The following is a 57,671-nucleotide window of genomic DNA, read 5'->3' as shown; positions in this document are numbered from 1 at the left end:
TCTTGGTTTGTTTCAGCAGCAATATTTCATTTTTCAAATCGACACATTCCCATGTAAGGGAAAAAATTTCTCCTGCTCTCATGCCCGTATGCAGGGCCAAAAGGCATTGTTGGTAAACATCAACACTCCTGCGTTTTATTTCCTCCAGAAGCAAGGCTGCTTCTTCATGGGAAAGAAACCTTGTTCGCCTGTTGTCCTCGGAAGGTATTTTTACCTTTCCCACGGGATTGTCTCCATTGAAGAGGCTGTGTCTTTTGGCGTGATTGAACACCTGTCTGGTAACGGCCAAGGCGTATTGAATTGTCCGCTGTGCTTTCCCTTCTGATCTCATGTTGCTTTTTATTTTTTCCAGATGCAGGGGGACTATTTCTGAAATGGGCTTATCCCCAAGAACTGGTTTTATCCAAAGAGCGTAAAGGTTTTCTTCCCTTAATGTGGAGGCTTCACCCCGGTCTGCCTTGGCTTGCGGAAGGTAATTTTTTTCCCATACCTCCCCAAAGGTAATGGCTTTTCGCTCCTGTTCGGTTCGCTTATCCAGAGCTTTTTTTCTGCGGTCCTTAAGTGTTATTTCTCCCTCACCTGTTCTTCTGGCCTGTTTGAGCTTTGCCACCTCAAGGAGACATGCTTCTTCCGTCCATCCTTCGGAAAGCCAACCAAAAGATTCCTGAACTCGTATCCCGTTCTCCATGAGTCTGTATTGATAAAAGCGATCCCGCCTTACTCCGTGTTTCCGGGTTTCGTGTTCTCGATACCGTAACCCTTTATGCTTTGTTGTGAACCATTTGAATTGGGCCATAAGCTCTCCTTATCTCTGAAAACAGAACACCAAAAGAACACCAATGGAACACCAAAAGAACACCAAAAATTCCATGATTGCAAGTTTGAAAAAATCCTGTCTTGTGAAGGAGTTTAGAGCAAAAGATCTTTAAAAACAAGGATTTTTGATCGGTCAAATTGAAAGAAATTGAAAAAAATGAAGGTTGTTGTTTTTAGACTACGAATCCGTAGGTCGCACGTTCGAATCGTGCCGGGCGCGCCATAAAAATCAAGGGCTTACAGCATAAAGCTGTAAGCCTTTTTTGTTTTCTGGTAATTATTCAGCACAGTTTATTCTGAACTGCCCATACTGTAATTGCAGCAGCTTTGTACTATTGCAAGGCTCCGTGGCTATTTGCAAGTGACGGCACTCAAGCCATAAATCCAAAGCCTGCGAGAAAAGCAATAGACTTTTACAGGCTTGAGTGCCGGAGTGCTAATAAGAAGCGGCAAACTGTCTGACCCGCCACAAAGGCAGCGTACTAAGGCCTGCCATGGTAATCAAAAAGCTTATCCTGCCTGTGGCGGGGAGTTTTTGCCGCTTCCGCACAGGGCAAGAAGCTCCCGAATCCGGCACTCAAGATCCATAGGCATTTCTACTCCCGTAAAGGGGCTTGCGTTTTTTAGCTTGAGTGCCGGATTGCGTCACGGGCAAATAGCCTGGGGCCTATGCATCTGTCTTGCAGGTATGGTACTTGGAAAACGGTGCTGAAAAGTTACGTTTTCTGGAAAAATGGAACACCAAAAAAAAAAGCATTGGCGTTCCGGGTTCCTGGACAAAAGAGCCGTTCAAGTGATCCGTCAGAAAGGTGTGCCATAGACAGACAAATCAATCAGGAATCAAGGTTTATAATAAATCGTTTCGATTATAATGTTCATCAGGAATGATATCCGAAGAATCTGGGGAGCAGAAGCACCAGCGTAGGAAAGTAGGTGAGAAGCAGGAGCACCAGAATCTGTATAATGAGAAAAGGCATGACGGCCTTTGACATGAACAGGAGATTTCTGCCGGCCACGGATCCTGCAATGAACAGGCTGACACCCACAGGGGGTGTGCAGTAGCCCAGGGCCAGATTGACCGTCATAATGAGACCAAAATGCATGGGGTCAATGCCGTAATGGGCGATGATGGGCAAAAGGACCGGCCCGAGGATGAGGGTGGCCGAAATGATATCCATGAACATGCCCACAAAAAGAAGCAGAATATTCAGAAGAAGCAGAAGTACCTCGGGGGAGCTGATACCAGCAAGCACGGCTTCCGTGATACGTCCCGGTATATTCTGCAAGGTCATGTAGCGTCCAAAAACCGTTGCACCCGCCACAATAATCAGCAGTGCGGCGGAAGTGACGGCCGAATCCACAACCACATCCTTCAGACGCTTCATATTCATGGCCTTATGGATGAAGACCTCCACAAAAATGGCATAGGCGGAAGCCACCACAGCGGCTTCGTTGGCCGTGAAAACACCTGAAAAAATCCCACCGAAAATAATCACTGGCAGAAGCAGCGCCCAGATGCCATCCTTTAAAGATGCCAGCATTTCAGATGTATCGAGGCTTGTAGTATGCAGATCTTTATTGTTACGGAAAATCCAGGCCGTATACAAACAGGTGGCCGCAGTGATGAGGATGCCCGGCAGAAAACCCGTGAGAAAAAGCCCTTCCAGGGAAACATTGCTGATCATGCTGTAAAGGATCATGCCGATACTTGGCGGGATAATCACACCAAGGTTAGGTGCTGTGGTCATGACACCTGCACTGTAGCTGTCAGGATACCCATGGGCCTTGAGGGCAGGAATCATGAAACCGCCGATGGCCACCACCGTGGCAACGGTGGAGCCGGAAATGGCACCGAAAAAAGCACAGGCAAGAATTCCTGCCATCCCCAGCCCTCCGGGGAGAAAACCCACAAAAGCCTGGGCGATTCGGATGAGTTTTTCTACAATTTTTCCGGAGGTCATGACGTTGCCACAAAGGATGAAAAAAAGAACCACCACCAGGGCAAAATTATCAAGACTCCGGAGAAGGGTCTGGAAAACCAGAAGGACCGGCATGTCCGTGAAGAGCAGAAAGCCTGCGAGGGCTGCAAAAATGAGGCAGATGAATACGGGGATATAGGCGGCCATGGCGCCCAGAAGTATCAGGAGAAGAATGAAATCCGGTGAACTCATGTATTTTTCTGTTCCATGCTTTCAAGGCCCTCATCCTGCCATAACCACCACATCTGCTCTCCGGCCCGGATGATCATAAGAAGACCGGAGAAGGGGAGGATGGCATAGAGTATCCAGAGGGGCATATTCCATATGATGGTGGATTGTCCGGTCCTGAACATCATCATCATGAGTTCACCGCCAAAACGGATCATGAGCAGGGCAAAAAAGACAACTGCCGCAAGACTGATCATGGCCAGAAGGCGTTTCAGCCTTGGAAAAATCTGGGCAAGGGCATCCACCCGTATCAGCCTGTCTTTTCGTATGGCAACGGACAGACCCACAAAGCTTGTGTATATAATGGTATTGCGTACCAGCTCGTCGGCTCCTGCGAAGGTGACATGGAAGCCGTAGCGCAGAATCACAGAGATGAGCAGCCCCGCAAGGGCCGCCATAACGGCGGCAAAAAGGGTCCACTCTTCCAGAAGATCAAGGAAGCGACCAAACCTTTTCATGGTGCAAATTCCAGATACCTCTGTACCTCAAGGAGGTAATCAGCGGGGCGGTAGTCATCATGGCGGTAAAGGCGGTTGATTTCCCTTTTATAGCGGTCATGGACTTTTACGGAACGGGATCTCATCTCTGCCATATCCTTTTCGGGCAGTCTGTGAAACTTTATGCCCGCATCCTTTGCCCTCCGGATCTGTTCGTTTTCCTGGGATTCGGCTTCTTTCCTGATTTCAGAGGCCACTTCTTTTACCGTTTCTTCAAAAAGCTTTCTCAGATCTTCGGGAAGACTGTTCAGCCATGCGGTGTTGAAGATCCATATGAAAAGGCCCTGGGCATAACCGACCTCGGTAAAATGATTTGCTACTTCAAACTTTCTGGTGATATTACAGACCGTAGGAGTGTGGTCCAGGGCATTGATGACACCCTGTCTCAGGGCGACGGGTACATCGGGCCAGGGCATGACAACGGGCCTGAGCCCCCATTCACGGTAGATCAGCTGGTTGACCGCAGCCTCAGCAATGCGGAATCTGGCGTTTCTCGCCTCTGCAAGGGTGGTGATGGGCTCCACGCTGGCCCATCCGTAGGTGCCATAGGCTGTGATATCAAGACCGGTAATTCCCTGATGCTCCATGGCTTTCAGAAAGTGGTCAAAAAGGGGACCGGAATTTACAAACTGATCAAGTTTTTCAAAGGAATCCACAAGAAAGGGAAGATTCACAACACCAAAACGGGGGCCGAGGTTGGTTGCGGCAACGGAGCTGACGCCCATACCCTGTATGGCACCCATTTGAAGGAGATTAAGAACCTCCACCTCACCGCCGAGCATGGAGAGGGGTTTGAAATCCACATAAATCTGGCCGCCACTTTTTTCCCAGATCCGGTCCCGGAGAACAAAGCCTGCGGAAACCCCCTTGATCACCGGATGGGACACATTGGATACAATACAGCGGAAGGGCGCACCCGAAGGGTCGAAATCCGGGTTAAAGGCATCCAGTGCACTGTTGGCTGAGGCTGCATGACCCATGGAGAGCATGGCAACGGCTGTGAGAATCCCTTTCAAAATCCGGGGCATGGCCCCTCCTTTCTGCTATGGTGTTTTGTTTGGTTTCTGTGGCTGTTTGAACAGAGGGGCTCCCAGCGCAAGTATGGCTCTGCGAAGATCCTGCAGGGAGAGAACTTCGCTGCCCATGCGCCTTTGGATCAGATATCCTTCAAAAATGGCCGTTACCAAAGCACCCAGCTTGCGGAGTTCTCCATAGTTTTCAGAGTAGGGCGCAAGGATGTCTGCAAAAAGATCGCTGGAAAGTCTGTAGATGCTTGTATTCAGGCGTTCCCGTATATCAGGGTCACCGGAACCCTGAACCGTGAATTCCAGAAAAATCTTGGGCCATTCATCATCGGCTATCAGGGCTTCAAGGAAATCCACCAGCACTTCGAGGGCGCTTTCTCCGTCTCCGGCTTCCTGCAGACGGCTTTGCCGTTCTTCCCTGTGCTGCTGCATCCTTGCCTGCATGATATCAAGAAAAAGCTCATCCTTGCTTTTCCAGTATCTGTAGAAATTTCCTTTGGCATAGCCCGCATAATCCGTAATTTCGGCTATGGTAGCCGCAGAATAGCCCTTTTCTCCAAAAATACGGACGGCTGCTGCCATCAGCTCTTCTTGGGTCTGTCTGGATTTTAACTGCTGTTTTGTTGGCATGGTGACCCTTATTCATTTTTTGACCCGCGGTCATTAAGGCAGCCTGATAGCACCTTTAAACCTGGTTTGTCAACAGGATTGTCCGAAAATAAAATTTGCATTGCAGCAAAGATTTCTTATGTTTAACATCATATGCTTTTATGGTTCTTTACGTAAAAGCGTCTTTTTAGAAGGATAAGGGCGGCTGTTGAAAAAAAGACACTGTATCTTGATTTCTTATAAAACAGCAGCGGATAAAAATACAATTAAAGAGGACCATATGGATACATTTGCAAAAACATCCGTGTTTAATGAAGCTGTCAATCCGCAGGATTTTACTGATTATATGGTAGACACCATCCAGAGGCAGATTCTTTTCTGGGATACCTTACGCAAGCGAGGGAATATTTATCTGGAGCACCTTGAAAAAGGGCAACCTCCTGTCCTTGTCTTTGACTATGAGAAAATCATGGATGGCCGGACCTTTGAAAAACCCGTTAATTTTTCTCTGGTTCGAATCCTTGACAGCCGTTCAGCGCCCTCAGAAAAACTGCCGGATGGCGTAGAGCGCAGACAGGATCCGGATGTAAAAGCAGAGAATAAAAGACCCAAAAGACCGATTCTGATCATTGATCCCCGTGCAGGACATGGTCCGGGTATTGGTGGATCAAAGCAGGATTCCGAGATCGGCATGGCCCTTAAAAACGGGCATCCTGTCTATTTTATGCTGTTTTATACGGAACCCTTCAAAGGCCAGACCCTGGTGGATGTGCAGCGGGCTCAGGTTCTTTTTCTGGAAGAGGTACACAGAAGACATCCGGATTCGGAAAAGCCTGCCATTATCGGTAACTGCCAGGCGGGGTGGGCTGCAGCACTCGTTGCCGCTGACAGGCCGGATATCACAGGTCCCCTTGTGCTGAACGGCTCTCCTCTGTCCTACTGGTCCGGCGTGGAAGGGGCCAACCCCATGCGTTATCGGGGAGGGCTGCTGGGGGGTGTCTGGGTCAACTCCCTTCTGAGCGATCTTGGCAATGGTTTCTTTGACGGGGCCAATCTGGTAGCCAATTTTGAGGGTCTGAATCCTGCCAATACCTACTGGACCAAGCTGTATAATGTTTATGACAGGGTGGATACAGAAGAAGAACGATTTTTGGATTTTGAAAAATGGTGGGGTGGTTTTTTCATGATGACCCGTGAAGAAATTCACTTTATTGTGGAAAACCTTTTTGTGGGTAACCGGCTGGAACGGGGGAGGCTCTGGCTACAGGAAGGACAGGTGCTGGACCTGAAAAAGCTGGAAGATCCCATTGTGATTTTCACTTCCAATGGAGACAACATTACCCCGCCCCAGCAGGCTCTGAACTGGATTCCACGGGTATATGAGACAACGGAGGATCTGAAACGCCACAGACAGGTGATTATCTATATTGTCCACAAAGATATTGGTCATCTTGGGATTTTTGTGTCCGGTGCCATAGCAAAAAAGGAACACAATCAGATTATTGGTTCTGTGGATATGATTCCTTACCTGGCACCGGGTCTTTATGAAATGGTGATAGAAGAGGAACCGTCAAAACCCTGGATGAATGACTACAGGGTCCGTTTTGAGGAACGGAGCGTGGAGCAGATTCTTGCATATGACGACGGCATTGAAGATGAAGAGGCTTTTGTGCCGGTTTCTAACCTTTCCCAGGCCAACGATTATCTATATAAGGTCTTTGTCAGCCCCTTTGTGCAGAAGTGCAGCAACAGATATACGGCAGAGCTTGCCAAGCAAATGCATCCTCTGAGGGTTCAGCGCTATGTGTTTTCCGATTTAAATCCAATGATGCTTCCCTTTAAAACAATGGGCCGGATTGTGGCAAAAAAACGCAGACCCATCGACCGTGAAAGCAACTCCTTTGCCCGTTTGGAAAAATATACATCCCGCCTGATTGAAGACAGCCTGAACCTTTACAGAGACACAAGGGATAAAAGAGACGAGTTTCTTTTCAAACTTACCTACGACAATCCTGCCATGAAGCTTTTTTTTGCTCCTGCCATTGAAGGGCTTGTCCATGGGAAAAAACCTGAAGATGAAGTACAGGCCAAGGCTTTGCGGCGGGAAAGTGACCGTGAACTCTGGCTTTCCAGAACAGGGGATGGGGGCTTTGAAGAGGGGCTTGTGCGGATTATGGTCGCCATGGTCAGTGCAGATGCCATTTATGATAAAAGTGAGATGATCATGGCCCAGCAGATCATCCAAAAGCATCCCAGGCTCAGCACCATGAAGCGGGAGGCATTCAGAAAAATGGTGATGGAGCAGTCCCGCATTCTTCAGGTGGACAGGGAAGGGGCGCTTAACGCCCTGCCCAAACTGATTCATCTGAAAAAGGACAGGGAAGAAGCTTTAGGAATTGCAGAACAGATTGCCCATGCCGATGAAAATTTTCCGGAACCCGAACAGAAACTTCTGAAGCGTTTGCGCAATGCCATGAATATCGGATAAGGGCAATGGTTTCCATGACAGAGCGCTGCAGTGATACAAGCTTAACCATATGCCTTTTAAAGTGTTAAAAAAATAATCGGGTGCAGGTTTTTCTCTGTATCCGGTTTTTTTTTTACACACAAATATCTTACCTCTACTTGACCGAACCGCAGGCCTTATGGAAAATTTTGTTGGTATTTGCTTAAAAAAGCTGTTTTAAAAAAGCTGGATTAAAAACATAATGGAAATGATTGTACTGTGATACGCCTTCTGATAATGTAAAATCCTTTTAAATTAGCCACTGTCAGCTTACTTTTGGGAGATTCCATGTCCGTCAAAGATAAATTTCAGGTTATTCTCAAGGAAGCTCGCCTTTACTCATCACAGGGTCTTTTTGACGAGGCCCTTACCCGTTTTGAAGCCCTTGAAAAGCTAGTGGAACCGATAATCGGACTGAAAAACAAAGAAATACTGCTCAGTGATATACGGCAGCGTATTTCTGAGCTGCATGAAAAAATATCTGCTGCATCGGAAAAAAATGAAAACCGCACCTTTACGGCACGGGAGTCTGAGCTGGTCAATACCCTCCTGCCGGACACCGAAGAGACACCTGCTGAAATGCGGCTGGAAAAGGCAAGGCTCCTTGCAAGGTACGGTTCTTATCCTGCGGCAATAGCTCTTTTTTCAGCGATTCTGAAGGATAAAAAATTTGGTGAAAATGCGGGAAGCGGTTTAATCACCGCCATGGTCAAAGATCAAAGGGAAGGGGAAGCGGCGGATCTCCTGCGACAATGGGAAACTTCGGGAATCTTTTCCCAGAAGCAGCTGGCCCGTTTCCAGAGCTTGATTCCGGGTATGACCTCCGGTATGGAAGCCGTGGAAGACAGCAGTATGGATTTACTCCCTGTCAGCTCTGTGGGTATTCGTCTTGAAAATGTTCCAGAGGAGCTGAACGATCAGGTGGATCTGGATGTGAGCTTTCAATCCGGAAACCTTGTGAGTCTGATTATTTCCAGCAAAGATAAAAAACTCATCGATGACCTTAAGGTGGGTTTACGCTTAAATGACATGCGCTGTTATTCTCCTGTGGCTGTATTCAGAAGCTCCGGCGTTGTGGCATCCAAGCACCAGATTAACGCAGGACCCAAAAAAGGGGACTGGTGTCTGAATATAGAAATTAAAGGGTGATATTTTTCTTCCGAATTGTGTCGTACCGGAGGAAAATCCGTAAAAATGGAATTCTGGAGGGCTTCATGGCCGTTTTTAATATTCAGCAGCGGGTCATTGAATGTAAAATTGTTTATTATGGTCCGGGCCGCTGTGGTAAAACAACCAATCTTGAAACCATACATAAGCTTTTTCGGAAAAATATGAGCGGAGATCTGGTTTCCATTGATACGGAAGGCGACAGGACACTTTTTTTTGATTTTCTGCCCATGGGCTTAGGCAAAATTCATGGCTGTGATGTGAAAGTACAGCTTTTTACCGTACCGGGGCAGCCCCAGTATGCTTCGACACGTAAACTTGTTTTAAAAGGCGCTGATGGGATTGTTTTTGTTGCGGATTCTCTGGCTGTACGCAGAGAAAAAAATATGCTTTCATTAAAAGATCTCCATGAGAACCTCAAATCCTATGGCCTCAGCATTGCTAAAATTCCTCTGGTCTTGCAGTATAACAAAAGGGATCTGGCCAAAGAAGGATTGCCTGTCATGCCGATAGAGCAGATGGAGAGGGATCTGAACCGGCAACTGAAAGTACCTTCTTTTCCAGGAAGTGCGGTGACGGGCGAAGGCGTTGGAAAGACCCTTAAGGCTTGTATCGAGAGTACTTTGAGGCATTTACAGCAGGAATTGAACTGGGTGCAGAAATAAGTTGCCCAGTATCTTTTTTAACCTGTGTCATTCTGGAATAATTCTATGGATATAGCCGAGGTTCTTTCTGGGAGACTGTCCTTTGTTGGCCTTGCGGAACTGCTTCAGTTTCTCGGAGGAGCTGCTGCCACTGGAAATATACGTATTTTTGCGGAAAATGGTGCAGAAGGTACCATCTTCATGAAAAACGGGGAGGTACTTGATGCAAGACTGGAAGAAAAAAACGGAGAAGATGCCTTTCATGATCTTTTTACATGGCAGGAAGGCCGTTTTCTTTTTGTTCCGGGAGAAGGGAGTGGTCCCCGCAGGATTCACAGAAATCTGACGGGTCTCCTTCTGGATGCACTGCGGCAGATGGATGAGCTTCAGGCAAGCCAGAGGGAAAAAGGTCCTGAACTGCTCAGGGAACCCTGCCTGAAAGGGCCTGCCATTGAGTACAGCGATGTGGTGGATGAGGAATTTCATAGAGATGGCAGTGTGGTGGTACGACAGGGGCGTTTTGGATCGTGGTTATGGGTGATTCTGGAAGGACAGGTACGCTTGCATAAGGAAGTCGGGGGACGCAGTGTTCCCCTTTTTTGCCTTGGTAAAGGGGCCTATATCGGAAGTGCGGCAAGTTTTGTCATGATGAACCGCCCCCGGAGTGCTTCCGTTCAGGTTGTGGGTGAAGCTCTTCTGGGAGTGCTGGATGCCCAGCGGCTGGCCAGAGAATTCACTACCTTTTCCACAGTCCTTCAGGATCTTGTTCTGGGAGTGGACAGACAACTGACCCAGCTTGGAGAAACCCTTGCCCTTCTTCGGATATCTTCAGGACTGCCTGCAAAAACGCCTGCATCTTACCAGAAAATCAGGGTACCGGAAGACCACCTTTCTGCCACTTTTTTTTCAGCAGGCGGTGGCAGAATTCTGCTTGCATGGCAGAAGGAAGATGCGTTTCTGGAGCTGGCATCCTTTCCTGAGGGAAGTGTTTTTGCCTATCCCATGCAAAAAAAAGCCTCCGATGGTAATGGTTTGATTTTTCTGGGAGAGGAAGGAAGTTTTCTGGAGCCGCTGGAAAAGGGAGATGCGGGTATGCTCTGGGACAGACTCTCGCCTACTTTCCGGAAAATGCTCGGCTTTTCCCTCAGTTCCATACAGACAACACTGGCACTGATTCAGGAGGCCATAGACGTTAAAGGGAGAAAAAATGATACAGACGAAGAATCCTGCTGAAAAAAGACGGTTCCCCTTTCGTCCTGAAACCCGTAACCTGATACATTTCACCGTCCTTGGGGAGGAGGGGGCCATTACCATGCAGGGTATGGGAAGAACCCTGAATATCAGCCTTGGGGGTGTACTCCTTGAAATTCACGCCCCTGTTCCTGAAGGAAAAAAGGTGCAGCTCTCCATGGGCATGGGAGATGATGTACTGGATCTGGATGCCGTTGTGGCCCATGCCCGGCCTTCGGGAAAGAACACCATCTATGCAGGACTTTCCTTTTTGCCCATGACAGGTCCCAAGGCAAAGCTTCTTTCCCTTTTCATTGAACAATTTGAATCCGAATAAATACAGAAAAGTATTCCATGAACAACAGACATAAAGAGGCCATACGCGTAGGGGTTTTGTCCGACACCCACATGCAGGCGGCGGATGATACATTGTTTTCCCTCAGGCAGGGCGTGTTTTCAGATGTTTCCATGATTCTCCATGCAGGGGATATGACCCGTCTCTCTGTGCTGGATGCATTTTATGATGTGGATGTTTTTGCTGTCTGCGGTAATTGTGATGGCCCGGATGTCAGGGAACATCACCCTGTTTCCCGTATTGTGCCCATAGGACCTGTGCGTGTAGGGCTTATCCACGGATGGGGTGAACGCAGCGGTGTCATGATGCGGGCAAAAAATGCCTTTGAAGGGGTAGATGCCGTTGTCTTCGGTCACACCCATGTCCCGGAATGCCACAAACTGGATGATGTTTTGATGTTCAATCCCGGCAGCTACTCAGATAACCGTAAGGGTCCATGGCCGCATACGGTGGGGATATTGACAATTTTTCCCAATGGAGATATCAGCGGAGATATCGTACCCGTTTCTTTGTAGGAAAATAATTTTCTTCATTTTTTCTTTCTCTGAAAGGATTTTGTTAAATTTATGATTACATCTTCAGAAAATATGGAACTTGAAGGTCTTAACCGGCTTCGGAGTGGTAAGGTTCGGGATATTTATGATCTGGGCGATTCCTATCTCATGGTAACATCGGATCGATTGTCTGCCTTTGACGTGGTCCTGCCCGATGCCATTCCAGGAAAGGGGCGGGTTTTAACAACACTTTCCCTTTTCTGGTTTGAACGCATGAAGCGGCTTGTGGGGAATCATATTATCAGTGGCAGGGTAGAGGATTTCCCTGACGTTTGCCGTCCCCATGCAGACTATCTCCGGGACCGGAGCATGTGGGTGAAAAAAGCAGAACCCTTGAGCATTGAATGCATTGTCCGGGGGTATATTTCAGGCTCCGGCTGGAAATCCTATAAAAAAGATCAGACCGTTTGCGGTATCCATCTTCCTGCAGGCCTGCAGGAGTCTGAAAAACTGCCCGAACCCCTTTTCACCCCGTCCACCAAGGCCGAGGTGGGGGACCATGACATCAATATTTCCTTTGGAGAAGCAGTGAATCTTGTGGGCAGGGAAACAGCAGAAAAGGTGAGGGATCTGAGCCTCACCATTTATACGGAAGCTGCGGATTATGCCCGTGAACGGGGAATTATTATCGCAGATACCAAATTTGAATTCGGTATGGCAGATGGTGAAATTATTCTCATTGATGAGGTGCTGACACCGGATTCTTCAAGATTCTGGCCCGTGGACAGCTATGCACCGGGATTTTCTCCTGCAAGTTTTGATAAGCAGATTGTGCGTGATTACCTCGAAACACTGGACTGGAACAAGCAGGCTCCCGGTCCCAGACTCCCCGAGGAAATTATTCTTAAAACCGCAAGCAGGTACGAAGAGGTTCTGCAACTTCTGACCGATTCTAAAAAATAAAAAAACAAGGGGAGATCCTTTACAGGTCACCTCTTTTTTATACTGATTCATGGATAAACATCGTTTATTGCGCAGGCTGCCCATGGGGGGTGGCAGAACTCATACTTTATCAATGGGAGAGAATGATGAAGCATGTAAAATTGGGGGCCCTTGTCCTTATTATGGTTGCGGGCCTTATGGGGCATGCCCTTGCGGATGTCCTGATTATTGCCAACCGGGGAGTGTCGGTGGCCAGTGTTTCAAAGAGTGATCTGGAACGTATTTACAGGGGACAGCTGAGCCGCTGGGAGGATGGAAGCCGTGTGAATTTTGCCATTCTCAGGGGGGATGTCATGGACAGCTTTTTGTCTGAGTATGTCAGAATGTCTCCTGCCCAGTTTGATCAGCACTGGAAAAGACAGGTTTTCACGGGAAGGGGACAGATGCCGCCTACCATGAACAGGCCTGCAGATATGGTCACCTATGTGGCCAATACCCAGGGGGCCATTGGTTTTGTTCCCGAAGGAACGCGTATCGATGAGGTGAAGGTTCTGGGTATTACACCATAATATTTTCATCCATTTTATTTAAAATGCATATGAATATAAGGAGATTTGCATGAAAAGCTTAAAAGGACTGATGCTGGGTCTGGGCATGCTCTGCATGGGCTTACCGGCAATGGCTGTGGAATTTGGGGATGACCTCTATGGCGGCGTTACTGTCCATGGTTTTGTTTCCCAGGGATACTTATTAAGTGATAACAATAATTTCTTTGCCAAAACCGAAGACGGCAGTGCCCGATTCAATGAATTCGGGGTGAACATCAGCAGCCAGGTCAGCGACAACCTCCGTGTGGGCCTTCAGATTTTTGCCCGGAATCTTGGGGAATTCGGTGAGGGAGAACCGGAAATTGACTGGGGCTTTGCCGATTACCGCTGGAGAGACTGGATGGGTATCCGGGTGGGTAAAATGAAAATGGTTCACGGTCTTTATAATACCACCCGTGACATTGATATGCTCAGAAACAGCATTTTCCTTCCCCAAAGTGTCTACAACGAAGCCTGGAGGGATACGGTATCCGCCATCAGTGGTGCTGAAATATACGGTGACCTCTACATGGGCAATGCCGGTACCCTTTCCTACCAGTTTCAGGGGGGTGAAACCGAATTTGCAGTGGATGGCGGGGTTGTGACATCCCTTACAGATCAGTCCAGACTTGCTGGCGTCCTGTCTGACCCCCAATCCACCCACACCAAATATTCCATGGCCGGTGGCCTTGTATGGTATACCCCCATCAATGGTCTTCGTCTTAGCACCACTGTGTGGTCTGTGGAGTTTGATATGGAAACTAATGCTGTAGCAGAGGATTTTTTACCTGATTCAGGTTCTGCGAATGTTAAGGCAAATACTGTTTCCAGGGCATACACGGCCTCTTTGGAATATCTTAGAGGCCCTTTCACCTTTGCCGCGGAGTACATGGGTAACCGCTATGAATTTACCAACCAAGCAGAGGGGCATTCTGATTTTGCAAACTTTATTAATGCAGCTGGTACCAGAACCCTGAATACGGAAGGATATTATGCAGCCATGGCCTACCGTTTTACGGATTGGCTGGAGCTGGGTATTTCCTATTCTGAATACTATGCAGATAAAGATGACAGGAGCGGAAAGTTAAATACTATAGATGAACACCCTAGGTTTCCGGGTTTAAGCAATCCACGCAAAGATACCGGCTATAAAGATCATGATGCCTGGCTGAAGGATATTGGCATGACAGCCCGCTTTGATCTTACCCCTAACTGGGTATTTAAACTGGAAGGCCATGCCATGAACGGTGCGGCCATTCTTATGAAAGACATCAACTCCGATAAGAACAACAATCTCAATACTTCCGAAAACTGGTTCCTCTTTGCTGCCAAAATGACGGTAAGTTTCTGATTCTTTTTTTAGTGTTCATGCAGGATCTGCTGTGCTCTGCTTCTTTTCAGGGAAGCAGGGCATGAACTATTTTATACGGGGGAGGGAAAATGAAATGCAGGGCCTATTTTGCAATTGCAGCTACTTTATTGCTTTCATGGACACTGTGCAGCCTGCCAGTTCTGGCGGATACTGTAATGACAGAAAAAGAAGTGGCCATGGGACTTCAGCTTGAAGACAAAGAAAGTGTTGCTCAGATTCTTCTTCAGGCCAATGAACAGATTGTACAGCGTCAGGCCAGACGTAACAGAAATGTCCGCATGGAAGGTATCCGTGACTTTATCGATCTTAGTGATAAATATGCTGCCGTAGCCTACCGTGCGATGATTCTTCCGGATACACCAGCCATTGCTCTGGTACTGTTTGAACGTAGCGATACTACCCTCTCAATGCCAAGAAATTTTCCTTATCTTTTTTTTGTAGGACCTGAAAAAATTGCGGATTATGAACGCATCGATGATGCTGAAATTTGTGGATATTTCAGGGAAATGGGGATTTCTGACTGTGTTCCTGTTTTTACCCAGCGCAGATGGAAACAGATGTTGTCTGAAAAGGCAGAGAAAAATCATACCCATCATATCTCTGACATTCAGGGCATCATTCCCTCAGACCGCATAGACCCCTCCCTGGTCCGTCACTCTGAGCTTCAGGCAGCCCTTGAGGCCAAGGCAGATATTACCCTTGTACAGCCCCTGCTCGTTGGAGGCATTGCAATGGCTGATGGAGAAAAAGCCCAACTGCAGCATCGGGTGGCCGCTCTGGAAGCCCAGGTGGCCCGCCTGACCCGTATCCTTGAAGGTGTTCAGCGGAAGGGGCAGAATCTTGAATTTCAGGGAGTCAATCTTGTTGTTTTGAATGGAGAGGGTGCAACGGCATCAGGCAATGGCAGTGGCAATCTTATCATCGGGTACAATGATCCGGAAAAAATAACCGGTTCCCACAATCTTGTTCTTGGTGAAGGACACACCTGCACATCCTACGGCAACCTGATTTCCGGAAGAGGGCACAGGGTAACGGGTTCCTATGGTGCTGCGGTTTCAGGAACAGACAATGTTGTTTCTGGCAGATCATCCTCTGCCATCGGTGGTGAAGGAAACCGTGCAGAAGGTGATTTTTCTACAACTGTGGGTGGGCGAAAAAACAGAGCGGGTGGGAAAAATTCCATTATCACCGGAGGAGAAAACAGGTCTGTGATGGATGCCAATCCCCATTTTACAGCGGAATAGCAAGGTCTTTGACGTTCGAAAAGGAAAAAAAGCGCTGAGTAGAGCCTTGCCTTTAAACCTTTCGTTTTTGTTTTATCATGACCGCTGTGCCTGAACCCTGCAGAAGTATCAGGGAGGGATCCTGAAAAAATGTGAGGAAAAAATGAAACCAACCCCAAGTTACTGTTCCATCATTACAGGCATACTGGCATTTTTGTGCTTATGGATGGTTACACTGAATATTACGGCCGTTGCGGGCCAGAACAGAGCGCTGGTCATAGGGATTGATGCATATCAGGATCAGACCATATCTTTTCCTGCAACAGCTAAAGAGGATGCAAGGGCACTTGCTGGATTTCTTGAAAAACATCTGGGTTTTCAGGTCACGCTGCTTTTGGGCAAGGCTGCGGACAGAGCTGCCATGCTTAAGGCCCTCCAGAGTCTGAGTGAAAATGCGGAACCGGAAGATACGCTGCTGATATATTTTTCCGGAGCAGCCGAGGTTGAATCGCTTTATGGCTATGGATGGTGGCTGGGATCGGATGCCATAAAAGGTAACCTGCAAAGCTACCTTGAAGTTCGCACCATACAGAGGATACTGCGCAATACGGGAGCGAGAAATGTGCTTTTAATTTCAGACGCTCCTTTTCCAGATGCAGCCATCGGTTCTCCTGTAGCAGAAAGCAGAATGCTAGAAACGGCTGAAAATCAACAGGGCTTTTCCCACGCTGTGCTCTATAAGAGTAGAAATGAAACAGATCCGCCAGAAACCGGTGGAAAAAATGGCTTACTGGTATCTGCCCTTATGCGGAGTTTATCACTTACGGAAAACCAGTTAACCGGCATAAAACTGTTTTCAGCCCTTCTTTCAAAAACCCATGAAAGTGGAGCTGTCTTTGAATACCGAAGCTTGAAGACAGGAAGAGATTTTTCTAAGGATTTTGTATTTACACTTCCCGTAAAAGAAAAACATGTCTCGAAACCTGTTCTTGTGAAAGAAGAACCCAAAGCACAGCTCAGCATAGCTTCCAACGCTGATGGAACAATGATCCGGATCAACGGGCAGGAGCAGGGAAGCGCCCCCTTAGAGAGGCTGGTTCTGGAAGCTGGCAGATACCGCATAGAAGCGAGGGCTGCCGGATACGAAAATATTACTGAGGAATTTCGGCTTGCGCCCGGTGAAGAGAAGAGGCTTGAACTGACCCTTGCGATCAGAAAACCTGAAAAAGGACGTCTTGTGATCCGGGTCTCTCCGGAAAATGCCTCCATCCAGTTTAAGACTCAAAAATTATCTTACAGCCCGGACATGACCCTAGCCCCGGGAAGCTACAGCCTGCGTGTAGAAGCTCCTCTATATCAGCCAGTTCTTCGGGATATCCATATTAAATCTGGCGAGAAGACCGAAGAGGAATTTTTTTTAACGCTTAAGCCTTCCTATGAAAACAGTCTGGCAATGCGTTTTATTCCAATAGAAGCCGGCGTTTTTGAAATGGGAAGCCCTGAAGATGAAGTCAGAAGAAATCCCGATGAAAAAAGAATTTCAGTCGAAATAACAGAACCTTTTATGATGCAGGTCCATGAAGTTACAGTGGGGCAATGGAGGCGTTTTGTTGAGGACACGGGATATAAAAGCGAAGCTGAAACCGGTGCTGGCGCCCATGCTCTGGAGAGCGGTTTCCGATGGGTTCTGGACCGTCATTACAACTGGAGGAACCCCGGCTATAAAGTCACGGATGAGCTTCCTGTCAGCGCAGTATCTTATAATGATGTCCAGAATTATATTCTATGGCTTCGTGAAAAAGAAGGGCTTTACTATGATCTTCCCACGGAGGCGGAATGGGAATATGCAGCAAGGGCGGGAAGCAGCACGGCCTATGCCTACGGCAATTGTCTTTCCGATGATCAGGCCAATTTTGCAGCAAATTCTTTCCGGGCAGGTTGTGCTGTTGGTGCTTTTCGTCAAAAGCCCCTGCCAACAGGTTCGCTGCAACCCAATAACTGGGGATTGAAGGACATGCAAGGTAATATGTGGGAGTGGTGCAGAGACTGGTATGGAAAATACCCGGGGAACCATAATGCCTTGATCCAGAATCCCTTTGGGCCTGAGACAGGTGAAAGACGTGTTCTTCGTGGGGGTGGATGGGATACGGATATGGATTCCATCCGTGTTGCCAACCGCTATAGTATGCCTCCTTCGGCAGCCTATGCCAATATCGGTTTTCGACTTGTGATTCGGCCTTAAGCCAAGTTCGTTATTTTTTTATGAAAACCCTATGGAATCAAACGACGTGATTTTTTTGAGTTCTACATATCCATTTTTTAGCAATTTAAACGAAGCCTTCAGAAGTGTGGTCACTACTTTGGCGAAACTTGGGTTAAGCGGGTTCTTGATGGTTCAGTAAAAAAAGGGGGGGCTTTTAGCCCCCTCTTTTTTTTCAGTACAAGTTCACTTTATAAAGACGATGAATGATGCGGCCTGGTCTGGCGTCATGACCTGACTTCAGATCAGGGGTGATACTCATAGACTTCAGAAAAGTTCCGGATAGGTGCTACAAAGCCACCTGGAGCAATCTGCGTTAAAAAAATCTGATTGGAACCCGTATGCTTTTTATCAGAAAATGAAAAGCGGAAACCGCCGAGATCGCTTTCAAACTGCTGCTGCGCCGTATGGATAAAGGAGGCAGCATCCAAAGAAGGGCTTTGCTTTAAGATATAAATAAAAGCCTGAAAATTTAAGTAAGCTTCAAAGCCTGGAAAGGTCATTTCAATAGCAGGATCCTCTTCTTTAAAAGCTTCTACATCGGCTGCATAGGCGTTGACAATGGGGATTCTTCTATAAAATGGAAAGGGAACGGCCTGACTGATAACAACACCTAAGCCTGTGTTCATCAGTCGTTCTGACAGTTCTAGAGGATCGGTGTGGCCAACTGCAATCAGATGGATATCCCCCCGGCTTTGCCTGAGCTCTCTTATAAAATCAGTTGTCACATTCAGTTCTGCTGCAATGATGATAGCATCAGGGCTGGTTACCAGAATATTGTCTATGGCAGAAGATATTTTTGGATTTTGGGGAGTAACTGGTACTGCAGCCAGCAGTTCCTGCTGTCTTTTTTCCAGTGCACTGCGCACCCCGTTCATGTATTCAGTACCCTTTTCATTTTCACTGTATAAGACAGAGATCCGCCTCTTGCCCGTTTCCTGCATAAATCGGCTGACCAGAAGATCCATTTCCAGATCCATATCGGGTCTTAAGGTAAAGATGTTGGGTTTGGCATGGGAGCCGGAGGTTTTTATGCCTGTATTGGAACCAAAAAAAAGCGTTGATTTTTCTTCAGATATACGCAATGCATCCTTCGTACTATTATAGCCGAAGGCAGATACAAGGGCGAAAAGATCTTCCTTTTCTGTCAGTTGGTTAAGATTGTTCTGACGTCTCACTTCGTCTCCGCCATCATCAAGGGCAATAATGCGCAGTTGTCTCTGATGGACTCCGCCTCCATAATTAATTGCGGAAACGGCGGCTTCCATACCCTGAAGCCATTTGACAGCCTGTGTACTTTTCGGTCCCGTCAGTGGCAGACTGACCCCCAGAGAAAGAAGAAGATTTTTTTCTTCTGGCCAGGCGGGTCCTGTCATGGTAAAAAAAATCAGAAAGCACATAGAGACAGAAAAAAAATTTTTTTTAGCAACTGATCCCATTCTTAATATCATTCCCGTCACCATTTTTACCTTATTTTAGATTTAATTTATTTTTGAAGTTTCAATACATACGGTTACTCAAAGACCTTGTCAAGTAACCCACAATTTAAGATTCGATGTTTTGCCCAGTAAACCCCAGTCAGACCGTAAGAACATTGTCCTGAACTTTGGGTTTGCCAGCAATGAATTTTTAGGTTATATTTTCATTTTAAGTGTTTGTATGATTCAATAAAGTACAGAAGGTGAAAGTTAAGGATCTAAAGGAAAATAAGCATCGATGGTTTCCAATGCCCAGTTTGTAACTGGACAAATACTGCCTCTCTGCAATGGTCAGTATCTGATTTAAAGCTGGAGGGCTTCCGCTTACCTGTGATTAAATCTTCAGTAGACAGGGCAGGTTGTTTATTTTGTTCAGCAACAAAATCTGAATTATATTTTTCAGCGTGTGCATTGTACTTAATTACCCAAGGAATCATTTGAGGAAGGGACTATGGAGTTTACTCTGGATTTAGACAGGCAGCAAATTGAAAAGATAGAAAAAATTCTGGATGAAGAACTAATTGAGCTTGGTGTTATTAACGTTATCCTTCTGGACCTTGCGGGCAATGTTATTATCAATCTTGATAATGGCAGTACGCAACACGATGTGTATTCTCTGGCGGCCCTTGCAGCAGGCAACTTCGGTGCTGTCAGTGCCATGGCAAACCTCATCGGGGAACAGGAGTTTTCCCTTCTTTTCCACAAGGGAGAGACCGACAGCATCCACTTCAGCAAGGTAACCGACGATCTCCTTTTGCTATCTATCTTTGGAAAGGAAGTTTCACTTGGTTTTCTTCGCCTGAAGGTCAGTGAGGCTGTAAGAAAAATCGAATCTCTCTTTGGATAAAAAAAATCGGAGGCTTGCTTTGGCGCTGATTAATCCCAAAAAAAAAGAAGTTCAGGTAAAAATTGTTTATTACGGACCTGGGCGGGGTGGAAAAACAACCAACCTTGAATATATTAATCAAAAATTCAAGTCCCGTATCAAGGCAGAAATGGTTACGGTAAAAACCTATGGTGACCGTACCCTTTTTTTTGATTTTCTCCCCCTCGATATCGGCAGTATCAATGGATATGATATCAAAATCCAGTTTTATACCGTCCCCGGACAGGTAAAATACAATGCAACCCGTAAGCTTGTACTTCGGGGGGTGGATGGAATTGTTTTTGTTGCCGATTCCATGGGTCTCAGACGTGAGATGAATATCCGTTCCCTGCAGAATCTTGAAGAAAATCTCCGCTCCTTTAATAAAGATTTATCCCGTATACCCCTCGTATTCCAATACAATAAAAGGGATCTTGCAGCACATAATATTGCACTGCTTCCTCTGGAAACCATGCAGCAGGATTTAAATGCAAAACTGAATGCCCCTTATCTGGAAGCCAGCGCCATTACTGGAGACAATGTTGCCTTAACCATGAAAAAAATCATCTCCATCACGATTGGATCCCTCAAAAAAAAGCTGGAGGAAAAATAAGTGACGGATAAAGAGGATGCCCTTTCAACGGCATTGGACCAGCGTCTCGATGACCTTTTTGACGAAGGCAATCTTGACGTTGAAGAACCTAAGCCATCGGTCAGTGAAAAATCTTCTGCCCCGAAAGACAAGCCGCAAAACTCCAGACCCAATAATTTTAAGGCAACAGAGTCTCAGCAGCCGGGTGGAGAGGTCATGAGGGGGCTGAATGCCCTTCTGCTTTCCATGGAATGGGAGATTGATGACAGTGTTATGTCGAAGTACCTCGCTGAAATTCAGCGTCTTCAGGAACTTCATAAAGACGATATGTTTTTTATAAATTTTACAAAAATGCTGGAATCCATTGGTCTTTACCTTAAGCGCCACAAAGTGCATGCCCATCAGGATACCCTGAAAATACTTCAAGAAATACAGGCTGGCCTTGGTCTTCTTGTGGACATGCAGGACAGTCTGTCTGATAAGGAAAAGAAAATTTATTTCAACCAGACCTATGAACGTTTTCAGGTATTCCGAAAACAGATTACGGGTAAATCAGCCGACGTCACTAAGGCATCTTTAAATAAAAACACAGAGCTTGTTACTCTGATACGTGGCATTGTGCGTAAAGAACTCGCCATGCTGCGCAAAGAGCTGCTGGAAGAGCTTCGCAGCGCTCAGCCCAAACAGCCCTGATCTTTTTTAATTATGGGAGAAATACTAAAAAGATCATTTCCCACTCGACGTAGATAAAAATACCTGATTATTGTCATTAAGCCTGACACAAAAAATATTCTGTCGAGTGCGTTTCGATTTTATTAGTATTTACTGCGAAGGTCAGATTGATGCTGGCAGAATGACGTAGTGTAAGACCTGTTCTAAATGCAACATATCTGCGCTAAGCGAGAAAAATGATTCCATTGTTAAAAAAACTTCAAAGGGCAAGAATAAAACATGCAGTGAGTCTTCATGACGCTTTGAAATGAGGGATAAACATGGCAACTTTTTCAGGGAATCCATCCACAATAATTTTAAGACAGAAGGATGACGGTTATGACCGTGAGATTTCCATGGACCGGGATATGCTCAAGGTGTTTTCACTCATCGATGGAAAACGGAATCTTGCTGATATTGCTTCCCAAACGGGTATATCTATAGAGACTTCCCTTAATGCGGCCAAACGTCTTCTGGATGCAGAAGTCTTAGAAATTATTGAAGACGATAAGGATGCTGGATCCTCTGATTTTATGAATTTTCTGGAAGAGAATCTGTCCCTTGCCATTGGTCCCATTGCATCTGTGATTATTGAAGATGAAATTGAAATTATGGAAGAGTCCTGGAGCAGTTTCCCGATGGACCGGGCACCGGAACTTGTTAATTTAATAGCCAGACAAATTCCCAGGGAAGAAAAACGGGTTGTATTTCAGCAGGCAATGATTCAGTTTTTAAAAGACATGGCGCATTAAGGCACCCGGAGGAGACATTTATGACAACGCTGATTTGCGAAGAATGCGGTAAAATTTATCACCTGGACCCCGAAAAACTCAAGGAAAAGCTTGCCGGAGATGAAGCCAGAACCCGATGCAGGGAATGTGGTCATGTGATGCGGATTACCCGCGAACAGCTGGAAGCAACACCTGAAAAGCCCGCAGAACCAGTTATTGCTGCAGAACCTGAAAAGACAGCCCCTCCTCCTGCCCCAAAAAAAGAGCAAAAGAAAAAAAAAGAAGAAAAGAAAATGGAAAAGAAAGGACAGCGTCAGGGCTTAGGACTCCGGACAAAGATGTTTTTTCTGTTTCTTTTTGTTCCCCTGCTGCTTATGACAGCATCAGGGCTGTTTTCTCAAAATCAGTTAAATGAGCTTTCAAACCGTATTACAGGTGAAAGTACACGTGTTGTGCAAGGAATGGCCGAAGAAATCATTGCTGAAAAGGCCCGTTCCGTAGGATTGCAGGCAAATATTTTTCTGCGCAGCCATCCGGAACTGGGTAGGATGGATTTTAACTACGACCCGGAGTTCAGCCGCATTGCCGTGCAAAGGGTGGCAGAATCGGGTTACACTGTCTTATTTGAGCGACCAGGTATTGATGAGACGGATCAGGCTTTTCGCATCTGGGCACACCCCGATGCAAGGCTTATAGGTATACCTATCATAGGAGCTTTGGAGCAGGCTCTAGGACCCCAGTATTTTCCTGAGTTTCGTAGAATCATTGAGGTTGCTGCCAGAGGTAGAGAAGCCAGAGGCTATTATACATGGGTGGAAAGGGATGGGCAGTTGCGTCAGAAGTTTGCTGTCATCAGCCCCGTGGAGGGAACCCGCTACCATGTAATGGCAACGGCCTACATTGATGACTTTACGGAGCCTGTAAGGGTGCTAGAAAATGAAGCGAGATCCATGGCGCTTCACACAAGAAACATTACCTTTGGTATTCTGATTTTTTCTCTCTTTATTATCGGTCTTTCCATATCCATCTATGGATACAGGATCACCCGCAGCATCAAGTACCTCACGGATGCTGCTGACCGAATCAGTGTCGGAGAACTGGATATGCAAATCGATGTCCGTTCCAAAGATGAAATCGGGAACCTTGCCGATGCCATTTCCCGTATGCAGGACAGCTTGAAACTTTCCATTGAACGTCTCAGAAGAAGGCGCTAGCCAGAAAAACTAAGACAGGAGGGTTTTATTTTTATGGCTGAATTTCTTTTTCCCAATGATACGGCCTTGGTTACGGGAATGAATAGTTATTATATATCCCTTAAACGCCTCATAGAACATTATCAGGGAGAGGTAGGGTGCGGTTGTGTGTACTTCCGTTCAACTTCCGGGGAAGCCCTTTTGTTTTTTGATGAAAAAAAAATTATGGATTCCGTTTTTTCCGATGGAAATGGCAGGTCAACTGGCATGGCTGCTGCAGAACTTTTAAAAGCCAGCATGGTTGTTCAAAAATACCGGGTTTCCGTTTATGGCATTGATGCCAACGCCCTGAATTACTGGATCTCCCTGATCCATGCCATCCCCATGGCTAAACCCGTTACCCTTGGATTTGACAAGCTGCTTGATGTTCTTGACAAAGAAAATGAAAGTCGTCCGGATATCGGCTACTTTCGTATTAAGGGTGATAAAAAAAGGCAGCTTGGATGGGTTTTTTTTCAAAATAAACGTATCTATGGATTCCGTCTCCCAGGAGACAGGGCACCGTGGCTGGGTCCTGAAGATCTTCCGGATTTTATGGAAAGATTTAAAGGATCTTCAAAAATAGAAGTCTTGTTGGGTGAGGTTGAAAGTAAAATTGAGTTTCAATCCCAGACAGCAGAATCAAATAAGGCGCTTGGCCTGTTGGAAGAACTTATTCAGCACACGGAAAGCATTGTACAGGGCATGAAGGGAAGCAAAAAGGACTTTCAGATTCTTTTCAGAAGAATGTGCATAAAATGGGCCGATATCTATGACTTTCTTGATCCTTTTGCGGCAGAACTGAGCTATAAAGATCAGGCGCTTTTCTTTGAAAGTAATACAGGAAATAGGGAGTTGATTGAAGGGGTTACCCGGGTTCTCTTTGAAATAATAAAGGAAGCGGATGCAGAAAAAAAATATCATTTTGTCTTTAAGGAATGGCAGGAAAAACACTCAGAGTATCTTTCAAATCTGGAGGTCCGTTTTCCTGAGTAATATTTTTTCCCCTTGCATACAGTCCAGATGCCTTCCAGGCTTCATGCATAACATGTTGGATATCGACTTTTATTTATTTAGAGAATATAAGGGTTTTGTGTGCCAGCATACGAACTTGCTGTACCTTGCTGGCAGAAGATGATTCCTTAGAATTTTTACCACAACAATGCAGACATTCATCAATATTATGGAGTGTACTGCGGGAGGTTCAATGCATCTGCACGTTTTAATCGCAGACCCGGATATGGAGAACGCAAAGCGTATAGCTGGCTGGATTGAAAATCATGGTGAAATATTCAAATGCATGGTCGTTGGCAGTGGTGTGGAAGCCGTAGAAACCCTGAAGAGCTGTGCAATTACTATTCTTATAACGGAACTTCTTCTACCTGATCTTGATGGTTTTGGGTTGTTGGACACCCTCAAGGCAGAATTTCCAGAAATACCTTCCATCGTTATCTCTGCCCATGGTAAACCTAAAACCCGTGAAATACTGTTGCGGAAAGGGGCAGAAGAGTTTCTTGGAAAACCCCTTCAGGCCAGAGATTTTCTTGCTGTCTTTGAAAAAATGATGCGTCGTATTCAGGAAGGAGGCTCTCTTAATGGAGCATCCCTTGATACCTTTGCGCAAATGATTGAAATGGAACAAAAAACCTGTACCCTGCGTGTAACGCATCCCCCCAGTGGAGGATACGGGGTTTTATTTTTTAAAGATGGAGAAATTATCCATTCAAGACTTCCCGGAAAACAAGCTCTGGATGGATTGTCTGCTGCTTACAAGATACTGGCATGGCAGCCCGTTTCCCTAATGATTGAGAATCAGTACAAAGCTGTTATTCAGACCATTCATTCAGATCTGCAGGCCATTCTCATGGAGGCCATGCGCCTCAAGGATGAAATGGACCAGGAAAAGGATCTTGCCATTGCCATAGAATCCGCTTTGCCTGAATTCATTCCGGAAGAGGAAAGCTTTTCCGATGATAAGGAAGTGGATCCTGTGCAAAACTGGTTAAGCTTTATGGAGGAGCAATCTCCTGGCATTGAGAGTGTATACCAGGACGCATCATGGAGAGATCTCCTCCTCCATGCACGCTTTATAGGGGATATTTTTGAAGCGGGTCCGATGGAAGCCTGTTACGTAAATATGGAAGAGGCCTCGGAATCGATCATACTGCCCGACGGTAAGGATACGGTAATCGCAGTGAAGTCTTCCTTTAAAAGGGAGGCTGTGATTAAACTTTTGGTTTCTAATCCTCCTCCGGATCTGGTGACAGGTCCATCATAAAATCCATAGTTAGAAATAGCGACTAATACTTGTGACTTTATTGCAATATCAATAGGATACCATACCGAATTTATACTATAATTTTTTACTGTGAGAAATAAATGAAGATTTTTTCTGAAATTTTATCCCTTGACAATGTCGAAGGGGTAATCCTGCTTTCTTCAGGCGGCGAACTTATTTCCTGGGCTTTTTCTTCAGACATCAGAGAAAAGATGGAAAATAAAGACTGGGGTTCTGTATTCCGTAATACTGAAGAGCTTGGAAAAATTGTTCAGAGTTTTGAAGGGATGCAGGAGCTGGAATTTTTTTTCACAGATAAAAAAATTATGGTTCGAAATGCGTCTCCTAATTTTATGATTATTGTCATGGGTCGCAGTGCTTCCACGGACATGGTTCGTCTGGTATCGGATACCCTTATGCCTCAGCTGAGAAAGGCAAAAAAAGCAAAAAAAACCTTTGGTTTTTTAAAAGCCTTTGATTTTTAATTTTTCCGCCTCATTCTAACTTGTCGGTTACCTGCACCTATACAATTTTTTAAGGAGATAAAATGACCGTCAGCCACGGGCTTTCAGAAATAGAAATCCGCATCCGTGAAGCAGAAGAATATTATCGCCATGGTCTGTATAAAGAGGCCAGTCAGATTTACGAAAAGCTCCTTTCAGAATCTTATCTGGATACTGAAACAGCAGGCAGTATTGCAGAAAGAATCCGGGAAACTGAATCAAAAATTAAGGAGATGGAAAGTATCGACAAACAGGTACTTTCATCCCAGGATCTGGACTGCATCCGTAGTACCTGGGGAAGCCAGGAAAAACCTTCGGACATCCTGCAAAGTGGAAATGCCTTTTCTGAATTGGGCCTGTACAAGGAAGCATTGGGGGAATTTATAAAGTTTGTGGGAAAAAAAGATACCCCCCTGCAGGAAACAGCCCATCTCATGGTAGACAGTCTTTTGGTTGCCCATCCCGGTGGTCGTATCCTTGAGCCCCTGAATACTTTTCTTAAAGAATCGGACCTTTCGGATAAGCTGAGGCTGGATGTTATCTTTACCTGCGGCCAGGATCTTTTAAAGAGACAGATGCTTGAAATAGCAGAGGATTTTTTTGTTTTGGTTAAGACGGAAAAACCCCTGTATCCCGGACTCAGCCTTGAACTTTCTAAGTTTGGGAAGGCTCAGAAATACTCATCAAGATATGCCTATCTGCTCGAAAAAAATCTTGTTACAGCAGAAAAACTGCAGCAGGCTCTGGCCATAGCCAAAACCAGAAAAAAAAGTGTGGAATCTGTTCTTATGGAAGAATTCCGCATTTCAAAGGCAAATGTCAGTGAATCCTTAAAACTTTTCTACAATGTGCCCTTTAAGGATTTTGACCCGAAAATTCCTGTTCCCCATGAACTGGTTCAAAAGCTTAAAAAAACATTTCTTCTTGAAAATAAATGGGTGCCCCTTTCATGGGATCTGAATGCTGTGGACATCCTCATTGATGACCCCAAAAATATTATTAAAACAGATCAGGCACAGACCCTTCTCAATGCCTCGCACATACGTCTTTTTATAGGATTTAAAGAAGATATCGATGCATATATCCACCTGTTCTATAAGGAAAACCATGAAGAAGACGATGCCATGCAAAATCAGGCTGCTTCCAGTGGTTTTGATATGGCGGATATTGCCTTTGAAGAAGTTGAAGATGATAGCGACAGGGGCCAGGAAGATACCGGAGAAGAAAATTCCGGCCATATCGTTAAGATGGTGGATCAGATACTTGTCACGGCTTATCGAAAAGGTGCCTCGGATATCCACATTGAACCTTCACCGATTACTAAAAAAACCCGTATTCGCTACCGTATTGACGGGGTATGCCAGGAAGTCCTTCAGCTGCCAAACCATACGGCTAAGCCCTTAATATCCAGACTCAAGATTATGGGACGCCTTGATATTGCAGAACGACGGATGCCCCAGGACGGCAAAATCAAGTTTAAAAGAAAGGGTGTTAAGCCCTTTGAACTGCGGCTTGCAACACTTCCAACAGCGGGTGGATTTGAGGATGCCGTCCTTCGTATCCTTGCTGAATCCGGTGCCATGCCCCTTGAGAAAATGGGGATGAGCCAACGCAATCTTGACTGTCTCCAGAGAGTTATCCGTCAGCCATATGGCCTTGTCCTTGTTGTTGGACCAACGGGCAGTGGTAAAACAACAACCCTGCATGCAGCACTGGGGGAAATCAACAAACCAGGCATTAAAATATGGACAGCCGAGGATCCTGTGGAAATATCCCAGGAAGGTCTGCGTCAGGTGGAATGTCAGGCAAAAATAGGCCTTGATTTTGCAAGGGTCATGCGCGCCTTTCTCCGTGCGGACCCTGATGTGATCATGATTGGTGAGATGAGGGACCATGAAACGGCTTCCACGGGCATTGAGGCCTCATTAACGGGTCACCTTGTTTTTTCCACACTGCATACCAACAGCGCACCGGAAACCATCACCCGTCTTCTGGATATGGGACTGAATCCCTTGAACTTTTCCGATGCCTTTCTGGGTGTTATGGCCCAGCGTCTTGTGCGGAGGCTCTGCACGGACTGCAAGGAAGCTTTTCATCCTACACCAGAAGAATTTGACGAAATTCAGACATATTATGGTAAGGGAATGGAAGATGCTGGCCTTCATTATGCGGAAGACCTGACCCTCTATCGTTCTGCCGGATGTCCAGAATGCAGCAATACCGGGTATCGCGGTCGTCTGGGGATTCATGAGCTTCTTCTGGGCAGTGCAAAGATCAAACAGCTGATTAAAAGAGCGGCACCTACCGAAGAAATTTTTTTACAAGGTGCTTCAGAAGGTATGACAACCCTGATGCAAGATGGCATTGCAAAGGTTTTTCAAGGCTTGACAGATATTGAAGAAGTCCGGCGTGTTTGTGTCAGTTGATCCTCTCAAAAACCGAGGAGGGCAACATGGAAAAAATTTTTGTAAAAAATATGAACGCAACGTTTATATGCCCGGCCTGTGGTTTTTCAGCCATCAGAGATGTCAGCCGTTTTATGGATGTAAAATCGACAATTCACATACGTTGTCTCTGTAAACACTGCAGCCATCAGTACAGGGTTCTGCTGGAGCGACGTTCCTTTGTAAGAAAAAGCACCTCCTTTACGGGGCGGTATAAATCCAGAAATAATATTCAAAGCCAAGGAGTTATGACGGTTCTTGATATTTCGCGCTCCGGTTTGAAAATGCAGATACTGATTCCACAGAAGCTTTCCGCAGGGGATGTTCTGGAGCTGGAATTTCGCCTTGACCGTGGCTCCTGTCCCCTTATTCACAGGGAGGGCATTGTCAAAAACATACTTGGAGGAAAAACGATAGGACTTGAGTTTTCGTCTTCGAACCACACAGACGCATTGGGACCCTATCTCGCTTTTTTATAAGCCTACATAGTATTGCGGCATTTTTTAAAGGAGTAACTTTTGAAGATACTCAGAAGCAGCTTACGCCCTGCCAGGGTGTCTTGCCGTAGAGTAACTTGTTGTAAAACTAAAACTCATTTCGATCAGTGATGGGCAATTGGTCTACTTTTAACCTTCTGAATTAAAAGAATTAAATTAAAGATACTCAGAAAAGATAATTATTTATGGATCAGACAGAACAAAAACAGAGGAAAACAAAGATTACAAGGATCGTTTTGCTCCTTGTTTTTTTGTTTCTCCCGGTCATGGCCGCCCATGCCATGGAAAGAGTAGAAATTGGATTTATTCCCGACGGAGATACGGTACGCCTGAGGGATGGAAGATGGATAAGGCTCATGGGCATTGACGCACCGGAAATGAGTCATGGAAACCAGAAAGGCAGTTGCGGTGGGGATATGGCCAGAAAGGCCCTTCTCAATCTCATAGGAAAAAAGCCAGTTTATCTGAAAACCACAGGAAAAGACCGTCATGGTCGCATCCTTGGAAAAATTTACCTTGAAAACGGGCTTTGCATCAATACAGAACTTATCCGTTTGGGTATGGCCTGGGTGTATATCCACGGGAAACCCGATGAGGATCAGAAAAAATGGATGGATTTACAAAAAACAGCCATATTTCAAAAAAAAGGTATCTGGCAATTCATGAAAAAATCACCGCCCGTTGTGGGTAACAGACGCTCCTATCGTTTTCACCTTTCAGACTGTGCCTTTGGAAAAAAAATAAGCCCCCGCAACCGCATATTTTTCGCTTCTGCTGAAGAGGCATTTGCAGCAGGCTATGCACCGGCCCGCAACTGCCTCCCTGACCCCATATGCCCATAAAAAACCATCTGATGCCGTATTTATGAATCCATATTTTCTTTCAGATAGTTTTGCAGGCTGGATAATACGCCGGTAAAAACCCGTCTTCCTGCAACAAGGGCATAACTGTCCTCTGGATCGCCACAGAGACCAGCGTAGCAGGCACCCACCTCTCTGCCCGGATCTTCCGGATTGCTGGCACGGGAAAGGGCCCCAACATACATATCCAGTCTTTTCCGAAGAGCCGAAAAATAATCAATCTCTGTCCCGGAACTTTTACATATTTCGTCAATTTCTTTGGAAAGAAGGGATATCCGCTGCCAGAAAAGTTCACTGAGGGTCGTTTTGGCCGGATGTTCAGCCAGAAGAAAAGCCAGCCCCCAGCCTACCGAGAGAATTTTCAGCATCCGTATCTCATATTCCATCGTGGGTCCGGCAATGGAACTTTCCTCTGGAAGAGCTTCCACCAGAGGAAGAATATCATTGCTCTGGGTGGCATAGGCCACCAGTGATTCGGCAATTGCCTGCATCTTTTCTTCCACTGTTCCTCCCTTGGCTGCTGCTGGTTGTAAAAACAGATAAACTATTTTCTGTCTGCATCCCTATCATATATCTGCCCATGGTGCCATGCATAAGGGATAAAAATGGAGCCGATTTCACAAAGCTTTTGCTTCTCATTTGAAAGGGCATTTGCTATCTTGCCGGAAAAGCCTGCAGGGCTGGCATTCCGCAATCAGCAGTTTACAATGCAGATTCTTTTAATCCTATGAATAAGCTTAAAGGAGATATCCATGAAACGCAGCCTGATACGCAGTACCGGACGTTATATTCCGCCCCGCCTTGTTACCAATGAGGACCTGACCCGTTTCATGGATACAACGGATGAATGGATTCAGCAGCGAACGGGAATAGAGCAGCGCTACTGGATACCGGAAGAGGGCGGGGTGGGTGCTTCGGATCTGGCTCTGGAAGCCTCCCGCATCGCTTTGGATCGTGCGGGGTGGAAGGCCGAAGATATAGACCTGATTATTTTTGCCACCTTAAGTCCGGATATTTTTTTCCCGGGCTCAGGATGCCTGCTTCAGGATAAGCTTGGGCTGGAAACAACCCCGGCTCTGGATATACGTCAGCAGTGTACGGGATTTATTTACGGCCTTGCCACGGCAGATGCCTACATCAAAGCGGGTATGGTCAACCGTGTACTGGTGGTGGGTGCTGAAGTTCACAGTTCAGGTCTTGACATCAGCACCCGAGGCAGGGATGTGGCGGTTCTTTTCGGGGATGGTGCAGGCGTTGCCTGTGTGGAAGGTGTGGAAACGGAGAAGGAAATAGGTATCCTTGCCACAGCCTTGCACGCCCAGGGACGTCATGCCTCAAGCCTTATGCTGGAAGCACCCGCATCCAGATATACGGAACGCATCACCGCAGAAATGCTGGAGCAGGGCCGTCATTACCCCACCATGGAAGGGAAGACCGTTTTCAAACATGCCGTGCGCCGTCTCCCGGAAGTGACACATGAGGTTCTGGAAAAGGCAGCGCTGGGTTTGGATGACATCGATCTGATCATTCCCCATCAGGCAAATCTTCGCATCAACCAATTCTACCAGAGAGCGCTGGGAGTTGCCGATGAAAAAATGTTTCACAATATCATGAGATACGGAAATACCACAGCAGGCAGTATTCCCATAGCCATGGATGAAGCCATTGAGCTGGGAAGGCTTGACACAAAAAAAGACACCCTCCTGCTTACGGCACTGGGAGCAGGTCTTACCTGGGCGGGTCTTGTGTACCGTTTTGGTTCGGAAGACTAAGGTCTCCTTTTTTAAGGGCCTTCAGGTAAAGCCCCGTTGTTCCAGATGATGAAAAAATGGACTCGGAAAGACTTTTTCGCAGCTCTGATGCCATGATTTTACCATTTTCAACGCCAAACTGGTCGAAGGGGTTCAGATTTTTTAAAAAGCCCGTATACACGGTTCTGGCTTCAAGGAAAGCCAGCAGGTGCCCAACATCCTCTGCCATCAGATTTTTTAGAGTAATGATACTGACGGGGCGGTTACCGGGACAAAGCTGTTCCGGCCGCCCCCCGGTTCTTCCCAGTGCAAATGCATCGGCCTGGGCGAGGAGGTGGGTCCACAGCTCTTCGTGGGCCCTGCTTCCTTCACTGGATGCCCTGCATTCCGGTGGTGGCTGCAGGATACCGATAAGATCCAGAGGGAGAGGTCTTCCCTGATGGAGCATCTGGAAAAAAGAATGCTGGGCATCGGTTCCCGTATCTCCGAAGCAGAACATGGCCCCTTTGTCATGGGGAATGGCTTGCCCTGCAAGGCTCAGGCCTTTTCCAAGACTTTCCATGTAGAGCTGCTGCATATGGGCTGGAAAATACTGAAGCGGAGCTGCGTAGGGAATCATGGCAAAGGCAGGAAACCCAAGATAATCACCGTTCCAGATATCACAGAGGGCTGCCAGAAGAGGAAGGTTTTGATCTGCCGGAGATGTGGCTGCATGGGTATCCATTTCCCTGCAGCCTGCAAGCAGTCCTTTCACTACATCAGGGCCAAAGGCAAGGCTCAGGGGAAGGCTTCCCACAGCCGATGTAACACTGTAGCGGCCGCCGATAAAATCAAAAATATGAAAGACCCTCAGGCAGGCAGATTCTGAAACATTGTCTCCGGGACTGCCTTTGCCTGTGATATGAACAATGTGCTCAGAGGGTCTGAGTTCGGCATTTTCCAGCCAGTTGCGCACCAGACTCAGGTTAATGTCAACCACTTCACGGGTTGTAAAGCTTTTGGAGACCACAAGCACAAGGGTACTGGCAGGGTTCAGTTTTCTGGTCTGAGCGATAAAGGCATGGGGATCTACAGTAGATAAAAAATGTAAAGGAAGAAAACAATTATGGCGTGCGTTTAAGGCTTCATAAACCGCCTGTGTTCCTAAACGGGATCCCCCGATGCCCAGCACAAGGACATCGCTGAAGGGCTTTCCCTTTGATCCGCAAATTTTTTTATCATGCACCTGACTGGAAAATTCAAAGGCTTTTCCGTGGATATCGCCAAGTATCCGGGCAATATTCTGACCATCGACCCGCACAGGCATATCGGCATTCCTTGCAGCGGTATGCAGAGCAGCACGATCTTCACTGGTATTCACCTTTTTTCCAGCCATCATTGCCGCAAATTTTTCCTGAACGCCTGCCTGATCCGCTTCCTTCATCAAAATATTCAGAACATCTGAGCAGAGATGCTGACGGGAAAGATCAAGAAACATCCCCCCCCCCTGATGAAAAAGCTGCTGGCAGCGGATCTTATCTTCAAGGAGAAAACGCATGTGCAGGGAGGGGTCTGTCAATGTTTTTCCGGCGAGATTTTTTAGATACGCATCCTGGAGAAATTGCATGGTCTGTACGCCCTGCCTGATTTTATGCTAAAGGTTTGCTGAGCCAGATTCATCCTTTATATGGATGACAAATGGAAATGGTCAGAAGCTGATATAACAGTACTGCGAGTTCGAAGTTGCAAGAGACCGGAGCATATCAGAATGAAAAGTATTCATGCAAGACTTTTGGAAAAAGGGGTTATAATGCCAGACCCGGCCCAGGTCTTCATTGCCAAAGATGTGAGCCCTGATAACATAGAAAAGGATGTTACCCTTTATCCGGGATGCCGGATTTCCGGTTCAGGAACCCTTCTGCTTTCAGGCAGTCAAGTGGGCGAAGAGGGACCAGTGGTTATGGAAAATGTCTGTACAGGCCGCCATGTACACCTGAAAGGCGGATTTTTTAAAGATGCCGTTTTTCTTGAAGGGGCCAAGGCAGGGAATGGCAGCCATGTGCGTGGCGGCAGCATTCTTGAAGAATCCGCTTCCATCGCCCACAGCGTGGGACTCAAGCAGACCATCCTTTTTCCATGGGTAACCCTCGGCAGCCTGATTAACTTCTGTGATATTCTCATGACCGGCGGCACAGGGCCTCAGGATCATTCAGAGGTGGGCAGCAGTTATATTCATTTTAACTTTACGCCGGATCAGGACAAGGCAACGGCTTCCCTGCTCGGTGATGTACCGTCCGGTGTCATGCTGGATAAAGCCCCAATTTTTCTGGGAGGGCAGGGAGGGCTTGTGGGGCCATGCCGCCTTGCCTTTGGGACCGTAGTGGCTGCAGGCACCCTGCAGCGCAAAGACGAGCTCAGGGAAAACCGGCTCATTTTCGGTTCCAGCCTGAGGGGAGGCAACGTTGAAAGGTCTGCGGGTCACTATCCGGGGCTACGCCGTATTCTGGATCATAATTTTACCTACATCGCCAATCTCCATGCCCTTGAACAGTGGTATAGACATGTCAGGGGCAAACTGATTTCCCCCCGTTTCCCAGAAAAACTGCACCATGCCTTATTGCAGCAGGTGAAATCCGCCATTTCCGAAAGAATCAAACGTCTGCGGCAGCTTAAGGAAAAACTTGCAGCATCAGCCAGGGTTTCATGCTTTGAAAGAAACAGCCTGCACAGCCTGTGGATGGAAAAAGCCGACGCTGTCTGTCTCCTTCTTTCGGAAGATGAAAAACAGAGCAAAAATGAGACAGTCCTTCATTTTAAAAAGCGTTTTTTTGATAATTTTATTTTTGAAAAGGACTATCTCTCAACCCTTGCATCGCTGAATACGGAACAAAGGGATGCGGGCCGCAGATGGCTGTATTCCATTACGGAAAAAAGGGCAGGGGAGGCATGGGCAGCATTGACATTCTAATGAATGCTTTATTTGATTACTACCTTGACTCAGCCACAACTTGCTGGTCAGGTTGTTGCCCCAGGCCTATGGTGCGGGCTTTAACACGGGCAGGCGCAAGGCCTGCCCTTAACGCTTGGTTTTTACGGCCCTGTTTTATGTAGGGGCACCCTTTACGGGTGCCCGTGAACATGCTTAAAATCTTGTCATTTAATTTCCATGATGAAGGTTTGTATGGCTGAAAGACAGTGTTAATCAGAATGCTTTATTTCTTGTAATTATTCAGCATATTTTATTCCGAACTTCCAATGCTGTAGTTGCAGCAGCGTCTTACTGCTGCAAGGCTCCGTGGCTATTGGCAAGTGACATTGCAATCGTTTCGGATTCCGGCACTCAAGCCATAAACCTAAAGCCTATGATGCAAATAATATAGCTTTTTCAGGGTTGAGTGCCGGAGTGCCAATAAGAAGCGGCAAACTGTCTGAGCCGCCACAAAGGCAGCGTACCAAGGCCTGCCATGGTAATAAAAAGCTTATCCTGCCTGTGGCGGGGGGTTTTTTTCGCTTCCGCACAGGGCAAGAAGCTCCCGAATCCGGCACTCAAGATCCTTGAAGCATTTTTGCTCCCGTAAAGGGCTTGAGTTTTTCAGCTTGAGTGCCGGTTGCGTCACGGGCAAATAGCCTGGGGCCTGTGCATCTGTCTTGCAGGTATGGTCTTTGGAAAAAGGTGCTGAATAATTACATTATTTTAAACACAAAAGGATACAGCATGAAGAATATTTTTGGAACTGATGGCATCCGGGGCCGTGCTGGTGTATTGCCCATGGATGCCATGGGTCTTGCCAGTATTGGAAAAGCCTTTGGTGTCTGGCTTCGCAGCTGTTGCACAGATACAAAAGACAGACCCTCTGTGCTGATTGGAAAGGATACAAGGAATTCCGGCGATATGCTTAGCGCTGCCCTGGCGGCAGGTCTCATGGATTCGGGGGTGGATGTCATGGATGGGGGAATTCTCCCGACACCAGCGGTGGCTCTGGCAGTTCGCAGCGGAAAAGCCAGTGCCGGTGCTGTGATCTCTGCATCCCACAACCCCTATTACGATAACGGTGTAAAATTTTTTACCCAAAGGGGGATGAAACTCAGCGATGATGATGAAGAAAAAATCTCCGCACTGTTCATGAAAACATGGACAGAAAAAAACATAAACATCATGGGTCGCATGCTCCCCGCATCTGATATTTTGCAGGATTACATCAGCTTCATTCTTACAAAAGCAGGGGAGGGCCACTCCCTTAATGGCATGAAGCTGGTGCTGGATACGGCCCATGGTGCCATGTATCAGGCAGCTCCAGAGGTTTTTCGTGCTCTGGGCGCAGAGGTGCATGTCCTTGCAGCAGAACCCGATGGCATGAATATCAATGAGGGTGTTGGTTCCCAGCATACGGAGCTGCTTTGCCGCCATGTGACTGAAAAAAAAGCCCATGCAGGCTTTGCCTTTGACGGAGATGGTGACCGTCTGATTGCCGTGGATGCTTATGGTAAAAAAATCAGCGGCGATACTCTTCTGGCCATTTTTGCAAGGTCAGCCATGGAAAAGGGGCAATTGAACCCGCCAGTTCTGGTCAGTACGGTCATGAGCAACCTGGGCCTGAAGGAAAGCCTTGAACAGGCAGGTATTGTCCATGAAGTGACCGGTGTAGGTGACAGACAGGTATTACAGCGCATGCATGAGAAGGGAGCTCTGATCGGGGGAGAGGATTCAGGTCATCTGATTTTTCTTGGTCCCCACTGTACGGGGGATGGTCTCTTTGCTGCGGTTCTACTGGCAAGGCTTTGTAAAAAGAAGCCCCTGCATGAACTGGCTGCCTGTATGCGAACATACCCTCAGGTTCTTGTGAATATCCCCGTAAAGAAAAAAATTTCTTTAGAAAAACTCCCCGGCGTGCAAAGGGAAATAGAAGCCGCTGAAAAACATCTTGGAAATATGGGCCGTATTCTTGTGCGGTATTCCGGCACGGAACCTCTTTGCCGCATCATGGTGGAGGCAGAATCTGAGGAAGAAGCCAGAGCCGTCTGTGATAAGGTTCAGAAGGCAATGGAAATCGATGCTGGTCTGTATGCATGATTTAAACTGTTTAAAAATATGGAGTTCCCGATGAAAAAAAATGTCATTGTTCCCGTGATTCTTGCCGGGGGATCCGGGTCCAGACTCTGGCCCCTTTCCCGGCAGCTGCACCCCAAACAGCTTATTGCCCTGAACAGCTCAAAGACCATGCTTCAGGAAACGGTTTTACGCTTAAGCTCTCTTTCCGAGGCCGCAGATCCCATTGTTATATGCAATGATGACCATCGCTTCATGGTTGCAGAACAGCTGCGGGAAGTGGGCATAAAACCCGGCGCCATTCTTCTTGAGCCGGAGGGTAGAAACACAGCACCTGCCATTGGCGTATGCAGCATAGAAGCGGCTTCCAGATATACGGATCCGATTCTGCTGGTGCTTCCCGCAGACCACTTTATTGCAGATCCGTCAGCATTCACTGAGGCGGTAAGAAAAGGGGCAGGGGAGGCAGAGCAGGGCAGACTCATTACCTTTGGTATAGTTCCGGACGGGCCCGAAACAGGCTATGGATACATTCAAAAGGGAGGCCCCCTTGATTCCGGAGCCTTTCAGATTAAAAGATTTGTGGAAAAGCCTGACCTTGAAACGGCAGAAAGCTATGTGACATCCGGAGAATATCTTTGGAATTCCGGCATGTTTTTATTTAAGGCCTCGGCCATTTTAAAGGAGTTCCACTCCCTTGTACCAGAGATTCTGTCTGCCTGCGAGGCCGCCCGCAAAAAAGCCATCGTGGATCTGGATTTTATCCGCCTGGATGCCCCAAGTTTTCATGCTTCACCATCCGATTCCATTGATTATGCCATCATGGAAAAAACAGGGCAGGGGGTTATGGTTCCTCTGGAAGCCGGGTGGAGTGACCTCGGATCATGGGAAGCCCTCTGGCAGGTGGGGAAAAAGGATCTGAAGTCCAATGTCACCCATGGGGATGTGTTGACCCACGATGTCCGAAATTCCTTTTTACATGCGGAAAGCCGGATGATCGCAGCCGTTGGGCTTGAAAATCATATTGTGGTGGAAACTCCTGATGCGGTGCTGGTTTCTCCCAGAGACCGGGTGCAGGATGTCCGGAAAATGGTAGAGTATATGCGCCTCATGGGAAGGGAAGAGGCCATTTCCCACAGACGGGTGTACCGTCCATGGGGAAGTTATGAGACCATTGCCATGGACAATCGTTTTCAGGTGAAAAGAATTACCGTGAAACCCGGTGCCAAGCTTTCTGCGCAGAAGCATTATCACAGGGCTGAGCACTGGGTTGTTGTGCGGGGTACGGCTGTGGTGGAAAGGGATGGAGAGTCCATTCTTCTGAGGGAGGATGAATCCATCTATATTCCTCTGGGTGCAACCCACAGGCTTGAAAACCCCGGGAAAATTCCGCTGGATCTCATCGAGGTACAGTCCGGGAGCTACCTTGGGGAAGATGATATTGTACGCTTTGACGACGTTTATGGAAGGGTACCAGAGGTTTCCTGATGATAAAAAAACGAGGCTGTCTCGCTTGAATGCCGGGACAGCCTCGTCAGAATTTAAATCTTATCTCACATCAGATGCTTAATCCCTGTCTCCAAAGATGTGAAGCATCATGATAAAGAGGTTGATGAAGTCCAGATAAAGGGATAATGCCCCAAAAATGGCACCTTTTCTGAGGGTGGCATTGTCCAGATCCGCAGGCTGGGAAAGGGCCATCTGCTTGATTTTCTGGGTATCCCATGCCGTAAGGCCAATGAATACAAAGACACCGATGTAACTGACAATCATTGTGACCATGGGGCTTCGGAAAAAGATATTCACCACAGTGGCGATAATGATGCCGATGAGGCCCATCATGAGAAAACCGCCAAAGCTGGTCAGATCCTTTTTCGTTACCATGCCGTAGGCGCTGGCAGCCGCAAAGGTCAGGGCACAGATAAAGAAGGTGGAGGTAATGGATGCACTGGTATAAACCAGAAAAATCCATGAAAGGGTCACGCCGTTAAGGGCCGCATAGAGAACAAAGAGGCCCGTGGCCGTGGATGCGGAAAGGGTTTGAATTCTGCTGGCGAGAACAAAAACCATACCCAGCTGGACAATGACCAGCAGAAAAAAGAGTCCCCGTGGTACGATAAACATTTCCGATACCAGATAAGCCAGGACGCCCGTGACAGCAAGGCCGATGGCCATCCAGTTGTACACGCTCTGGATAAAGCCGTTAACATGGGCTTTGGTTTTTTCGTTCGATGCAAGGACTTTTTCCATTTCCATGCTGTTTTTTTCCTCCCTAAAATTATTTTTATAAGTTTATGAAAAACCTGAGCCAGTGGAAGCATCAAAGCGGATGTTTCCGTTTTTCAGATAAAATGCCGCAATGGATGCGGTCTCTGCAATTTGGTACTATAAGAAAGGATGAAGGGATAATCAAGTAAAGTCGGTAAAAGGGTGGCGATTTTTTATGGGTCTGATGCAGAGGCACCCGGACGAAGAGCCATCAGACTGTCTGTGAGATTACAGCGCTGGCATTTTAAAATCCAAGAAAAGTTTACATAATGCACATTATGAGTTTTTTATATTGCCTCAATATTTGTCAGGTTCAAGCGAAACGCTTGTCAAAGTCTGCAAAAAAGCATAGGATCTGCCCATTTTCCGTCAATATCTAACAATCAATGACGGAGAGTACCAATCAACCGGATTGTTTTTTTTACATCCGCCCTGTTAACCTTAAGGAAAGGCATCAGCGAATTCCATGGGGACAGAGATTTCCGGAAAGGATGTCCGTAAAATCCACACCATTTCCGAGTTAACCTCGGATATCCGGTCCCGCCTGGAATCTGCCTATCCCTTTGTCTGGATTGTGGGAGAAATCTCCAACCTTTCACGGCCTTCGTCCGGACATCTCTATTTTTCCCTCAAAGACAATAGCGCCCAGATTGCGGCCCTGATGTTCCGGGGTCAGAACCGTCAGCTCCGTTTTCAGCCGGAAAACGGCCTCAAGGTTACGGGCTTTGGCCGCATCAGTGTTTATCCTCCCAGGGGTAGCTATCAGATTATTCTGGAATATCTTGAACCCGCAGGCGCAGGTTCCCTTCAGCTGGCCTTTGAGCAACTGAAGCGCCGCCTTGAAGCCGAAGGATTATTTGATGCTGTTCATAAACGCCCCCTGCCCTTTCTTCCCCAACGGATCTCCCTTGTTACTTCTCCGGATGGTGCCGCTCTCCATGACATGCTGAAGGTCCTTAAGAACAGATATCCCAATCTTCACATTGAAGTGGCTCCTGTGCCTGTTCAGGGCGAGGGTGCTGACAGGCAGATTGCCTCAGCCTTAAAAAAAATCAATGCATTGAACAGGAGTGATCTGATTATTCTTGCAAGGGGTGGCGGTTCCCTGGAAGATCTGGCGGCCTTTAACAGCGAAGATGTGGCAAGGGCTGTTTTCGAATCTGAAATCCCTGTCATTACAGGTGTTGGCCATGAGACAGACTTTACCATTGCTGATTTTACAGCCGATTACCGGGCATCCACACCAACGGCTGCGGCAGAATCCGCAGTGCCGGTCAAAGAAAGACTGAAAACGGAAATAAGCAGCACCCGGAATCATCTCTGTGCTGCATTTAAAAGCCACCTGAGCCGACTTCGCCTCAAAAATTTGAATATGCAGGAAAAACTGCTGCATCCGCGCCGCAGTCTCAGCTTGAGCCGGATACGTCTGGATGAGACGGAGGAAAAACTGCTGCGCCGTTTCAAACGTCTCATTGCATGGAAAAAGCAACAGCTCGGCTGGACGGAAAAAGCCCTCTCCCCTGCCCCGCTGTTTCAATGGTTACAGCAAAAACGTATGCAGCATGCACAGGTGCATAAGATGCTGCATTTTTATCTTTCAGAAGATATCCGAAGGAAGCGGATTGACTCTGAAAATCTGCAGCAGCGGCTGAACAGCCTGAACCCCTTTGCTGTTCTGGAAAGGGGGTATGCCGTGGCAAGAAAGCTTCCTGAAAAAAGCATTATCAGAGAAACCGGAAATCTCAGGCCCGGAGACAGCATAGAAATTCAGCTTGCAAGGGGTTCCCTGCGCTGTCGTATAGAGGAAATGGATCATGGCAAAAAAAAGCTTTGAAGAAGGACTTGCACAAATGCAGGCCATTGTGGAAGAACTGGAAAGCGGTGAACTTCCGCTGGAAAAGGCCATCCGCAGATTTGAAGAAGGAATGAAGCTTTCAAAATACTGTAATGACTGCCTTGATGAGGCGGAAGCCCGCCTGACAAGACTCACGGAATCAGGCGAAGAGCCTCCCTTTCAGCCGGCAACAGCTTCCAGAGAGGACGGGACCCCATGACCTTTGTGCTTGGAGACCACCTTGAATCATGCCGCAGATGGGTGGATCTTTCCCTTAAGGCCTGTCTGGATGCGGCTTCCTGCCCCTCCCCCCGCCTTTATGAAGCCATGTCCCATTCCCTGATGGCCGGAGGCAAGCGGCTGCGGCCCATCCTTTGCCTCGGTGCTGCACAGGCCATCACGGAAAATCTTGAACAGGCCATGGATCTGTGCCGGGACGTGGCCTGTGCTCTGGAGTTGATCCATACCTACTCCCTCATCCACGACGATCTTCCTGCCATGGATGATGATGACCTTCGCAGGGGCATTCCCACCTGTCACAAAGCCTTTGATGAAGGAACAGCCATTCTGGCAGGCGATGCCCTCCTTACCCTTGCCTTTGACAGACTGTCTTCATCAAAAAAGGCCCTTTCCCATCCCCTGCTGTGGCTGAATATCATCGGCGCCATTGCAAGGGCTGCAGGTCCGGCGGGCATGGTTGGCGGCCAGATGCTTGATCTTGCATCCGAAGGAAAAAACATTGATTATGGAATGCTTGAAAGGCTGCACAGGCTCAAAACCGGAGCCCTCATAGAAGTTTCCATATACAGCGGCGCTCTTCTGGCAGAAGCCAGTGAAAAACAGCAGGCTGCCCTGCACGCCTATGGCAGGCATCTGGGGCTGGCTTTTCAGGTGACTGATGATCTTCTGGATGTCACAGGCGATCCTTCTGTCATGGGAAAAAACACAGGATCCGATGCCCAGAGCCAAAAAGCCACCTATCCTTCCCTGCTGGGGCTGGAAGCCGCCATGGGTCTGGCAGAAAATCTTGTAAAAAACGCCATTGACAGTCTTGATAATTTTGGGCCCGGTGCAGATCCGCTCCGCGCCCTTGCAGCCTATGTACTGGAACGCAAAAAATGAGCCTTATACCCTTTTGTTTTGATAAAGGAGTTCCTGCCTTGTCTTTACTGGATACCATCCATTCTCCGGCGGATCTGAAAAAAATGGACAGGTCTGATCTTCCAAGGCTTGCCAGTGAGATCCGTGCAAGAATCATTGACGTCACCTCCCGCAATGGCGGGCATCTGGCCTCAAGTCTCGGCGCTGTGGAACTGACCCTTGCCATTCACTATGTATTTGATACACCTCAGGATAAACTCATATGGGATGTGGGCCATCAGTCCTATGCCCACAAACTCATCACCGGCCGCAGTCAGGCCTTTGATACCCTGAGAAAACCCGGTGGAATTTCAGGATTTCCCCGTATCGGTGAAAGTCCCTTTGATGCCTTCAGTACCGGCCACTCCAGCACATCCATTTCAGCGGGTCTGGGGATGGCCCACGGAAAAAAACTTGCGGGAGATCCCCATAAGGTTGTGGCGGTTATCGGGGATGGTTCCATGACCGCAGGCCTTGCCTACGAAGGGCTGAACCATGCCGGCGATTCCAGGGGCAACCTCCTTGTGATCTTAAACGACAATGACATGTCCATATCACCCAATGTGGGTGCCCTTTCATCCTTTCTCAGCCGGACCTTTTCAGCCAGATACCTGCAGGATCTGCGGGCGGAATTCGGCAGATTTCTGAAATCTCTCCCTAAAATAGGAGATGATGTCTATCAGCTGGCCAAACGTTCCGAAGAATCCTTTAAGGCCTTTGTTACTCCGGGCATGCTCTTTGAGGCCTTTAATTTTGATTATTTTGGCCCCATTAACGGCCACAGGCTCAATCATCTCATTGATATTCTGCAAAACATAAGAGAGTTGAAAGAGCCGGTACTGCTCCATGTAAGCACAAAAAAAGGGATGGGGTATCCCCCCGCGGAAAAAAATCCCACCTTCTTCCATGGTGTTCCCCCCTTTGATATCAAAACCGGGGAAAAAAAGCCTGTCTCCCCTGCCCCGCCGACCTATACGGAGATTTTTGGCAAAACCCTCTGTGATATGGCAGAAAAAAACAATAAAATTATTGCAGTTACGGCAGCCATGCCCGAAGGTACAGGCCTTTCTCCCTTTGCAGAAAAGTTTGAAGACCGTTTTTTTGACGTGGGCATTGCCGAACAGCATGCCGTCACCTTTGCAGCGGGCATGTCCACGGAAGGCTTCAGGCCAGTGGTGGCCATATACTCAACCTTCCTGCAGCGGGCCTATGACCAGCTTGTCCATGATGTATGTCTCGACGGTCACCCTGTTATTTTAGCCATTGACCGCGGAGGTTTTGTGGGCGACGATGGTCCTACCCACCATGGTCTCTTTGATCTGGCATTCTTAAGGACACTCCCCGGCATGACCATCATGGCACCAAGGGATGAGGCCCAGCTGGTGGCCATGATGAAAACCGCAGAAAACACTCCCGGACCCTCGGCCATCCGTTATCCCAGGGGGACCGGTGTCGGGGTGAATGTGGACATGGACTGCCCTGCCCTGCCCATGGGAAAAGCAGAGGTACTGCGCAAGGGCAGCGACCTTACTCTCCTGGCTTTGGGCAGGCCCGTGCATGAAGCCCTGCTGGCGGCGGAAATCCTTGCAGACAAAGGCATTGATGCCCGGGTGGTGGATGCCCGTTTTCTTAAACCTCTGGATACATCCCTGCTCCGGGAAATCGGCATGGAAGGAAAACCCGTCATTACCCTTGAAGAGGGAATTCTTGCCAGTGGTTTTGGTTCTGCGGTTCTGGAATTTTATGGGGATGAGGGAATTTTATCTCCTTTGCAGCGGCTGGGTATTCCGGATCGCTTCATGAGCCATGGTAACCCTGATGATTTAAGGAAAGCCTGTGGACTTGATGCAAAGAGCATTGCTGAAACGGCACAGCTGCTGCAAAAAAAAGTGGCCGCATAATGGCAGGCAGGATTAGAAAAAGACTGGATGCCATGATGGTGGAAAAGGGGCTGGTTCAAAGCCGGGATCGGGCCAGGGCCCTGATTCTTGCGGGAAAGGTGCAGGTCAACGGCCTGCGGGTGGATAAGGCTGGTGCCCAGATTGCAGAGGATGCCCGTATCGAGACGGAAATCCCTGATTTTCCCTATGTCAGCCGGGGGGCCCTGAAACTCAAAGCCGCCCTGGATCAGCTTTCCCTGAATCCTGAAGGGATGGTCTGCATGGATGTGGGGGCATCCACAGGCGGGTTTACGGACCTTCTCCTTCGTCAGGGTGCCAGCCGGGTTGTTGCCGTGGATGTGGGCTATGGTCAGTTGGCATGGTCCCTTCGTCAGGACAGCAGGGTTTTGGTATTGGAAAGAACCAATATCCGCCATCTGACCGAAGAAACTTTAGACATAAAGGTTGATCTTGTTACCATTGATACAAGTTTTATATCCCTGCGGCTGGTTATTCCAGCCTGCAGAAAATTTTTAAAGGAAGACGCCCGTATTCTGGCCCTTGTCAAACCGCAGTTTGAGGCAGGTAAAGAAGAGGTGGGTAAAGGAGGTGTGGTAAGAAATCCGGATATTCATGCAAAGGTTTTAAAAGACCTGGAAATTTTTTTAATCGCAGAAGGTTTTTTTGTGGGCGGAGCCATTGCCTCCCCCATACAGGGTCCCAAGGGCAACCAGGAGTTTATCCTGCCCATGTGGACCCGAGCCGAAACAAAACAAAAAGAAGAAACCCCGGAATTTACGGAGTCCCTGTCAGGTTTCAATGTCTGTGAAACCCCTGGAGCCTCCCTGCCTTCCGGTTCGCATGAGGGAGACGTTTAAACGAAAACAGCCTTTTTACTTTCAGGAGGAAATTGAATGAGCGAAAAAGCCAAATTCAAACGGAATATAGCGCTGGTCGGTCATAGCGGATCTGGAAAGACGATTCTGGCGGAGCGTCTTCTCTTCGATAACGGACTCCTGTCCCGCATGGGACGCGTGGAGGACGGTAATACCGTAATGGATTTTGAGGCGGAAGAAATTGCCCGCGGGGGCAGTGTTTCCACGGGACTCCATGCTTTTACATGGAAAAAGCATGAAATCATGCTTTTGGATACTCCGGGGAATGCGAACTTTTTTTCCGACACCCTCCTCTGTATGCAGGCTGCAGAAACTGTTTTTCTCGTTGTGGACGCTGTGGACGGCATACGGGTAAAAACCGAAGAAGCCATGGAAAGTGCTGCTGAACAGCAGAAACCCACTGTTCTTTTTATCAATAAAATGGATAAGGAACGTACGGTTTTTAATGATATTATCATTGTAGCGGAGTCCCTTTTAAACATCCGCCCCGTAAAAGTACAGCTGCCCCTGATGGAGGGCGAAGTCTGCACTGGTTTTGTGGATCTCATGACGCTGCAGGCCTATGCTTTCGGAGAAGACGGTAAATCCGTAAAAACGGATATTCCCGCAGATCTTCAGGATGAGGTGGAAATGGAGCGGATGGCTCTGGTGGAAGCCATTGCAGAAGCCGATGACTCTCTCCTTGAACGATACCTTGAAGGGGATGAGCTCAGTGGAGAAGAGCTGGCTGCAGGCCTTAAAAAGGCTGTCACAGACCGTGTCTTTGTACCGGTTCTCATGGGATCTGCCCTTACCGGTGCTGCCATGGATTATCTGATGGACTTTATTGTGCAGTCCACCCCCTGCCCTCTGGATAACCCTCCCAGAACTGCCATGAAAGGTGATGGGGAAGTTCCTGTTTCCTATGATGAAAGTGCTCCTTTTTCCGGTTTTGTATTCAAAACCGTGGTGGACCCCTTTGCGGGTCTTCTCAACATCTGCAAGGTTGTTTCGGGGACTCTGGGTAAAGACGGTGCTTTTTTAAATGTTTCCAAGGATGAAAAAGAACGTTACTCCCAGCTTTACCAGATGGCCGGAAAACAGCAGAAACCCATTACAGAAGCCCAGCCCGGAGATATAGTTGCCTTTGCCAAGCTGAAGAGTACAGGCACCTTTGATTCCTTATGTGATGAATCCCTGCCCCTTGTATTTCCACAGGTATCTCCCCTTGCACCCTGCATGGGTTTTGCTGCCTATGCGGCAAAAAAGGGTGATGAAGATAAAGTGTTTGCTTCCCTTGCAAGGCTGGCGGAAGAGGATAAGGCCATCCGTCTGGAGCGCAATGCCACCACCAGTGAAATTCTTGTGTATGGCGTGGGGCAGGTCCATATTGAAACCATTGTGGAAAAGCTCAGGCGGAAATTTAAAGTGGAAGTGGATCTTAAAACACCTAAAATTCCTTACAAGGAAACCATTACCCGAAAGGTGCGGGTGCAGGGACGCCATAAAAAGCAGACCGGCGGTCACGGGCAGTTCGGCGACTGCTGGGTTCGTTTTGAACCCCTGCCCAGGGGAGAAGGCTTCCAGTTCGGTGATGAGATTGTGGGCGGCTCCATCCCTAAACAATACATCCCGGCGGTGGAAAAAGGCCTTGTGGAGGCCAGCGCCAAAGGTGTTCTGGCGGGCTTTCCCTGTGTGGACTTCAAGGCCATCGCCGACGATGGTTCCTTCCATGCCGTGGATTCATCGGAAATGGCCTTTAAGATTGCCGCATCCCTTGCCTATAAAAAAGGCATGGAAGAAGCAAAGCCCGTCCTTCTTGAACCCATCTACAATGTTTTTGTCAAGGCTCCCAGTGATTACATGGGAGATATCATGGGAGACCTCAACTCCCGCAGGGGACGGGTCATGGGTATGGATACCGAAGGAAAAACCGGCACCATCAATGCTCAGGTTCCTTTGGCCGAAATTCAGAAGTACGCACCGGACCTCACTTCCATGACCGGTGGCCGGGGAACCTTCACCTCAGAATTTTCACATTATGAAGAAGTTCCCGGAGAAATTGCCCAGAAAATCATTGATGCCGCACGGCAGGAAGCAGCGGCATAATATTCTTTAAACCGGCTTGCGCCTGTTTCTTTTTAAAGGGAGTTTTCTTAAAAAAGATACGGCGCAAGCCTTTTTCTTTACAATATTCTGCTGCTCTGTTACGAAGCTCATTCAATTAACTGCCTTTTTTACTCTGGCACGCGATGATGTTCTGACCGGAGGATGGGGATATATCCATAACGGATTTCGGCTGATCCCGCGGGGGGCTGGGTTGCAGATCCGTTTACAATCATTTCAGGATACAGGTTTCGAAGGAAGGAAGTATGCGTAGAGATATCGTTCATGTGGGCTCGGGGAAACTCACCTATGAAATCCGGGAAATTGTGGCCGTAGCCCATGAGCTTCGGCAGATGGGTGTTGAAATCACTTGGGAAAATATCGGAGATCCCATTCAGAAGGGGGAAAAAGTTCCCCAGTGGATCAAGGATATTGTCCATGATCTGACAAAGGATGATGTCACCTACGGATACGTGGCAACACCCGGAGTCGAGGAGACCCGTGAATTTCTTGCAGCACAGGTGAATGCACGGGGTGGATACCAGATTTGTGCCAAAGATATTCTGTTCTTTAATGGCCTTGGGGATGCGGTTGCCAAGATTTTTGGTTTTCTCAAAAGGGAAGCCCGTGTTATCGGACCCTCCCCTGCCTATTCAACCCACTCTTCGGCGGAAGCCGCCCACTCCGGATATGAACACCTCACCTATGAACTGGACCCTTCCAATGGCTGGATGCCGGATCTGGTGGATCTTGAAAACAAAGTGAAATACAATGACTCCATTGCGGGCATTCTGCTGATCAATCCGGACAATCCCACGGGCGCTGTCTATCCCAGAGAAATTCTTGAAAAAATAGTAGATATTGCATACCGGTATGACCTTTTTGTCATATGCGATGAAATTTATGCCCACATTGTGTACAATGGCTCAGAAACCTGCCATCTCAGCGAGGTTATCCGGGATGTTCCGGGGATGGCTCTCAGGGGTATTTCCAAGGAATATCCATGGCCGGGCAGCCGGTGCGGCTGGATAGAAGTATTTAATCAGGACCGCTTTCCCATGTTTGCAACCTATATCAAAACCATTCGGGATGCAAAAATGCTGGAAGTCTGCTCCACCAGTCTGCCCCAGTTTTCCATTCCCCTTGTCATGGGAGATCCCCGGTATAAGGACCATCTGGCAACACGGGCAAAAACCTTTGAGATGCGTGCCAACGAGGCCTATGATGCTTTAAAGGATGTCAAAGGTATTTCCCTTGTTCCGGCCCATGGTGCATTCTACATGACCGTTCTTTTCGATGAAGGTGTACTGAATGCAGGCCAGACCCTCCCCATAGAAAACCCTGAAGTCAAAGCCTATGTGGAAGAAAAGGTAAAAAATGTGGAGGTGGACAAGCGTTTTGTCTATTATCTGCTGGGGGCCACGGGAATCTGCGTGGTGCCTCTGACGGGTTTTTGTTGTAAAAAACAGGGATTCCGTTTTACACTCCTTGAAACAGATGATGTAAAACGTCCCTGGATCTGGAAAACCCTGAGGGAAAGTATCGAACACTATATTGCTTCTGCATGATCAGAGAGATGGGGTCCTGTGTTTTCAGGGCTCCGCCCAAAGGAGGTTTCCATGCTTCACCCACTCATTGCCCAGTGTTTGCATGCATCCATCCGTCAACAGAAAAAAGTGTATGGCCGCTATATTGACTCCCTTGTCATGATGCAGGCAGAGATGGAAAAAAATCTTGCCCTGATTTATACGGATTTTAACACCATCCCTGTGGAAGTAAGAGATATGATTCAGGATCTGGGCCTTCGTATGAATGCCTGCCGCAGTGCTGGCAAAAAGCTTATCAATGCCCAGTTTGATTATTATATGCAGCTATTTGAAGATAATAAAAAGTTGTGAGTGAAGATTTATCCGCTTCGCAGAAAAACGCCCTTGCCATGGCTCTGGCCATGCTCAGCAGGAGAAGCCTCAGCCGTATGGAGCTGCACCGTCGCCTCTTAAAAAAGGGCGTTGGGGAAAAAGATGCAGACAGCGTCCTTACAATCTGTATGGAAAGGGGGTACATTGATGAAAATGAAAGGGCCTTTCAGATTGTTCAGTCCGCTCTCCGCTCCGGATACGGGCCTCGGCGCATCCATGCGGATCTGCGCAAAGGCGGTATTCCCGATGATCTGGGAGAAAGGATGCTGGAAGAATCCCTGAAAGAATCAGGCGAAAACATCCTTACCAGAACCGCCCTGCGTAAACTTTCCACCATACATGAAAACAATCCTCTGAAAAGAAAGGCAAAACTTTACCGTTTTCTTATTTCCAGAGGTTTTCCTTCCCCGGATATTCTGGATTTTATTCAGACCCTTGACTGAATACCTGCTTTACCTCTTCTCCAATAATGGCAATTCCCCTTTTTACCACATCTTCAGACTGGCTGTAGTTGACACGGATGCACTCCTGGCGGTGGGGCCAGTTTTCATCTTCAATGCCTGGGAAAAAGTAATGGCCCGGCACCACCAGTACCCCTTTTTCCTTAAGCCTTTCATAGAGTTTCTGACTGCTGATGGGGAGATTTGGGAACCAGAGCCATAGAAAAATAGCCCCTTCGGGTTTATGGATAAAGAAATTCGTCCCTTCCAGTGCCTTTTCAAAGAGTCCCACGGCCTCTTCTGCCCGCTTTCTGTAATAGGGCTGAATGACATTCCGGCTTAGGGAAATGATCTCGCCGCTTCTGACAAGATCCATGGTCATCATGGCCCCGAAACTGCCCGTAGCAAGGTTCATCACCGCATTCATCCGGGAAAGGGCACGGACAATTTCCTGTCTTGCAATGACAATCCCTGTCCGTGCCGCAGGCAGCCCCAGCTTGGAGAGGCTCATGCACAAAATAATATTTTCATTCCAAAAAGGGCGGGCTTGGGTAAAAATAATATCCGGAAAAGGCGTTCCATAGGCACTGTCCAGAATCAGGGGGATGTCTGCTTTTTTTGCCATGGCATCCAGACTGATCACCTCTTCATCGGTGAGTACATTGCCTGTGGGGTTGGTGGGTCTGGATACACAGATGGCTGCTGTATCATCGGAGATGTGGAGATTTTCAAAATCGATCCGGTATTTAAAAAAAGGCCTTTCAAGGAAATCGATTTTAGGTTTGAAGGAAGTGAAAAAATCAGGGACCAGCCCTGCATCCGCATAACCGATGTATTCCGGTGCCAGAGGAAGAAGAATTTTTCTTTTTTTACCGTCCGGGCATGGGCCTGCAAACATGTTGAACAGAAGAAAAAAAGCAGACTGGGAGCCATTGGTCAGGGCGATATTCTCCGGTGTGAGCTGCCATCCGAATTCCCTGTTCAAAAGATCTGCAAGGCCTTCAATGAAATTCTTTTCTCCCTGGGGAGGGTCATAAATACCGATCATCCGACGGATTTCATCATTGTCCCCATGGATTTTTTTTAAACGCCTGGCCATGGCCTCTTCCACCTCTGGGATATGGGCGGGGTTGCCGCCTCCCATCATGGCCATGTCCCCTTTACCGGCCAGTGCATTGCCCAGATCATCCATCAACTGCAGAATACCGCTTTTGGAACTGAATTTTTCACCAAAGGTGGAAAGACGCATCATACTCCCCTTTTTTTCAGACCTTTCCCCGAAACAGTATTCAGAAAGGATCGGGTCTTTTCTCATATTCATAAACTAAAAAAGACAAGACCATTTCCGCAAAAAAAAGCGGAACCGGTCTTGCCCTGTAACATTTTTTTATCACCCTAAGGACTCCGGCAGAATATCCAGTTTATGATATCAGACCGGCAGTCTCAAAAAAAATCAGTCCTTGTCAGAAAAACGTACGGACTCGGAAACGTCCACGGATTCCGGGAATTCCGTAAAAGGAAAAGGTTTTTTGTTTTCATTGAGGGAGATATACCTCAGGATGCGGTAGCTCAAAACGGCAAGACGGTCCGTCAGTGTCCGCAGGGGCTCCAGATGGTTGAGCGTAACCAGAACCCAGATATATTGTACACAGGAAAGGAAAATCTGGATGGTTTTCAAAAATTCAAAAACAATAAAAAAGAAAATGGTGTAAAGCAGACGAATGGCAATGTCTTTGCGGGATTTAAAAAAATTTTTAGCCTGATCCATATTTTTTTACTCCTTCAATCAGTTTGAATGTTTCCAGCTTCTGCCCGTATCCTTTTAGCATGTTCTTTTTAAAAAGGCAGCCTTATCTTTTACATAAAAACAGCTTTCAGTTTTTTTTCGCTTATTTTTGTTTGAAGGCAGGCAGGGATTCAGTATGATCTCTGCCTGGTAGCGGTCATCCCCCCAAGGCAGGTGTGCCGAGCTGATTTGCAAGACTAAAAAAGCGATGGATTTTCGGAGTACAATTTGATGAACCCCCGGATCAAAACGATCCTGTTTTTAAGGAGTGCAAATGTCCCTTAAAATCTCTGTCATTGGCGCAGGCCCCGGTGGTTATGTGGCTGCCATCCGTGCAGCTCAGTCGGGTGCAGAAGTTACCCTTGTGGAAAAAGAAGCCTTAGGCGGCACCTGCCTGAACTGGGGCTGCATTCCATCCAAGGTTATGGTCAGTGCAGCCACCGCCATGCGTCAGATACGCCATGCTGCCCTGTCCGGTATTCATCTGGAAACGCCCCCTGTTCTGGATATGAAGGCGCTACAGAAAAAACAGCAGACGGTCATTGCCACCCAGCAGAAAGGGATTGATGCCCTGCTCAGACACAACAGGGTGCAGCTTATTTCAGGAGATGCCCGCATTGAAGGAAAAGGCCTTCTTTCCGTCAGACATCAGGATGGAAAAAAAACATCTTTGAGCTGGGACCGCCTGATCATTGCCACAGGTACCGTGCCTGCAGGTCTTCCGAAAATTTCCACGGATGGAATACAATGCCTTTCTTCCAACGATTTTCTGCGCATGGCATCCCTGCCACCATCAGCCCTGATTATTGGAGCCGGTGTTGTGGGCTGTGAATTTGCATCCATCCTTTCAGGCCTTGGTGCAAAGGTGGATCTTGTTGAGATGGCAGACCGGATTCTTCCCCTGCCGGATCTGGATGCCTCCGCATCCAGACTGCTGGCAAGGGAATTTAAAAAACAGAAAATCGGTATCCATACATCCAGCAGCATCCTTGATCTGGAAAAAAACGCCGATGGAATTCGTGTAAATCTTAAAAAAAATTCTCCTGCAACGGAAAACCATGAAAAGATGGAATCCATCGGGGCTGCCTGCCTTGTTCTCTGTGTGGGCCGTAAACCCAACACCCTGAATCTTGGCCTTGACAGCCTGCATCTTCATCCGGATGCCCGTGGTTATCTGCCCGTCAACGATGCCATGGAAACCGCCTGTCCCGGCGTTTTTGCCATTGGAGATGTCACAGGGCCTGAAAGGATCATGCTGGCCCATGTGGCTTCGGCAGAAGCAGAGGTGGCCGTGGCAAATGCCATGGGCCAGAGGAAAACCATGGGCTATACTGCCATCCCCTCGGCTGTTTTTACGGAGCCTGAAGTGGCCTTTGTGGGATTGAGTGCCGAAAGGGCCAGGGAAAGGGGTTTTCGTGTCAAAACCACATCCGTACTGATGCGAAGCCTCGGTAAAGCCCATGCCACAGGCCAGCTTGGCGGTGAGGCTGTTTTTGTAACGGAAGAAAAAAGTGAGAAGATACTGGGGTGCCATCTGGTGGGAGCCCATGCCACAGAGCTTCTTGCCGAGGCCACCCTGGCCATCAGCAAAAACCTCACCTTAAGGGATATGGCAGGCACCATCCATGCCCATCCCACCTTCAGTGAAATATTTTATGAGATGGCATGTAAAGGCATGGGACAGGGACTTCATGGATAGGCCTTATCGGGTATCGCTGTTTTCTTCATCCTTTTTCTGTCTGCTATCCTTTTCCTGCCCAAAAGGATCAAAAAGATAGCCTACGGAGCGTATGCTTTTAAAAAATTTGGGCTTTCTGGGATTTTTTTCAAAATAACGGCGGAAACGCACAAGAAAATTATCCACGGTGCGGGTGGCAACGGGGGCTGCGTATCCAAGGGCACGGGTCAGGATGGCTTCCCTGCTGACGGGTTTTCCGGGATTTTCTGCAAAATATTTTAAAATGCGGAATTCCTGATCAGTGAGGGGGACATCCTCTCCGTCAACCACAGCCACCCTGCGCTCCCAGTCGATACGGTGGTCCCCGAAAAAAAAATCCCGGGACCCTGTTCGCTTGATACTTTTTCCTCTGAGAAGAAGCCTTTCCATGCGCAGTTCCAGCTCCTGCATGTCAAAGGGTTTTGCCATGTAATCATCACAGCCCCGCCTGAGACCTGCCTTACGGTCCTCCACCTCCCCCTTGGCTGAAAGAATCAGAATTGGCAGACTTTCGTCTGTTTTTCTTATTTTTTCAAGCACCTTGAGCCCGTCCATATCCGGAAGCATACGGTCAAGGATGACAAAATCCACAGAAGCTTCTTCCCAGATCGCAAGGCCTTCTTTTCCTGAAACCGCACAGAAAACTTCATGGCCGCCAAGATAAAGGTTCAGACGGATACCCTCAAGCAGGTGGGGATCATCTTCTATAAGCAAAATTTTATTTGACATCACAACACTCTCCCGTCCGTAGGGGCAGGCTGACAATAAAGGTACTGCCCTTTCCCGGTCCTTCGCTTTCAGCCCATATGCGTCCTTTGTGCATACGAATCACATGGTGGACAAGGTGCAGGCCAAGCCCTGTACCCGGAACGGCACCCTTGGGATTTACCCTGAAAAATCTCCTGAAAATTTTCTTTTCGTTCTTTTTATCAAGACCATGACCGTTATCACGAAAACTTAAAAAGAGCCTGTTTTTTCTTTTTTCCATATGGATCTCCATGGAAGGTGCCCCTGAATCATTGTATTTCATGGCATTTTCCATGAGATTTCCCAGAACCATGGAAAAAAGTCCCGGATCCAGCGGATAAACAATTTTTTTATCCGTTGGATGTATATGAAGGGAAAGTCCGGACAGTTGAGGGTTGGCATGGTAGATGGACAGAATTTTCTCTCCAAGATCCGTACATTCCAGAGAAAGCGGCGTCATCCCCCCTTCGATGCGGGCAAGGTTTAAGATTCTTTCAATCTGTTCAGAAAGACGTTCGGCGTCTTTTTTCATGAAAGCAAGATACTTAAGCTCCTCACTCCTTGGCAGCTCATGCCTTAAAAAGGTATCCAGATACAGCCGGATGGAAGCCACGGGTGTTTTCAGTTCATGGGTAAAGCTGCGGATAAAGCGGCGCTGCATGCGATACAGAGACATGGCCCGTCTGTAATAGAGATAAATGACACTCAGGCCCACAAGAATAAGTCCCACCAGTACGGAAAGTGTCAGGATGACACTGAAGGTTTCAGGAGCCATCACCCGGTCGAGATCAAGATTCAGGTTGCCTGCCAGATCCATCAGCCCTGCCCTCACCTCCATGAACCAGCGGATGTAAAGGAAAAAGGAAATCACCAGCGCTGTTACGGAAACAAGCATGACCAGCATGGTGTTTTGAAGGCTTCGGCGCAGTCTCAAAAATTATCCTCCGGAATAGTTTGTATGCTTCTTTTCTCGACATTGCTCTGTTATTATGTCATCTTTTTGATGTTTTACCATGAAAAACAGACAGTCATTTCCTAAAAATCAAAAGGAGGCCTATGGATCAGGTACGTATCATTGATGTAAAAGAGGATATTCTGGCGGACAACGGGGCCATGGCCGATGACCTTCGCACCCGTTTAAAAAAGCAGGGCCTTTTTCTTATCAACCTGATGGCGTCACCGGGAGCAGGAAAAACCAGTCTTCTCCTTAAAACGGCGGTCCTGCTTTCTGAAACATCAGCCATGGGTGTTCTTGAGGCAGACATTGAATCCAGTGTGGACGGAGAAAAAATGGCTGCTGCCGGTCTCCCTGTGATCCAGCTCCGCACAGGGGGCTTCTGCCATCTGGATGCTTCCATGGTGGTATCCGGTCTGGATGAAATGGATCTGGAGAAGCTGAATATTATTTTTATTGAGAATGTTGGCAACCTTGTCTGTCCCGCAGAATTTGACACAGGCGCCCATCTGAACATGATGATTGCCAGTCTTCCGGAAGGAGACGACAAACCCCTTAAGTACCCCCTGATGTTTTCCGTGTGTGATATTATCCTTGTCAATAAAACGGATATGCAGCCTTTGTGTGATTTCAGTCTGGAACGTTTTACAGACCATGTCCGCAGGGTCAATCCCCGTGCTGCCATTATTCCCGTATCCTGCAAAACCGGAGAAGGTCTTCAGAACTGGATTGCTGCTCTGGAAAATAAAATCAATGCCTTCCAGAAATAAAAAAAACCCCGGTCCGCTGCACACATAAAAACAAATCCATCCAATAAAGGATATTCCCATGCATATTCCAGATGCCATGATTTCGGGTCCTGTGTGTCCGGCTACTTCCATTCTTGCCGCAGGGCTGATCGGAATTGCCGCTTTTAAAGCCATACGAACAGATAAAAAGACAGGTCATTCGGATAAAAAAACAGAGCCTGCGGATTTTGCAGCCGTCACGGCCCTGATTTTTGTTTTTCAGATGCTGAATTTTCCCATCAGCGGTGCCACATCCGGGCATCTCATGGGCGGTGTGCTGGCCGCAGGACTTCTGGGGGTTCCTGCGGGCATACTTTCCATATCCCTGGTTCTTTTGGTTCAGGCCGTATTTTTCGGTGACGGCGGATTGACCGTTTTAGGCATGAATATCCTTTTAATGGCTGGAATGGGAGCAGGTTTTGGCGGACTTCTGCGGCTTATTCTCATCAAAGGCCGGAAAAGCCCCCTCACTGTCCATCTCTCCACAGCCTTTGCAGCATGGATATCCGTGATGGCGGCCGCCCTTCTCTGCTGCATTTTTATTGCCGCAGGAAGTGATACCCGTCTTTCCGGCATCATTGGCCCCATGCTCTCCGTACATGCCATCATTGCCCTTGGTGAGGCCCTTCTCACCCTTGTTCTGATGTCTGCTGCAAGGTATTTCCCCCGCCTGATTCTTCCCATGGCAGCTGCCCTTTTCCTTACGCCCTTTGCCTCAGGATATCCTGACGGCCTTGAGTTTGTGGCAGAAAATTTTGCGCTTCCAGAAGGCATACTGCTTTTTAACGCACCCATGCCCGACTACAGCTTTCCTGTGCTTCCGGAAAGTCTCTCGGTGATGGCTGCAGGCCTTGCCGGTATTCTGATCTGCCAGATTCTTGCCAGGGGCGGAATCATGCTTTTCAAACAAATCTCCGGATCCGAAAGCAAAGGAGAATAATGCATGGAAGACCTTTATCGTAAACTGCAGCAGCACCTGCATCAGCTTCCATGCGGATTCCCCGAAGGCCCTTCGGGAACGGATATCACCCTTCTGAAAACCATGTACACACCTGAAGAAGCAGAACTCTGTCTTCTTCTTACACCAGAAGCCCAGACCGTCCGTGACATCGCTTTAAAAAATAAGAGCGAAGAACAAAGTACTGCCACCATGCTGGATGCCATGGCAGAAAGGGGACTTCTTTTCAGGATAAAAGTTGATGATAAACCCCATTACGTGCTGATGCCCTATATTGTGGGTACCTTCGAATTTCAGCTCAACCGCCTTTCTCCCGAGTACAACAAGGCCCACAACCGCTATATGATGGATGCCATGGGGATGGAAGTTTTCGGAAGCAAAACCTCACAATTCCGGATACTTCCCGTGGAAACCGCCATCGAAGATACCCAGACCATCATGCCCCATGAAAAAATACGCCGCTATATTGAAGAGGCAAGGCTCATTGCCGTGAGTGACTGTCTTTGCAGAAAAAAAGCCCATGCTGAAAACAGGGGCTGTGACCATTCATTAAGGGTATGTCTCAGTCTGAACGAGTTTGCTGAATTTTATCTGGAATCGGGTATGCCTACGGAGATTATTTCCAAAGAAGATGCCCTGAAACTCATGGAAGACTGCGAAAAAGAAGGCCTCATCGCCCACACCCAGAATGCAAGGGAAGAGGTCTGTTATATCTGCAACTGCTGCGTCTGCTCCTGTGGTATTTTTTCCACGGTGGCACGCTTTAACCTTCACAGTCAGATTGTCCGGGCTTCATGGCAGTGCAATGTCAATCAGGAACTTTGCACCGGCTGTGGTGCCTGCATGGAGCGCTGTGCCTTTGGTGCCCTTTCCGCAGGAGAAGGGGGAAAAACAAGGGTGAGCAGGGGAAAGTGTATGGGGTGCGGTCTGTGCAAAAGTGCCTGCACATCCGGAGCCATCTGCCTTGTTCAGCGTGAGGAGGCCTTTCAGCCGGATGTGGCAGCAGACCCTCAAGACATGTATGACCGCATGCAGCAGGAAAAAAACAGACCTTTGCGTATGCTTTCCATGAAAAATCTTAAGGCCGGTATTCTTTCCCGGAAAGATGAAGCCTGAGAAACCTACGCCCTGCCTTCTGAGCTGCCTGTCAGCCTGCTCAGAAGGCAGGGCCTTTAAGAAGTCTGAGCGACCCTGACTTGAGTCACAGCCTGCTGCTCAGATTGTTGTCAGGCCCATGGTGAGAGCTTTCATACGGGCAGGCGCAAGGCCTGCCCCTACGAATTTTACGCCCCCCCGTAACTGTTCATCACAATTTTCCTTTGGTAAATCGAATACCTTTAATCAGGTGTATAGACA

The 57,671-nt window shown here is 47.7% G+C and carries 52 protein-coding genes (1 of these 52 running past the window's edge); 39 read left to right on the top strand and 13 right to left on the bottom strand.

The window, feature by feature from the left end; genetic code table 11:
* The 5 genes from LZ24_RS04740 to LZ24_RS04720 form a co-directional block, all read right to left on the bottom strand.
* Positions 1-796 carry the 5' portion of a tyrosine-type recombinase/integrase gene (locus LZ24_RS04740; RefSeq protein ID WP_144682885.1) on the bottom strand. Its footprint begins 437 nt before the window's first position, so only the first 796 of its 1,233 coding nucleotides appear in the window; it begins with the start codon at positions 794-796; its stop codon lies off the left edge, out of view.
* An 898-nt stretch (positions 797-1,694) separates the two neighbouring features.
* A complete protein-coding gene (locus LZ24_RS04735) occupies positions 1,695-2,987 on the bottom strand; it encodes a TRAP transporter large permease (RefSeq protein WP_144682883.1) in 1,293 nt (430 codons plus the stop codon).
* The gene (locus LZ24_RS04730) at positions 2,984-3,481 is read right to left on the bottom strand and encodes a TRAP transporter small permease (RefSeq protein WP_144682881.1); all 498 of its coding nucleotides are present in this window, start codon (positions 3,479-3,481) and stop codon (positions 2,984-2,986) included. Before LZ24_RS04730 ends, LZ24_RS04735 begins: the two co-directional genes overlap by 4 nt.
* A complete protein-coding gene (locus LZ24_RS04725) occupies positions 3,478-4,548 on the bottom strand; it encodes a TRAP transporter substrate-binding protein (RefSeq protein WP_144682879.1) in 1,071 nt (356 codons plus the stop codon). Before LZ24_RS04725 ends, LZ24_RS04730 begins: the two co-directional genes overlap by 4 nt.
* 15 nt (positions 4,549-4,563) lie before the next feature.
* The gene (locus LZ24_RS04720) at positions 4,564-5,175 is read right to left on the bottom strand and encodes a TetR/AcrR family transcriptional regulator (protein WP_144682877.1); all 612 of its coding nucleotides are present in this window, start codon (positions 5,173-5,175) and stop codon (positions 4,564-4,566) included.
* Between the two features lie 259 nt (positions 5,176-5,434).
* Here LZ24_RS04720 and LZ24_RS04715 point away from each other — a divergent pair, with 259 nt between their 5' ends.
* From LZ24_RS04715 to LZ24_RS04665, 11 genes are all read left to right on the top strand, one after another.
* The gene (locus tag LZ24_RS04715; protein ID WP_144682875.1) at positions 5,435-7,642 is read left to right on the top strand and encodes a DUF3141 domain-containing protein; all 2,208 of its coding nucleotides are present in this window, start codon (positions 5,435-5,437) and stop codon (positions 7,640-7,642) included.
* 306 nt (positions 7,643-7,948) lie between these two features.
* Entirely contained in the window at positions 7,949-8,809 is an 861-nt protein-coding gene (locus tag LZ24_RS04710) for a tetratricopeptide repeat protein (protein WP_144682873.1), read from the top strand.
* A 65-nt stretch (positions 8,810-8,874) separates the two neighbouring features.
* Positions 8,875-9,492 carry a GTP-binding protein gene (locus tag LZ24_RS04705; RefSeq protein WP_144682870.1) on the top strand — a complete coding sequence of 206 codons (618 nt, stop codon included), beginning with the start codon at positions 8,875-8,877 and terminating at the stop codon, positions 9,490-9,492.
* Between the two features lie 45 nt (positions 9,493-9,537).
* On the top strand, positions 9,538-10,704 hold the full coding sequence (locus LZ24_RS04700) for a DUF4388 domain-containing protein (protein WP_144682868.1): 1,167 nt from the start codon (positions 9,538-9,540) through the stop codon (positions 10,702-10,704).
* On the top strand, positions 10,679-11,038 hold the full coding sequence (locus LZ24_RS04695; protein WP_144682866.1) for a PilZ domain-containing protein: 360 nt from the start codon (positions 10,679-10,681) through the stop codon (positions 11,036-11,038). The genes LZ24_RS04700 and LZ24_RS04695 overlap by 26 nt, the downstream gene beginning before the upstream one ends.
* A 17-nt stretch (positions 11,039-11,055) precedes the next feature.
* Positions 11,056-11,571, top strand: a complete 516-nt coding sequence (locus LZ24_RS04690) for a metallophosphoesterase family protein (protein WP_144682864.1) — start codon at positions 11,056-11,058, stop codon at positions 11,569-11,571.
* A gap of 51 nt (positions 11,572-11,622) precedes the next feature.
* A complete protein-coding gene (locus tag LZ24_RS04685) occupies positions 11,623-12,513 on the top strand; it encodes a phosphoribosylaminoimidazolesuccinocarboxamide synthase (RefSeq protein WP_144682862.1) in 891 nt (296 codons plus the stop codon).
* Between the two features lie 125 nt (positions 12,514-12,638).
* Positions 12,639-13,061 (top strand): hypothetical protein, encoded by a 423-nt coding sequence (locus tag LZ24_RS04680; RefSeq protein ID WP_144682860.1) that lies wholly within the window; start codon positions 12,639-12,641, stop codon positions 13,059-13,061.
* A gap of 49 nt (positions 13,062-13,110) precedes the next feature.
* A complete protein-coding gene (locus LZ24_RS04675; protein ID WP_144682858.1) occupies positions 13,111-14,430 on the top strand; it encodes a hypothetical protein in 1,320 nt (439 codons plus the stop codon).
* A 176-nt stretch (positions 14,431-14,606) separates the two neighbouring features.
* Positions 14,607-15,695: a hypothetical protein gene (locus tag LZ24_RS04670; RefSeq protein WP_144682856.1), complete on the top strand. Its 1,089-nt coding sequence runs from the start codon at positions 14,607-14,609 to the stop codon at positions 15,693-15,695.
* A 142-nt stretch (positions 15,696-15,837) separates the two neighbouring features.
* The gene (locus LZ24_RS04665; RefSeq protein ID WP_144682854.1) at positions 15,838-17,916 is read left to right on the top strand and encodes an SUMF1/EgtB/PvdO family nonheme iron enzyme; all 2,079 of its coding nucleotides are present in this window, start codon (positions 15,838-15,840) and stop codon (positions 17,914-17,916) included.
* Positions 17,917-18,179: 263 nt separating this feature from the next.
* On the opposite strand, the gene LZ24_RS04660 is transcribed toward LZ24_RS04665, so the two are convergent.
* Positions 18,180-19,310, bottom strand: a complete 1,131-nt coding sequence (locus tag LZ24_RS04660) for an ABC transporter substrate-binding protein (RefSeq protein ID WP_186442931.1) — start codon at positions 19,308-19,310, stop codon at positions 18,180-18,182.
* Positions 19,311-19,863: 553 nt separating this feature from the next.
* Here LZ24_RS04660 and LZ24_RS04655 point away from each other — a divergent pair.
* The 11 genes from LZ24_RS04655 (at position 19,864) to LZ24_RS04605 (ending at position 30,107) form a co-directional block, all read left to right on the top strand.
* Positions 19,864-20,259 (top strand): roadblock/LC7 domain-containing protein, encoded by a 396-nt coding sequence (locus LZ24_RS04655; RefSeq protein ID WP_144682850.1) that lies wholly within the window; start codon positions 19,864-19,866, stop codon positions 20,257-20,259.
* A 19-nt stretch (positions 20,260-20,278) separates the two neighbouring features.
* A complete protein-coding gene (locus LZ24_RS04650; RefSeq protein WP_144682848.1) occupies positions 20,279-20,890 on the top strand; it encodes a GTP-binding protein in 612 nt (203 codons plus the stop codon).
* Complete coding sequence (locus LZ24_RS04645; protein WP_144682846.1) at positions 20,891-21,562, top strand: hypothetical protein; 672 nt, start codon at positions 20,891-20,893, stop codon at positions 21,560-21,562.
* Between the two features lie 299 nt (positions 21,563-21,861).
* Entirely contained in the window at positions 21,862-22,332 is a 471-nt protein-coding gene (locus tag LZ24_RS04640; protein WP_144682844.1) for a winged helix-turn-helix domain-containing protein, read from the top strand.
* A 20-nt stretch (positions 22,333-22,352) separates the two neighbouring features.
* The gene (locus LZ24_RS04635; protein ID WP_144682842.1) at positions 22,353-23,525 is read left to right on the top strand and encodes a HAMP domain-containing protein; all 1,173 of its coding nucleotides are present in this window, start codon (positions 22,353-22,355) and stop codon (positions 23,523-23,525) included.
* Positions 23,526-23,558: 33 nt separating this feature from the next.
* Positions 23,559-24,539: a hypothetical protein gene (locus LZ24_RS04630; RefSeq protein ID WP_144682840.1), complete on the top strand. Its 981-nt coding sequence runs from the start codon at positions 23,559-23,561 to the stop codon at positions 24,537-24,539.
* Between the two features lie 211 nt (positions 24,540-24,750).
* A complete protein-coding gene (locus LZ24_RS04625) occupies positions 24,751-25,821 on the top strand; it encodes a response regulator (RefSeq protein WP_186442930.1) in 1,071 nt (356 codons plus the stop codon).
* Positions 25,822-25,922: 101 nt separating this feature from the next.
* Positions 25,923-26,306 carry a hypothetical protein gene (locus LZ24_RS04620; RefSeq protein ID WP_144682836.1) on the top strand — a complete coding sequence of 128 codons (384 nt, stop codon included), beginning with the start codon at positions 25,923-25,925 and terminating at the stop codon, positions 26,304-26,306.
* A 62-nt stretch (positions 26,307-26,368) separates the two neighbouring features.
* Positions 26,369-28,750 carry a GspE/PulE family protein gene (locus LZ24_RS04615; RefSeq protein ID WP_144682834.1) on the top strand — a complete coding sequence of 794 codons (2,382 nt, stop codon included), beginning with the start codon at positions 26,369-26,371 and terminating at the stop codon, positions 28,748-28,750.
* 26 nt (positions 28,751-28,776) lie between these two features.
* Positions 28,777-29,247 (top strand): PilZ domain-containing protein, encoded by a 471-nt coding sequence (locus LZ24_RS04610; RefSeq protein WP_144682832.1) that lies wholly within the window; start codon positions 28,777-28,779, stop codon positions 29,245-29,247.
* A 254-nt stretch (positions 29,248-29,501) separates the two neighbouring features.
* Entirely contained in the window at positions 29,502-30,107 is a 606-nt protein-coding gene (locus tag LZ24_RS04605) for a thermonuclease family protein (RefSeq protein WP_222427532.1), read from the top strand.
* Between the two features lie 20 nt (positions 30,108-30,127).
* On the opposite strand, the gene LZ24_RS04600 is transcribed toward LZ24_RS04605, so the two are convergent.
* Entirely contained in the window at positions 30,128-30,628 is a 501-nt protein-coding gene (locus LZ24_RS04600; protein WP_144682828.1) for a hypothetical protein, read from the bottom strand.
* 249 nt (positions 30,629-30,877) lie between these two features.
* Here LZ24_RS04600 and LZ24_RS04595 point away from each other — a divergent pair, with 249 nt between their 5' ends.
* Positions 30,878-31,897 carry a 3-oxoacyl-ACP synthase III family protein gene (locus LZ24_RS04595; RefSeq protein WP_144682826.1) on the top strand — a complete coding sequence of 340 codons (1,020 nt, stop codon included), beginning with the start codon at positions 30,878-30,880 and terminating at the stop codon, positions 31,895-31,897.
* Here the strand turns inward: LZ24_RS04595 and LZ24_RS04590 are convergent.
* The gene (locus LZ24_RS04590) at positions 31,854-33,482 is read right to left on the bottom strand and encodes a glucose-6-phosphate isomerase (RefSeq protein ID WP_144682824.1); all 1,629 of its coding nucleotides are present in this window, start codon (positions 33,480-33,482) and stop codon (positions 31,854-31,856) included. The genes LZ24_RS04595 and LZ24_RS04590 overlap by 44 nt on opposite strands.
* Before the next feature lie 183 nt (positions 33,483-33,665).
* Here LZ24_RS04590 and LZ24_RS04585 point away from each other — a divergent pair, with 183 nt between their 5' ends.
* The 3 genes from LZ24_RS04585 (at position 33,666) to LZ24_RS04575 (ending at position 38,390) form a co-directional block, all read left to right on the top strand.
* A complete protein-coding gene (locus tag LZ24_RS04585; RefSeq protein WP_144682822.1) occupies positions 33,666-34,823 on the top strand; it encodes a hypothetical protein in 1,158 nt (385 codons plus the stop codon).
* Positions 34,824-35,570: 747 nt separating this feature from the next.
* Entirely contained in the window at positions 35,571-36,926 is a 1,356-nt protein-coding gene (glmM, locus tag LZ24_RS04580; protein WP_144682820.1) for a phosphoglucosamine mutase, read from the top strand.
* A 30-nt stretch (positions 36,927-36,956) separates the two neighbouring features.
* The gene (locus LZ24_RS04575) at positions 36,957-38,390 is read left to right on the top strand and encodes a mannose-1-phosphate guanylyltransferase/mannose-6-phosphate isomerase (RefSeq protein WP_144682818.1); all 1,434 of its coding nucleotides are present in this window, start codon (positions 36,957-36,959) and stop codon (positions 38,388-38,390) included.
* Between the two features lie 78 nt (positions 38,391-38,468).
* Here the strand turns inward: LZ24_RS04575 and LZ24_RS04570 are convergent, their stop codons facing one another.
* Entirely contained in the window at positions 38,469-39,158 is a 690-nt protein-coding gene (locus LZ24_RS04570; RefSeq protein WP_342779262.1) for a Bax inhibitor-1/YccA family protein, read from the bottom strand.
* A 478-nt stretch (positions 39,159-39,636) separates the two neighbouring features.
* On the opposite strand from LZ24_RS04570, the gene xseA reads away from it, so the two are divergent.
* The 9 genes from xseA (at position 39,637) to LZ24_RS04525 (ending at position 49,367) form a co-directional block, all read left to right on the top strand.
* A complete protein-coding gene (gene xseA, locus LZ24_RS04565) occupies positions 39,637-41,004 on the top strand; it encodes an exodeoxyribonuclease VII large subunit (RefSeq protein ID WP_144682816.1) in 1,368 nt (455 codons plus the stop codon).
* On the top strand, positions 40,985-41,224 hold the full coding sequence (xseB, locus tag LZ24_RS04560; RefSeq protein ID WP_144682814.1) for an exodeoxyribonuclease VII small subunit: 240 nt from the start codon (positions 40,985-40,987) through the stop codon (positions 41,222-41,224). Before xseA ends, xseB begins: the two co-directional genes overlap by 20 nt.
* Positions 41,221-42,126, top strand: a complete 906-nt coding sequence (locus LZ24_RS04555) for a polyprenyl synthetase family protein (RefSeq protein WP_144682812.1) — start codon at positions 41,221-41,223, stop codon at positions 42,124-42,126. Before xseB ends, LZ24_RS04555 begins: the two co-directional genes overlap by 4 nt.
* Positions 42,127-42,164: 38 nt before the next feature.
* Entirely contained in the window at positions 42,165-44,045 is a 1,881-nt protein-coding gene (gene dxs / locus LZ24_RS04550; RefSeq protein WP_144682810.1) for a 1-deoxy-D-xylulose-5-phosphate synthase, read from the top strand.
* Positions 44,045-44,902 carry a TlyA family RNA methyltransferase gene (locus LZ24_RS04545; RefSeq protein ID WP_144682808.1) on the top strand — a complete coding sequence of 286 codons (858 nt, stop codon included), beginning with the start codon at positions 44,045-44,047 and terminating at the stop codon, positions 44,900-44,902. Before dxs ends, LZ24_RS04545 begins: the two co-directional genes overlap by 1 nt.
* Positions 44,903-44,938: 36 nt before the next feature.
* The gene (gene fusA, locus LZ24_RS04540; RefSeq protein WP_144682806.1) at positions 44,939-47,008 is read left to right on the top strand and encodes an elongation factor G; all 2,070 of its coding nucleotides are present in this window, start codon (positions 44,939-44,941) and stop codon (positions 47,006-47,008) included.
* Between the two features lie 263 nt (positions 47,009-47,271).
* Entirely contained in the window at positions 47,272-48,573 is a 1,302-nt protein-coding gene (locus LZ24_RS04535) for a pyridoxal phosphate-dependent aminotransferase (RefSeq protein ID WP_144682804.1), read from the top strand.
* 51 nt (positions 48,574-48,624) lie between these two features.
* Complete coding sequence (locus LZ24_RS04530) at positions 48,625-48,903, top strand: hypothetical protein (RefSeq protein WP_144682803.1); 279 nt, start codon at positions 48,625-48,627, stop codon at positions 48,901-48,903.
* Entirely contained in the window at positions 48,900-49,367 is a 468-nt protein-coding gene (locus tag LZ24_RS04525) for a regulatory protein RecX (protein ID WP_144682801.1), read from the top strand. The genes LZ24_RS04530 and LZ24_RS04525 overlap by 4 nt, the downstream gene beginning before the upstream one ends.
* On the opposite strand, the gene LZ24_RS04520 is transcribed toward LZ24_RS04525, so the two are convergent.
* Positions 49,348-50,616, bottom strand: coding sequence for a valine--pyruvate transaminase (locus tag LZ24_RS04520; protein WP_246118516.1), 1,269 nt, complete (start codon positions 50,614-50,616; stop codon positions 49,348-49,350). The two genes, LZ24_RS04525 and LZ24_RS04520, sit on opposite strands and share 20 nt — an antisense overlap.
* 201 nt (positions 50,617-50,817) lie before the next feature.
* Positions 50,818-51,132 carry a DUF4389 domain-containing protein gene (locus tag LZ24_RS04515; RefSeq protein WP_144682799.1) on the bottom strand — a complete coding sequence of 105 codons (315 nt, stop codon included), beginning with the start codon at positions 51,130-51,132 and terminating at the stop codon, positions 50,818-50,820.
* Positions 51,133-51,424: 292 nt separating this feature from the next.
* Here LZ24_RS04515 and lpdA point away from each other — a divergent pair, with 292 nt between their 5' ends.
* Entirely contained in the window at positions 51,425-52,849 is a 1,425-nt protein-coding gene (gene lpdA, locus LZ24_RS04510; protein WP_144682797.1) for a dihydrolipoyl dehydrogenase, read from the top strand.
* 3 nt (positions 52,850-52,852) lie between these two features.
* On the opposite strand, the gene LZ24_RS04505 is transcribed toward lpdA, so the two are convergent.
* Together LZ24_RS04505 and LZ24_RS04500 are read right to left on the bottom strand one after the other, a co-directional pair.
* On the bottom strand, positions 52,853-53,596 hold the full coding sequence (locus LZ24_RS04505; RefSeq protein ID WP_144682795.1) for a response regulator transcription factor: 744 nt from the start codon (positions 53,594-53,596) through the stop codon (positions 52,853-52,855).
* Entirely contained in the window at positions 53,586-54,548 is a 963-nt protein-coding gene (locus LZ24_RS04500) for a sensor histidine kinase (protein WP_144682793.1), read from the bottom strand. Before LZ24_RS04500 ends, LZ24_RS04505 begins: the two co-directional genes overlap by 11 nt.
* 122 nt (positions 54,549-54,670) lie before the next feature.
* Between LZ24_RS04500 and hypB the strand changes: the two genes are divergently transcribed.
* The 3 genes from hypB to LZ24_RS04485 are packed head-to-tail and all read left to right on the top strand — an operon-like array spanning position 54,671 to position 57,431.
* A complete protein-coding gene (hypB, locus tag LZ24_RS04495; protein WP_144682791.1) occupies positions 54,671-55,339 on the top strand; it encodes a hydrogenase nickel incorporation protein HypB in 669 nt (222 codons plus the stop codon).
* Between the two features lie 58 nt (positions 55,340-55,397).
* Complete coding sequence (locus LZ24_RS04490; RefSeq protein WP_144682789.1) at positions 55,398-56,297, top strand: energy-coupling factor ABC transporter permease; 900 nt, start codon at positions 55,398-55,400, stop codon at positions 56,295-56,297.
* Between the two features lie 3 nt (positions 56,298-56,300).
* Positions 56,301-57,431, top strand: coding sequence for a 4Fe-4S binding protein (locus LZ24_RS04485; RefSeq protein ID WP_144682787.1), 1,131 nt, complete (start codon positions 56,301-56,303; stop codon positions 57,429-57,431).
* The last annotated feature ends 240 nt before the right edge of the window (positions 57,432-57,671 follow it).

Origin of the sequence: Desulfobotulus alkaliphilus (assembly GCF_007830435.1) — a bacterium.
In the GTDB taxonomy this organism is placed as follows: domain Bacteria; phylum Desulfobacterota; class Desulfobacteria; order Desulfobacterales; family ASO4-4; genus Desulfobotulus; species Desulfobotulus alkaliphilus.
This window is presented reverse-complemented; position numbering and strand designations above follow the sequence as displayed.

Coding starts and splice junctions, on each gene's coding strand:
- LZ24_RS04735 (WP_144682883.1), bottom strand. CDS start 2,987: ATGAGTTCACCGGATTTCATTCTTCTCCTGATACTTCTGGGCGCCATG.
- LZ24_RS04730 (WP_144682881.1), bottom strand. CDS start 3,481: ATGAAAAGGTTTGGTCGCTTCCTTGATCTTCTGGAAGAGTGGACCCTT.
- LZ24_RS04725 (WP_144682879.1), bottom strand. CDS start 4,548: ATGCCCCGGATTTTGAAAGGGATTCTCACAGCCGTTGCCATGCTCTCC.
- LZ24_RS04720 (WP_144682877.1), bottom strand. CDS start 5,175: ATGCCAACAAAACAGCAGTTAAAATCCAGACAGACCCAAGAAGAGCTG.
- LZ24_RS04715 (WP_144682875.1), top strand. CDS start 5,435: ATGGATACATTTGCAAAAACATCCGTGTTTAATGAAGCTGTCAATCCG.
- LZ24_RS04710 (WP_144682873.1), top strand. CDS start 7,949: ATGTCCGTCAAAGATAAATTTCAGGTTATTCTCAAGGAAGCTCGCCTT.
- LZ24_RS04705 (WP_144682870.1), top strand. CDS start 8,875: ATGGCCGTTTTTAATATTCAGCAGCGGGTCATTGAATGTAAAATTGTT.
- LZ24_RS04700 (WP_144682868.1), top strand. CDS start 9,538: ATGGATATAGCCGAGGTTCTTTCTGGGAGACTGTCCTTTGTTGGCCTT.
- LZ24_RS04695 (WP_144682866.1), top strand. CDS start 10,679: ATGATACAGACGAAGAATCCTGCTGAAAAAAGACGGTTCCCCTTTCGT.
- LZ24_RS04690 (WP_144682864.1), top strand. CDS start 11,056: ATGAACAACAGACATAAAGAGGCCATACGCGTAGGGGTTTTGTCCGAC.
- LZ24_RS04685 (WP_144682862.1), top strand. CDS start 11,623: ATGATTACATCTTCAGAAAATATGGAACTTGAAGGTCTTAACCGGCTT.
- LZ24_RS04680 (WP_144682860.1), top strand. CDS start 12,639: ATGAAGCATGTAAAATTGGGGGCCCTTGTCCTTATTATGGTTGCGGGC.
- LZ24_RS04675 (WP_144682858.1), top strand. CDS start 13,111: ATGAAAAGCTTAAAAGGACTGATGCTGGGTCTGGGCATGCTCTGCATG.
- LZ24_RS04670 (WP_144682856.1), top strand. CDS start 14,607: ATGACAGAAAAAGAAGTGGCCATGGGACTTCAGCTTGAAGACAAAGAA.
- LZ24_RS04665 (WP_144682854.1), top strand. CDS start 15,838: ATGAAACCAACCCCAAGTTACTGTTCCATCATTACAGGCATACTGGCA.
- LZ24_RS04660 (WP_186442931.1), bottom strand. CDS start 19,310: ATGACAGGACCCGCCTGGCCAGAAGAAAAAAATCTTCTTCTTTCTCTG.
- LZ24_RS04655 (WP_144682850.1), top strand. CDS start 19,864: ATGGAGTTTACTCTGGATTTAGACAGGCAGCAAATTGAAAAGATAGAA.
- LZ24_RS04640 (WP_144682844.1), top strand. CDS start 21,862: ATGGCAACTTTTTCAGGGAATCCATCCACAATAATTTTAAGACAGAAG.
- LZ24_RS04635 (WP_144682842.1), top strand. CDS start 22,353: ATGACAACGCTGATTTGCGAAGAATGCGGTAAAATTTATCACCTGGAC.
- LZ24_RS04630 (WP_144682840.1), top strand. CDS start 23,559: ATGGCTGAATTTCTTTTTCCCAATGATACGGCCTTGGTTACGGGAATG.
- LZ24_RS04625 (WP_186442930.1), top strand. CDS start 24,751: ATGCATCTGCACGTTTTAATCGCAGACCCGGATATGGAGAACGCAAAG.
- LZ24_RS04620 (WP_144682836.1), top strand. CDS start 25,923: ATGAAGATTTTTTCTGAAATTTTATCCCTTGACAATGTCGAAGGGGTA.
- LZ24_RS04615 (WP_144682834.1), top strand. CDS start 26,369: ATGACCGTCAGCCACGGGCTTTCAGAAATAGAAATCCGCATCCGTGAA.
- LZ24_RS04610 (WP_144682832.1), top strand. CDS start 28,777: ATGGAAAAAATTTTTGTAAAAAATATGAACGCAACGTTTATATGCCCG.
- LZ24_RS04595 (WP_144682826.1), top strand. CDS start 30,878: ATGAAACGCAGCCTGATACGCAGTACCGGACGTTATATTCCGCCCCGC.
- LZ24_RS04590 (WP_144682824.1), bottom strand. CDS start 33,482: ATGCAATTTCTCCAGGATGCGTATCTAAAAAATCTCGCCGGAAAAACA.
- LZ24_RS04585 (WP_144682822.1), top strand. CDS start 33,666: ATGCCAGACCCGGCCCAGGTCTTCATTGCCAAAGATGTGAGCCCTGAT.
- glmM (WP_144682820.1), top strand. CDS start 35,571: ATGAAGAATATTTTTGGAACTGATGGCATCCGGGGCCGTGCTGGTGTA.
- LZ24_RS04575 (WP_144682818.1), top strand. CDS start 36,957: ATGAAAAAAAATGTCATTGTTCCCGTGATTCTTGCCGGGGGATCCGGG.
- LZ24_RS04570 (WP_342779262.1), bottom strand. CDS start 39,158: ATGGAAATGGAAAAAGTCCTTGCATCGAACGAAAAAACCAAAGCCCAT.
- xseA (WP_144682816.1), top strand. CDS start 39,637: ATGGGGACAGAGATTTCCGGAAAGGATGTCCGTAAAATCCACACCATT.
- xseB (WP_144682814.1), top strand. CDS start 40,985: ATGGCAAAAAAAAGCTTTGAAGAAGGACTTGCACAAATGCAGGCCATT.
- LZ24_RS04555 (WP_144682812.1), top strand. CDS start 41,221: ATGACCTTTGTGCTTGGAGACCACCTTGAATCATGCCGCAGATGGGTG.
- LZ24_RS04545 (WP_144682808.1), top strand. CDS start 44,045: ATGGCAGGCAGGATTAGAAAAAGACTGGATGCCATGATGGTGGAAAAG.
- fusA (WP_144682806.1), top strand. CDS start 44,939: ATGAGCGAAAAAGCCAAATTCAAACGGAATATAGCGCTGGTCGGTCAT.
- LZ24_RS04535 (WP_144682804.1), top strand. CDS start 47,272: ATGCGTAGAGATATCGTTCATGTGGGCTCGGGGAAACTCACCTATGAA.
- LZ24_RS04530 (WP_144682803.1), top strand. CDS start 48,625: ATGCTTCACCCACTCATTGCCCAGTGTTTGCATGCATCCATCCGTCAA.
- LZ24_RS04520 (WP_246118516.1), bottom strand. CDS start 50,616: ATGATGCGTCTTTCCACCTTTGGTGAAAAATTCAGTTCCAAAAGCGGT.
- LZ24_RS04515 (WP_144682799.1), bottom strand. CDS start 51,132: ATGGATCAGGCTAAAAATTTTTTTAAATCCCGCAAAGACATTGCCATT.
- lpdA (WP_144682797.1), top strand. CDS start 51,425: ATGTCCCTTAAAATCTCTGTCATTGGCGCAGGCCCCGGTGGTTATGTG.
- LZ24_RS04505 (WP_144682795.1), bottom strand. CDS start 53,596: ATGTCAAATAAAATTTTGCTTATAGAAGATGATCCCCACCTGCTTGAG.
- hypB (WP_144682791.1), top strand. CDS start 54,671: ATGGATCAGGTACGTATCATTGATGTAAAAGAGGATATTCTGGCGGAC.
- LZ24_RS04490 (WP_144682789.1), top strand. CDS start 55,398: ATGCATATTCCAGATGCCATGATTTCGGGTCCTGTGTGTCCGGCTACT.
- LZ24_RS04485 (WP_144682787.1), top strand. CDS start 56,301: ATGGAAGACCTTTATCGTAAACTGCAGCAGCACCTGCATCAGCTTCCA.